The organism is Fibrobacter sp. UBA4309 (genome assembly GCF_002395745.1).
Lineage (GTDB): Bacteria > Fibrobacterota > Fibrobacteria > Fibrobacterales > Fibrobacteraceae > Fibrobacter.
On record NZ_DGUN01000075.1, the window covers coordinates 1 to 57,671 of the forward strand.

54 protein-coding genes and 1 tRNA gene (1 of these 55 running past the window's edge) are annotated in these 57,671 nt (G+C 55.1%); 13 read left to right on the forward strand and 42 right to left on the reverse strand.

Annotated features, from left to right (window positions below):
- The 7 genes from B3M32_RS10715 to B3M32_RS10745 all read right to left on the reverse strand — a co-directional run.
- The coding region (locus B3M32_RS10715) for a Glu/Leu/Phe/Val dehydrogenase dimerization domain-containing protein (protein WP_290746609.1) at nt 1-430 on the reverse strand (430 nt) is incomplete at its 3' end.
- Nucleotides 431-899: 469 nt separating this feature from the next.
- Nucleotides 900-1,748: a patatin-like phospholipase family protein gene (locus B3M32_RS10720; RefSeq protein ID WP_290746613.1), complete on the reverse strand. Its 849-nt coding sequence runs from the start codon at nt 1,746-1,748 to the stop codon at nt 900-902.
- Entirely contained in the window at nt 1,745-2,410 is a 666-nt protein-coding gene (locus B3M32_RS10725) for a lysophospholipid acyltransferase family protein (RefSeq protein ID WP_290746615.1), read from the reverse strand. The genes B3M32_RS10720 and B3M32_RS10725 overlap by 4 nt, the downstream gene beginning before the upstream one ends.
- 99 nt (nt 2,411-2,509) lie before the next feature.
- Entirely contained in the window at nt 2,510-2,956 is a 447-nt protein-coding gene (fabZ, locus tag B3M32_RS10730; protein WP_073114318.1) for a 3-hydroxyacyl-ACP dehydratase FabZ, read from the reverse strand.
- On the reverse strand, nt 2,953-3,684 hold the full coding sequence (locus B3M32_RS10735; RefSeq protein ID WP_290746620.1) for an SDR family NAD(P)-dependent oxidoreductase: 732 nt from the start codon (nt 3,682-3,684) through the stop codon (nt 2,953-2,955). The genes fabZ and B3M32_RS10735 overlap by 4 nt, the downstream gene beginning before the upstream one ends.
- Before the next feature lie 12 nt (nt 3,685-3,696).
- Nucleotides 3,697-6,093, reverse strand: a complete 2,397-nt coding sequence (locus tag B3M32_RS10740) for a beta-ketoacyl-[acyl-carrier-protein] synthase family protein (protein ID WP_290746623.1) — start codon at nt 6,091-6,093, stop codon at nt 3,697-3,699.
- Nucleotides 6,094-6,182: 89 nt separating this feature from the next.
- Nucleotides 6,183-6,428: an acyl carrier protein gene (locus B3M32_RS10745; protein WP_088637989.1), complete on the reverse strand. Its 246-nt coding sequence runs from the start codon at nt 6,426-6,428 to the stop codon at nt 6,183-6,185.
- Nucleotides 6,429-6,686: 258 nt separating this feature from the next.
- On the opposite strand from B3M32_RS10745, the gene B3M32_RS10750 reads away from it, so the two are divergent.
- A complete protein-coding gene (locus tag B3M32_RS10750; protein ID WP_349679871.1) occupies nt 6,687-8,240 on the forward strand; it encodes an acyl-CoA carboxylase subunit beta in 1,554 nt (517 codons plus the stop codon).
- Between the two features lie 68 nt (nt 8,241-8,308).
- On the opposite strand, the gene B3M32_RS10755 is transcribed toward B3M32_RS10750, so the two are convergent.
- The 4 genes from B3M32_RS10755 to fabF (B3M32_RS10770) all read right to left on the reverse strand — a co-directional run bounded on the left by B3M32_RS10755 (nt 8,309) and on the right by fabF (B3M32_RS10770) (nt 12,875).
- Entirely contained in the window at nt 8,309-9,667 is a 1,359-nt protein-coding gene (locus tag B3M32_RS10755; protein WP_290746632.1) for a hypothetical protein, read from the reverse strand.
- A gap of 107 nt (nt 9,668-9,774) precedes the next feature.
- Entirely contained in the window at nt 9,775-10,563 is a 789-nt protein-coding gene (locus tag B3M32_RS10760) for an inositol monophosphatase family protein (RefSeq protein WP_290746634.1), read from the reverse strand.
- A gap of 13 nt (nt 10,564-10,576) precedes the next feature.
- Nucleotides 10,577-11,518, reverse strand: coding sequence for a hypothetical protein (locus B3M32_RS10765; RefSeq protein WP_290746637.1), 942 nt, complete (start codon nt 11,516-11,518; stop codon nt 10,577-10,579).
- A 127-nt stretch (nt 11,519-11,645) separates the two neighbouring features.
- On the reverse strand, nt 11,646-12,875 hold the full coding sequence (gene fabF, locus B3M32_RS10770; RefSeq protein WP_290746639.1) for a beta-ketoacyl-ACP synthase II: 1,230 nt from the start codon (nt 12,873-12,875) through the stop codon (nt 11,646-11,648).
- A gap of 184 nt (nt 12,876-13,059) precedes the next feature.
- On the opposite strand from fabF (B3M32_RS10770), the gene orn reads away from it, so the two are divergent.
- Genes orn through lgt form a run of 3 tightly spaced genes read left to right on the forward strand, consistent with a single transcriptional unit; the run spans nt 13,060 to nt 15,872 of the window.
- Nucleotides 13,060-13,605, forward strand: a complete 546-nt coding sequence (gene orn / locus B3M32_RS10775; protein WP_290746642.1) for an oligoribonuclease — start codon at nt 13,060-13,062, stop codon at nt 13,603-13,605.
- A gap of 52 nt (nt 13,606-13,657) precedes the next feature.
- A complete protein-coding gene (locus B3M32_RS10780; protein WP_290746646.1) occupies nt 13,658-14,992 on the forward strand; it encodes a penicillin-binding transpeptidase domain-containing protein in 1,335 nt (444 codons plus the stop codon).
- A 1-nt stretch (nt 14,993) separates the two neighbouring features.
- Nucleotides 14,994-15,872 carry a prolipoprotein diacylglyceryl transferase gene (gene lgt / locus B3M32_RS10785; RefSeq protein ID WP_290746649.1) on the forward strand — a complete coding sequence of 293 codons (879 nt, stop codon included), beginning with the start codon at nt 14,994-14,996 and terminating at the stop codon, nt 15,870-15,872.
- Nucleotides 15,873-15,884: 12 nt separating this feature from the next.
- On the opposite strand, the gene B3M32_RS10790 is transcribed toward lgt, so the two are convergent.
- The 9 genes from B3M32_RS10790 to B3M32_RS10830 form a co-directional block, all read right to left on the reverse strand.
- Nucleotides 15,885-17,537, reverse strand: coding sequence for an FISUMP domain-containing protein (locus B3M32_RS10790; protein ID WP_290746652.1), 1,653 nt, complete (start codon nt 17,535-17,537; stop codon nt 15,885-15,887).
- Nucleotides 17,538-17,580: 43 nt separating this feature from the next.
- The gene (locus B3M32_RS10795; RefSeq protein WP_290746656.1) at nt 17,581-18,909 is read right to left on the reverse strand and encodes a TldD/PmbA family protein; all 1,329 of its coding nucleotides are present in this window, start codon (nt 18,907-18,909) and stop codon (nt 17,581-17,583) included.
- 83 nt (nt 18,910-18,992) lie between these two features.
- A complete protein-coding gene (locus tag B3M32_RS10800) occupies nt 18,993-19,232 on the reverse strand; it encodes a helix-turn-helix transcriptional regulator (RefSeq protein ID WP_290746659.1) in 240 nt (79 codons plus the stop codon).
- Between the two features lie 65 nt (nt 19,233-19,297).
- Nucleotides 19,298-20,905, reverse strand: a complete 1,608-nt coding sequence (locus tag B3M32_RS10805; protein ID WP_290746662.1) for an alginate O-acetyltransferase AlgX-related protein — start codon at nt 20,903-20,905, stop codon at nt 19,298-19,300.
- A gap of 71 nt (nt 20,906-20,976) precedes the next feature.
- Nucleotides 20,977-21,049: transfer RNA gene (locus tag B3M32_RS10810), tRNA-Arg, on the reverse strand.
- A 33-nt stretch (nt 21,050-21,082) separates the two neighbouring features.
- Complete coding sequence (locus tag B3M32_RS10815) at nt 21,083-22,582, reverse strand: hypothetical protein (protein WP_290746665.1); 1,500 nt, start codon at nt 22,580-22,582, stop codon at nt 21,083-21,085.
- A gap of 53 nt (nt 22,583-22,635) precedes the next feature.
- Nucleotides 22,636-22,962: a stress response translation initiation inhibitor YciH gene (locus B3M32_RS10820; protein ID WP_290746668.1), complete on the reverse strand. Its 327-nt coding sequence runs from the start codon at nt 22,960-22,962 to the stop codon at nt 22,636-22,638.
- Nucleotides 22,962-23,147 carry a hypothetical protein gene (locus B3M32_RS10825; protein WP_290746670.1) on the reverse strand — a complete coding sequence of 62 codons (186 nt, stop codon included), beginning with the start codon at nt 23,145-23,147 and terminating at the stop codon, nt 22,962-22,964. Before B3M32_RS10825 ends, B3M32_RS10820 begins: the two co-directional genes overlap by 1 nt.
- Nucleotides 23,148-23,161: 14 nt before the next feature.
- Nucleotides 23,162-24,808 (reverse strand): endo-1,4-beta-xylanase, encoded by a 1,647-nt coding sequence (locus tag B3M32_RS10830; RefSeq protein WP_290746673.1) that lies wholly within the window; start codon nt 24,806-24,808, stop codon nt 23,162-23,164.
- A 227-nt stretch (nt 24,809-25,035) separates the two neighbouring features.
- On the opposite strand from B3M32_RS10830, the gene B3M32_RS10835 reads away from it, so the two are divergent.
- The 4 genes from B3M32_RS10835 to argH all read left to right on the forward strand — a co-directional run bounded on the left by B3M32_RS10835 (nt 25,036) and on the right by argH (nt 29,549).
- Nucleotides 25,036-25,920: a TIGR01212 family radical SAM protein gene (locus tag B3M32_RS10835; RefSeq protein ID WP_290746676.1), complete on the forward strand. Its 885-nt coding sequence runs from the start codon at nt 25,036-25,038 to the stop codon at nt 25,918-25,920.
- A 102-nt stretch (nt 25,921-26,022) separates the two neighbouring features.
- A complete protein-coding gene (locus B3M32_RS10840) occupies nt 26,023-26,547 on the forward strand; it encodes an adenine phosphoribosyltransferase (protein WP_290746679.1) in 525 nt (174 codons plus the stop codon).
- Nucleotides 26,548-26,569: 22 nt separating this feature from the next.
- Nucleotides 26,570-27,991: an NCS2 family permease gene (locus B3M32_RS10845; RefSeq protein WP_290746682.1), complete on the forward strand. Its 1,422-nt coding sequence runs from the start codon at nt 26,570-26,572 to the stop codon at nt 27,989-27,991.
- Nucleotides 27,992-28,115: 124 nt separating this feature from the next.
- Entirely contained in the window at nt 28,116-29,549 is a 1,434-nt protein-coding gene (argH, locus tag B3M32_RS10850) for an argininosuccinate lyase (RefSeq protein ID WP_290746684.1), read from the forward strand.
- A 64-nt stretch (nt 29,550-29,613) separates the two neighbouring features.
- Here the strand turns inward: argH and B3M32_RS10855 are convergent, their stop codons facing one another.
- The 9 genes from B3M32_RS10855 to nirJ2 form a co-directional block, all read right to left on the reverse strand.
- Nucleotides 29,614-30,531 (reverse strand): TraB/GumN family protein, encoded by a 918-nt coding sequence (locus tag B3M32_RS10855; protein WP_290746686.1) that lies wholly within the window; start codon nt 30,529-30,531, stop codon nt 29,614-29,616.
- 7 nt (nt 30,532-30,538) lie between these two features.
- Nucleotides 30,539-31,198, reverse strand: coding sequence for a hypothetical protein (locus B3M32_RS10860; protein ID WP_290746688.1), 660 nt, complete (start codon nt 31,196-31,198; stop codon nt 30,539-30,541).
- A gap of 7 nt (nt 31,199-31,205) precedes the next feature.
- Nucleotides 31,206-31,859, reverse strand: coding sequence for an OmpA/MotB family protein (locus B3M32_RS10865; RefSeq protein WP_290746690.1), 654 nt, complete (start codon nt 31,857-31,859; stop codon nt 31,206-31,208).
- Between the two features lie 3 nt (nt 31,860-31,862).
- Nucleotides 31,863-33,398, reverse strand: coding sequence for a fimbrial protein (locus tag B3M32_RS10870; RefSeq protein ID WP_290746693.1), 1,536 nt, complete (start codon nt 33,396-33,398; stop codon nt 31,863-31,865).
- A 12-nt stretch (nt 33,399-33,410) separates the two neighbouring features.
- Nucleotides 33,411-34,325, reverse strand: a complete 915-nt coding sequence (locus tag B3M32_RS10875; protein ID WP_290746696.1) for a hypothetical protein — start codon at nt 34,323-34,325, stop codon at nt 33,411-33,413.
- Nucleotides 34,326-34,334: 9 nt separating this feature from the next.
- Entirely contained in the window at nt 34,335-35,051 is a 717-nt protein-coding gene (locus B3M32_RS10880) for a right-handed parallel beta-helix repeat-containing protein (protein ID WP_290746699.1), read from the reverse strand.
- On the reverse strand, nt 35,035-35,877 hold the full coding sequence (locus tag B3M32_RS10885; RefSeq protein WP_290746701.1) for a hypothetical protein: 843 nt from the start codon (nt 35,875-35,877) through the stop codon (nt 35,035-35,037). The genes B3M32_RS10880 and B3M32_RS10885 overlap by 17 nt, the downstream gene beginning before the upstream one ends.
- A gap of 44 nt (nt 35,878-35,921) precedes the next feature.
- A complete protein-coding gene (gene tadA / locus B3M32_RS10890; protein ID WP_290746703.1) occupies nt 35,922-36,425 on the reverse strand; it encodes a tRNA adenosine(34) deaminase TadA in 504 nt (167 codons plus the stop codon).
- 167 nt (nt 36,426-36,592) lie between these two features.
- Nucleotides 36,593-37,582: a putative heme d1 biosynthesis radical SAM protein NirJ2 gene (gene nirJ2 / locus B3M32_RS10895; protein ID WP_349679872.1), complete on the reverse strand. Its 990-nt coding sequence runs from the start codon at nt 37,580-37,582 to the stop codon at nt 36,593-36,595.
- Between the two features lie 76 nt (nt 37,583-37,658).
- Here nirJ2 and fabF (B3M32_RS10900) point away from each other — a divergent pair, with 76 nt between their 5' ends.
- The 4 genes from fabF (B3M32_RS10900) to B3M32_RS10915 all read left to right on the forward strand — a co-directional run bounded on the left by fabF (B3M32_RS10900) (nt 37,659) and on the right by B3M32_RS10915 (nt 41,687).
- Entirely contained in the window at nt 37,659-38,909 is a 1,251-nt protein-coding gene (gene fabF / locus B3M32_RS10900) for a beta-ketoacyl-ACP synthase II (RefSeq protein WP_290746708.1), read from the forward strand.
- 86 nt (nt 38,910-38,995) lie between these two features.
- Entirely contained in the window at nt 38,996-39,124 is a 129-nt protein-coding gene (locus B3M32_RS10905) for a hypothetical protein (protein WP_255252241.1), read from the forward strand.
- 8 nt (nt 39,125-39,132) lie between these two features.
- A complete protein-coding gene (locus B3M32_RS10910) occupies nt 39,133-39,903 on the forward strand; it encodes a polysaccharide deacetylase family protein (RefSeq protein ID WP_097035266.1) in 771 nt (256 codons plus the stop codon).
- A 23-nt stretch (nt 39,904-39,926) separates the two neighbouring features.
- Nucleotides 39,927-41,687 (forward strand): AMP-binding protein, encoded by a 1,761-nt coding sequence (locus B3M32_RS10915; protein ID WP_290746713.1) that lies wholly within the window; start codon nt 39,927-39,929, stop codon nt 41,685-41,687.
- On the opposite strand, the gene hemL is transcribed toward B3M32_RS10915, so the two are convergent.
- The 8 genes from hemL to B3M32_RS10955 are packed head-to-tail and all read right to left on the reverse strand — an operon-like array spanning nt 41,684 to nt 51,081.
- Nucleotides 41,684-42,970: a glutamate-1-semialdehyde 2,1-aminomutase gene (gene hemL, locus B3M32_RS10920; RefSeq protein WP_290746717.1), complete on the reverse strand. Its 1,287-nt coding sequence runs from the start codon at nt 42,968-42,970 to the stop codon at nt 41,684-41,686. The genes B3M32_RS10915 and hemL overlap by 4 nt on opposite strands.
- Nucleotides 42,967-43,935 (reverse strand): porphobilinogen synthase, encoded by a 969-nt coding sequence (hemB, locus tag B3M32_RS10925; protein WP_290746720.1) that lies wholly within the window; start codon nt 43,933-43,935, stop codon nt 42,967-42,969. Before hemB ends, hemL begins: the two co-directional genes overlap by 4 nt.
- A 44-nt stretch (nt 43,936-43,979) precedes the next feature.
- Nucleotides 43,980-44,906 carry an NAD(P)-dependent oxidoreductase gene (locus B3M32_RS10930; protein WP_290746723.1) on the reverse strand — a complete coding sequence of 309 codons (927 nt, stop codon included), beginning with the start codon at nt 44,904-44,906 and terminating at the stop codon, nt 43,980-43,982.
- A gap of 39 nt (nt 44,907-44,945) precedes the next feature.
- The gene (gene cobA, locus B3M32_RS10935) at nt 44,946-46,637 is read right to left on the reverse strand and encodes a uroporphyrinogen-III C-methyltransferase (protein WP_290746726.1); all 1,692 of its coding nucleotides are present in this window, start codon (nt 46,635-46,637) and stop codon (nt 44,946-44,948) included.
- 13 nt (nt 46,638-46,650) lie between these two features.
- Nucleotides 46,651-47,625, reverse strand: a complete 975-nt coding sequence (hemC, locus tag B3M32_RS10940) for a hydroxymethylbilane synthase (RefSeq protein ID WP_290746729.1) — start codon at nt 47,623-47,625, stop codon at nt 46,651-46,653.
- Nucleotides 47,618-48,883 (reverse strand): glutamyl-tRNA reductase, encoded by a 1,266-nt coding sequence (hemA, locus tag B3M32_RS10945; RefSeq protein WP_290746732.1) that lies wholly within the window; start codon nt 48,881-48,883, stop codon nt 47,618-47,620. The genes hemC and hemA overlap by 8 nt, the downstream gene beginning before the upstream one ends.
- Before the next feature lie 19 nt (nt 48,884-48,902).
- Nucleotides 48,903-49,817 carry a hypothetical protein gene (locus B3M32_RS10950; RefSeq protein ID WP_290746734.1) on the reverse strand — a complete coding sequence of 305 codons (915 nt, stop codon included), beginning with the start codon at nt 49,815-49,817 and terminating at the stop codon, nt 48,903-48,905.
- Between the two features lie 28 nt (nt 49,818-49,845).
- Nucleotides 49,846-51,081, reverse strand: a complete 1,236-nt coding sequence (locus B3M32_RS10955) for a CotH kinase family protein (RefSeq protein ID WP_290746737.1) — start codon at nt 51,079-51,081, stop codon at nt 49,846-49,848.
- 58 nt (nt 51,082-51,139) lie between these two features.
- Between B3M32_RS10955 and B3M32_RS10960 the strand changes: the two genes are divergently transcribed.
- Nucleotides 51,140-51,952, forward strand: a complete 813-nt coding sequence (locus tag B3M32_RS10960) for a hypothetical protein (RefSeq protein ID WP_290746740.1) — start codon at nt 51,140-51,142, stop codon at nt 51,950-51,952.
- 8 nt (nt 51,953-51,960) lie between these two features.
- Here B3M32_RS10960 and B3M32_RS10965 read toward each other — a convergent pair whose 3' ends face one another.
- The 5 genes from B3M32_RS10965 to B3M32_RS10985 form a co-directional block, all read right to left on the reverse strand.
- Nucleotides 51,961-52,929 (reverse strand): Lrp/AsnC family transcriptional regulator, encoded by a 969-nt coding sequence (locus B3M32_RS10965; RefSeq protein ID WP_290746743.1) that lies wholly within the window; start codon nt 52,927-52,929, stop codon nt 51,961-51,963.
- Between the two features lie 87 nt (nt 52,930-53,016).
- Complete coding sequence (nirJ1, locus tag B3M32_RS10970) at nt 53,017-54,189, reverse strand: putative heme d1 biosynthesis radical SAM protein NirJ1 (RefSeq protein ID WP_290746746.1); 1,173 nt, start codon at nt 54,187-54,189, stop codon at nt 53,017-53,019.
- Nucleotides 54,190-54,267: 78 nt separating this feature from the next.
- A complete protein-coding gene (locus B3M32_RS10975; RefSeq protein WP_290746749.1) occupies nt 54,268-54,573 on the reverse strand; it encodes a hypothetical protein in 306 nt (101 codons plus the stop codon).
- Nucleotides 54,574-54,635: 62 nt separating this feature from the next.
- Complete coding sequence (gene mnmG, locus B3M32_RS10980) at nt 54,636-56,564, reverse strand: tRNA uridine-5-carboxymethylaminomethyl(34) synthesis enzyme MnmG (protein WP_290746752.1); 1,929 nt, start codon at nt 56,562-56,564, stop codon at nt 54,636-54,638.
- 8 nt (nt 56,565-56,572) lie between these two features.
- A protein-coding gene (locus B3M32_RS10985; RefSeq protein WP_290746755.1) for an FKBP-type peptidyl-prolyl cis-trans isomerase N-terminal domain-containing protein crosses the window boundary here: on the reverse strand, nt 56,573-57,671 show its 3' portion. It continues 221 nt past the right edge of the window; the window shows 1,099 of its 1,320 coding nt (coding positions 222-1,320); its start codon lies beyond the right edge, outside the window; its stop codon occupies nt 56,573-56,575.

The following is a 57,671-nucleotide window of genomic DNA, read 5'->3' on the forward strand; positions in this document are numbered from 1 at the left end:
CTTCGCCGTCGGACTTGCCCTTCGGGTCAAAGCCGGAGCCGCCCTTGCCGCCGCCCATGGGGAGCGTGGTGAGACTGTTCTTGAAGATCTGTTCGAAGCCGAGGAACTTGAGCATGGAAAGCGTCACTTCGTTACGGAGACGGATACCGCCCTTGTACGGGCCGATGGCGGAGTTGAACTGCACGCGGTAGCCACGGTTCACCTGAACGTTACCCTTGTCATCGAGCCAAGGTACGCGGAAGGTAATCACGCGTTCCGGTTCGACGAGGCGGTCGATCACGCCGTTGGTTTCCCAGGACTTGTCCTGTTCGAGGACGGGGTCGAGGGATTCGAGGAATTCACGGACAGCCTGATGGAAGAGGGCCTGGTCCGGATCACGGGCGACGACCTTGTCATAGACTTTCTGAAGGTAAGCATTCTTGATTGCCATTTTATATATCTCCGTTGAGAGTTTTGATTACGGCACCCTCTAAAAATTCATTTTCAAAAATTTGGCTGCAACACATCGTGCAGTTTCGTCACTCAAAGTGGTAAAGACTTCCAGTATTCACCACTTTTCGTTCCTGCCTGCACTCGGTTTCGCTCAAATTTTCTTTATCAAAGCAATTTTTAGAGGTTGCCTTGGTTAAAGTTTTTAACGGGTTTAAAGATAGCAAACGCCCCGCAGAAAATGTAAAAACAGGCCAAAAATCTTCAAAAACTTACATTTTTGTAAGTTACTTTTTTGTCAGTTTTAACGATTGCTTTTTTTCGTTAAAAAACAAGGGTCTAGAACACAAAAACCTACATTTTTGTAAGTTTTGCTTTTCCGCGCCATTTTGTTTAGAAAGTTTTACAACGCTAAATGAAAAGGAGGGTCGACATGCGGTCCTCCAAGCCAGGATTTTGGCAGTGCGGAACTAGAGTTCCATGAAGTTCTTGAGTTCATCCATGCGGCGCTGCGCGTACTCGTAACCCATCTCGTAAGACGCGTCAAGGTTCTCGCGTTCCGTCTCGAAGAGATCGCACAGGTCGCTTTCGGGTCTGAAAATCAGGAGCTTGCCCTGCTTTTCGAGCTTTTCCATGTTCGAGAACATCTTCTCGTAGCGCTTGTAACGCAGCATGAGCGCGCGGAAAAAGTCGGGATACTTGCGCTTGAACATCGGATTCAGGATCACGCGGTACTTGCGGAAGTCCGTCACGATTTCGCCGGGGTAATGCGTCGATACGACCACGACCTTGTCGCAGCCCTTCTCGAACGCCCTCTCGAACGGGATCGGAGCCGTGATGCAGCCGTCGGCATAGTGCAGTCCGTCGATTTCGACCGTCGGGAAAATCATGGGCAAAGCGCAGCTCGCGTTCAAGATGTCGAGCAGGCGGCGTTCGCTCATCTTCTCGCGGAAGAATTCCACGCGGCCCGTCTCGCAGCACGTGACGCCGAATTCGCATTCCACGCGCGCCGAGAAGAACGCGTTGAAGTCGAACGGGATTTCGCCATAGGCGGCATCGTAATGCAGCGCGTGGCATTCCTTACGGGGGCCGTCCAGGAACTTGTTCGAATGGTCCTGCCCCTGCTGGATTTTCGTCGGCTGGATGATATGGCGGAAGCGGCCCTTCTGGTGCGTGATGTAGTTCATCGCGGCATGACCGCCGGCGCTCACGCCCGCGTAGTACGAGAACAGGATATCCTCTTCCATCCAGGCGTCCAGAACGCCCGCGGTAAAGATGGTCTGGCGCGAACCGCCTTCTAGAGCAAGCCCTATCTTCATGCCTGCACCTCTTCGGGGGTTTCCGCGGCGACAGGCAATACGGAGGCTTCCGCCTTCCCCAGCGCCCGCTGCTTGAGTTTCCAGACAATCTGCCTAAAGTATTCGCTGCGTTCGGCAAGATGCTTCGAAGAGGGGACGCCCTTCACACGTTCAATCTTTTCGGGTTCGCTCACAACCACTTGGGTGCGGTGACCGAACTTGTAGACGCCATCAAGGCCCACCGAGACTACGGGAACGCCCGTGCTGCGCGCGAGGAACGCGAAACCGGTCTTGAATTCGTTCAGCAGGCCGTCGTAGCGGCACTTGCCTTCGGGGAATATAATGACCGAGCGGCCTTTTTCAATTTCACGCTTGGCAATCAACGCCCATTCGGTATCCAGGTTGAAGCGGTCGCACGGGATTACACGCTTGATGCGGGTAAGCGCCCAACTGAAATGCGGGTCTTCGATCTGGTCCTTTGCCGTAACGATACTGCATTTATGGAAAAAAATGGCAAGCATCATGAGCGGGTCCCACATGCTCGTATGGTTCGCGATAATCACCGAAGGCGTCTTGAGGCGCGGGGACTTAACCGTCTCCCCCACATACGTTATCTTCGGACGGTAGAACACGAACAGATACACGCGCACGGTGTAGATGACCAACACCACGACAAGCTGCATAAAAAATTCAAACAGAAAATTTTTCTTCTTTACTTTCACTTTACTTACAGATCCTTCGACTACGGGCTTCGCCCTGCGCTCAGGATGACAGCGGGAATACTATTTTCCCAAACTTTCCTTGGGGATGCTCGTAAAGGTCAAGGCGCCCTTCGCATGCACGTTGCCGTTTACCTTCACGATGCAGTCAAAACCGACGAGAACGCCACCGCCCTTCGTCTTGTTGACGGTGATTTCGAGTTGGTCACCGGGAATCACCGGCTTCACGAACTTGAAACCGTCAATCTTCAAAAGCACGTAGAGGTTCTTTTCCAAGTCCTCGGCAGGCTTCTCGATAACGAGGGAACAGAGCTGCGCGCAGCTTTCCACGATAAGCACGCCCGGCATGATGGGCGTCTGCGGAAAGTGCCCCATAAAGTAGGGCTCGTTCACGCTCACGTTCTTGATGCCCGTCGCAGATTCGTTCGGTACGAGTTCCGTGACCTTCTCAATCATCTGGAACGGCGGACGCTGTGCAATCTTTTCGCTGATTTCGAAAATGTTCATCATAGGGAGAGGCCTCCGTCGAGCACGAACACCTGGCCCGTCACATAGGCGAACTGGTCAGACGCGAGGGCGGACACGATGTTCGCAACCTCGTCGGCGGAACCGAAACGCTTGAGCGGAATCTTCTCGAGGTAGCCCTTGCGGGTCTCCTCGGGAATGGCCTCGATCATCTCGGTTGCGATAAAGCCCGGAGCCACAGCGTTCACGCGGATGCCGAAACCGCCGAGTTCCTTGGCGAGCGTCTGCGTGAGGGAGTTCACCGCACCCTTCGTAGCGCTGTAGACCGCCTGGCCCGGAAGCGCAAACTTGGAACTGACAGAACTCATGTTGATGATGACACCGGACTTCTGCTTGTACATCTTGACGGCCACCTGCTGGGCGCAGTAGAAATAGCCCTTCACGTTCAGGTCGAAACACTTGTCGAGCGTTTCGGGATTCATCATCAGGAGGTATTCGTCACGGACGATTCCCGCGTTGTTTACGAGCACGTCGATACGGCCGTATGCCTTGAAGACTTCGCGGACCATCACCTTCACCTGGGAAAGGTCGGCCACGTTCGCCTTGTAGAGCATGCCGTCGCCGCCTTCGGCCTTGATCTGGTCGAGAGTCTGCTGGGCAGCCTCGTCGGAACTGGAGTAGTTTACCACGACCGTGTAGCCGTCGCGAGCCAAGCGCAGGGCACATGCCTTGCCGATTCCCTTCGACGCGCCTGTTACCAATGCTACTTTCATTCTCATTCCTCCTTATTTCCCGAAGACGACGGCGCTATAGGAACCGCCAGCCGCAAAAGATATGACCAAAATTTTCTTGAGGTTTGCCGCTTCGGCAAACTTGCTAGAAACAGAACCGTCGGCAGCCACGAAATAGGCGTTGTCGCTGGCGAGTTCACCGCCCAGGAGCATCGCCGCCTCGGATGCGGCAAGAGCGGCAGACCCGGCACGGCCCTCGCCTACCCTTTCCTTGACTTCGAACAGCGGCATCGTCGCGAGTTTCTCGCCGAACACGCGCTGGAGTGCGCCCTTCTCGATATCGTCGACCTTCTTGAAACCGTTCGCAAAACCGCAGACGGCGTCGATGTCAGAAGCCTTGAGGCCGGCATCGGCCAGGGCGTCGTTGATGGCCTTGTCGAGCGCCTCGTCGGAACCCGCGAGCTTGCCGAACTTCACGTTCTTGCGGCCATGGCCGTAACCGAGCGCATAGCAATAGACCTTGGCACCGCGGGCCTTCGCGTAAGATTCTTCTTCGAGGAGGATAGATACGGAACCGTCACCCACCACGCAGCCGTCGGCATTGGCGAAGGGAGCCACCACTTCGCTGGCAGCCACGCCCAGTTTCTGGGCGAATTCGGTAATCACCGGGATGTTCTCGTCGGTACCCGTAGCCATCATGGCCTGTTCCTGGCCATCGTGGATGACGTTCATGGAATAGCCGATGCTGTCAAGACCGGAGAGCGGACCGGTCGTAATGGTCACGCCGTAGCCCTTGATGCCGGAGCAAATCGAGAGGTAACCGCCGGCGGCGTTGTAGACCGTGTGCGGGAACTTGAACGCGGAACCGTTCGCGTTGCCTTCGCGGGCGATGAGTTCCTCAAAATCGTAGGTGGAACCGAGACCGCCTTCGCTGGTACCGACAATGATGCCGATATCCTTCGCATTGTCTTCGGTCACCTTGAAATCCGCATCCTGCAGGGCGCGCATGCCCGAAACGGTCTGGAGCTGGCCCAGGTTGTCGAGCTTGCGGTAGAACGCCATCTTGATGCCCAAGTCCTTGTAGTCGTCAAGCGTAATCGTCGACTTCACGGAAGCGCTTTCGGGCTTCTTGCCGGCCTTGACCGCGTCGAAATAGGCGGTCTTGCTGTTGCCGAGCGGGCTAACGATGCCGAGGCCCGTCACCACGATCTTCTTATTGCGGGCAGGCTGCGCCGTAACGCTCCCCTGTTCCTTGGAAAACACGATTGCCGCATTGGTGCCGCCGAAAGCCACGTTGTTGCTCAAGACGCACTTGAGCTGCTTGGGACGTGCCGTATTCTGCACGAAATCGAGCGTGCCGACCTTTTCCTTGAGCGCCGCGGACTGTTCTTCCGTATATGGGAACGTCGGGAGCACCGTATCGGTCGTCAAGGCCTTGATGCTGAACACGGCTTCGATAGCGCCGGCCGCGCCGAGACAGTGCCCCGTCAACACCTTCGTGGAACTCACGCTCACCGTCGGGTTCTCTTCGCCGAAGAAAGTCTTGAAAGCCGTAATTTCGGCGTTGTCGTTCTTGCCGGTACCCGTACCGTGGGCATTCACGTAACCGATGTCGGATTTCTGGATGCCGGAATTCTTGACTGCACGGTTGATGGCTTCCATGAGGCAGAGGCCATCTTCGCGCGGGGCGGTAATGTGGTTCGCGTCGCTCGTGACACCGGAGCCGAGCACTTCGCAGTAGGTCTTCGCGCCGCGCTTCTGGGCATATTCGTAAGATTCGACAATGACGACACCGGCACCTTCGCCGAGCGTAATGCCGTTACAGCGGTTGAACGGGGAGCACCCGTTCTCGTCGAGAGCGTGGAGCGAAAGGAATCCGGAATACGGCACTGCCGCAAAGGAATCCGCACCGCCGGCGATGACCACGTCGGCCTTGCCCGCACGGATGAGGTCGCAGGCGAGCGCGATGGAAATCGTCCCTGCCGCACAGGCGTTCGCGACGTTCGTCACGATACCGCCGGCACCGCATGTCTCGGCAACCTGGCTTGCGATGGAGGCAATCGGCATCTTGGGAATGTCGACAGCTTCCTTTGCTCCCTGGTGGTAATGTTCGATGGAAATGACACCGCCAACGCAGCTTCCGATAATGACACTGACGCGTTGATCATCGTTGAAATTAGAAAGTCCCGCATCGGCCAGGGCTTCGTTCGCAGCCTTGATGCACAACTTGGATACGCGGTCCTTCTCTTCGGGGGCATCGACCTCGTCGAGAGTATCGCACTTGACTTCGGCAGCCAAGTCCGCATAGCAGTTCACCGTATCGACAGATGTCGTCTTGTGAATGCCCGAGACGGACTTGAGCGCACTGTTCCACGTTTCTTCAACATTGTTACCGACCGCGCAAATAACGCCCAAACCAGTAACTACACAACGCTTGTCATTAGGGGTCATATTATTTTCCAAAAAACTAATGAATCCTACAGCTTCGCTCCAGGATGTCCGAGAAAAAAAGCCGGGTGAAAATCACTCGGCCAAGGTAATTAAGCCTTGTGGGCTTCGATGTATGCCGCAATCGTATCGATGGACTGGAAGTTTTCCTTGGCGACACCCGTCATGGAAACACCGAAAGTGGAATCCACGAAAGAGATGATTTCGAGGGAGTCCACAGAGTCGAGGCCGATTTCATCACCGAAAAGGGCCGTATCGTACTGGAGCACGTCGCCATCGACGCCGAGGTCGGACATAAAAAAAGACTTGAGTTTGGATTTTACTTCTTCATTAGCCATTGTTTTCCTCTTTTTTTGAATAAATTTCGGCTCAAAGATAGTAAAAAAATACACTTTCCAACTATAGATTATGGCTAAATCGGATAAAAAAGCATGTTTTCGGGATAAATAGCACTCGCCCATTGTAAGCTTTACTTACATAATTTTTTTGAAACATGCAAATAAGTTTTGACTACCCGAGAAATTTTCTACATTTGCACCGTATTTAAAATGTTTGCCGAACTTTACCTCCGGCGAACAAGGACATTAACGAAAAGGATGACTACCATGTGGGATAAGTCTTATCTTGAAAAACTAAACGAATACAAGGCAAAGTCTGTCGCCGGCGGCGGCGACGCCCGTATTGAAAAACAACATTCCCAAGGCAAGCTCACCGCCCGCGAACGTCTCGAAATTCTTTTTGACAAGGGCACGTTCCGCGAAATCGGCGCTCTCCGCGTCTCCACGAGCCTCGACCTGCCCGAATCCAAGAGAATTTTCGGTGACGGCGTCGTGACCGGCTACGGCAAGGTCAACGGCAAGACAGTCTATGTCGCCTCCCAGGACTTCACCGTAAGCGGCGGTTCCCTCGGGTCTGCCCACGCCAAGAAGATCTGCCAGGCCATGGACCTCGCCCTTGAATCCATGGCCCCGTTCGTGTGCATCAACGACGGCGGTGGCGCCCGTATCGAGGAAGGCGTCAACTCCCTCGACGGCTACAGCGGCATCTTTACCCGCAATACGCTCGCTTCGGGCATCATCCCGCAGATTTCCGTGATTCTCGGCCCCTGCGCCGGCGGTGCCTGCTACTCCCCCGCCATTACCGACTTCATCTTCATGACGGAAAAAACGAGCCAGATGTTCATCACGGGCCCGGGCGTCGTGAAGGCCGTGACGGCCGAAACCGTCTCCCCCGAAGGACTCGGCGGAGCCGGCGTACATTCCACCAAGTCCGGTGTTGCCCACTTCGTGTGCAAGGACGACAGGGAAACCCTCGAAGCCGTACGCAACCTGCTCAGCTACCTGCCGCAATCCAACCTCGAAAAACCGCCCGTAGCGGAAAAGTTCAAGGCAGTCGACAAGTCCAAGGAAATTGAAGAAATCGTCCCCGACAACTTCAAGAAAGGCTACGACGTGCGCAACGTCATCGAGACGTTTGCCGACAAGGACAGCTTCCTCGAAATCCAGAAGGACTTCGCCCGTAACGTGGTCATCGGCTTTGCCCGCATGGACGGCAACGTCGTGGGTATCGTCGCGAACCAGCCGAACTTTATCGCCGGCTCCCTCGATGTGGATGCCAGCGACAAGGCGAGCCGTTTCGTGCGCTTCTGCGACTGCTTCAACATTCCTATCCTCACGCTGGAAGACGTCCCGGGCTACATGCCGGGCACCAAGCAGGAACACAACGGCATCATCCGCCACGGCGCCAAGCTCCTGTACGCTTACGCCGAAGCGACCGTGCCGAAGGTGACGCTTATCCTCCGCAAGGCCTACGGCGGTGCCTACATCGCTATGAACAGCAAGAATCTCGGTGCGGACTATGTGTTCGCCCTGCCGATCGCCCAGCTTGCCGTGATGGGAGCCGAGGGTGCCGTGGATATCCTCAAGCGCAAGGAAATCGCCGCCTCCGCAACACCTGCCGAAACGCGCCAGAAGCTCATCGCCGAATACGAAGAGAAGTACCTCAACCCCTATATCGCCGCCAAGAACGGCTATATCGACGAGGTCATCTCCCCGGACCACGTGCGTGACCGTCTTGCGGTCGCCTTCGACTACCTCAAGAACAAGAAGAAAGCCCGCCTCTGGAGAAAGCACGGGAACATCCCGCTGTAATCAGTAGTTCACTACTACAGAAAAGGCCCCGCGTTAGCGGGGCTTTCCTTTTTACAGTCTTTACTAAACTAGAAGCTGAAGATAACTTCGGCACCCATGTCGAACAGGAATTCGTCGTCTTCCTTGTAGTTGATGACGGTTCCGGTTCCATCGCCATCGCCGAGCGGGAGCACGATGGCTCCGAACATCTGCATGGAGATAAACTTGTTCGGGTTGAAGTAGATCTTGGGGCCGATATAGGCGAACTCGTTGTTGTCGTTGTCGCTGTCGAGGGTGTTGGTATGATATTCACCCATGACGCCCACCTTCAACTGGTCGAGGAATTGCATGGCCGGTTCAGCATAGATGTAGAAGCGTTCCGGGACGTCGATTTCCGATGCGCGGTCCGGATTGTCTGCCAGGAGGGCGTAGAAGACGGAACCGGTAAGGGAGAAAGCACCCTTGGTAAGGGTCGGTTCGATAAGGAACGTGTGGCTCACGACCGGCTTGGCGGCACCCATCACGTCGTCGGCAAAGCCGTAACCCGTGTGGATGTAGAGCAGGTTCATGATGGAGAATTCCATGAACAAACCGGCACGGAACTGGTTGTACCAGTGGTCGTTGGCGTCATCCAGGTCGTATCCCTTGTAATGCACGTAGGGACGGATTCTCTGGCCGGCGAATTCAAGATCATATGCCAAGTGCGTGAAGAACGCAAAGACATCCTGGTCCCTGGAGTCGCCCTTGATGAACAGCGTGTTCTCGTTGGCGGAGAAACCGATAGCGGCCTGAACACCGACGATGTCGAGTTCGACACCGCGCAAGCTCTGTTCCTTCATGCCGGCGGCATAGTAGGTGGCGTCGTCGTAACGGTAGTAGTTGAACGCACCTTCGGAATAGGTCATGTCACCGATCTTGACGCCCAACAGGCTGTTCTGGTACTGAACGTACGCACCGTTCAGGTAGAAGTCCGGATAGGCTTCGGCGCCGTCGGCTTCGATTCCGACGAAGGCAGACCAGTTGTCGGTAAACTTGATGTCGAAATTGAGATCGAACGTAGAGGCGAACGAGTGGGCAAAACGCCTGTCGGCGTTATAGTTCATCACGTCGGCTTCGAGATCAACAAAACCGGAAACCTTGTATTCGGGACCCTTCTCGGAAACGATTGTTTCGAGAGGAGTGTATTCGCTAATCGAAGTATCGACTGCAGTGGCTACAGGAGCGGCGGCAGGAGCGGCAGCAGAATCGGCTTTCGATGTGTCGGCAACCGCGGCAGGTGCTGCGGCAGCTGTAGCAGCAGAATCGGTTTGCGTAGCTTCTGTAGCAGGAGCGGCAGCAGCTTCAGCCTGCTGAGCCTCGGCTGCAGGAGCGGCGGCAGCCTCAGGTTCGGCAAATACGCCGGCGGCGACAAGCCCCAAGACGATTGCTGAAAGTTTCATCGATTTCATTATATCTCCTTGTTAATGGATATATGTTTCGTGATATATATCACAAATCTAGCTTTAAACTTTCATAAACAATACATTTATCGGGAAAAAAATCCAAAAAATGTGGACTAATTGACCGTTTTTTTCAAAATATCGTGTAAAATGCCGTTACTAAAGATGACTTGCTCCCCATCGACGTACTGCATGGGCGACCCGTCTATGTGGGTGGAACGGCCACCGGCTTCTTCGACGATTAACGAAATCGCGGCAATATCCCAGGGGTAGCTCATCGTCATCACAAAGCAGTCGATACGCCCGCAGGCGGTAAAACAGCCCTCTATTACGGCCGACCCCAGGCACTTCACCCGTTCAAAGACCTCGGACTCCCTAGCGAAGTTATAGGAATTCTGCGCGTTGATCTTCTGAACGTTCCCCACGTTGAAGTCGCCGTTGCTCACGATGGCGTGCACGGGATTCGATTCGCCGCTCACGTGGATTGGCCGTCCGTTCATGAATGCTCCCCCGCCCTTCACCGCCGTGTACATCTCGCCCAGTTTCGGGAGGTTCACTACGGCCACGAGAGGTCTGCCCTCGAAATGGAGAGCGACGGAAATGCCCCACAGCGGTATGCCGCGGCTAAAGTTCACGGTTCCATCCACCGGATCGATAATCCAGCGGTAACGCGGGTCAGACCCTTCGATGACGCCGGCTTCTTCGGTACGGACAGAATGGGTCGGGAAAGCGGCCCGTAAGCCGTCCACGATAAGCCTTTCGCTCGAGACATCGGCAATGGTCACCACGTCCTTGGCGGACTTGTACTTGACATCGCCCAGGTTGCCCTGGAGTTCGAGGCAGAGGTCGCCCGCCTTCTTGGCAAGGGATTCGGCCACAGAAACAAATTGCTGTAAATCGGTCATATTCAGAATAAGCCTAGAACTTTATCGGATAGAGCAGGTACCAGTGGAATTCAGGATAGACCTGGATGGTCGGGGCCGGCAGCTTGAAATAGTTCAGGTACTTGACAAACGTCCTCGCCATGCGGCTCTGCGGGCGAAAAGCCTCCAGGTCGTAGTCGAGCGCAATGTAAACTTCGCGGTGTGGAGTGCCTTCGTAATTCTTGATGAAGACACCCTCGTCGATGCTGAGTCCTGCGGCAATGGCGAGCCAGCTCGGGTAGTAGGCACGGACGCTCGCCGGGAGCAAGCGGTACGGCTTGAAAGAGGCCCAGAACGTCTGGTTGCAATAGTCGTCCGTAAAGATTCCCGTATCGCTCTGCCTGTAATACGCCTTGGTGTTTATCCAGTAGCTCCACTTGAGGTCCACGTACTTGAAAACGGGAATGTAGCGTTCCGCCATAGGCAGGAATCCGCCCAGGGTACCGGAAAGAACATCAAAGATGCTAAATCCCCATTCCGGAGAATAGCCGTCCTTCACATCGATGGCAATATGGGTCGCCATCGCCGAAAGGCCTGCATACAGGTAGGACTGGAATTCGGAAATCCCCGCCCAATGGTAGGCTTCGTAAAAGCTTTCGCCCAGAATGACGCCGGCAGCAAAATGCCCGAACTTGTCCAAGTTCAGGGCGTAGTCGAAATCGTTCTCGAAATGGAAATGGTTGCCCTGTTCGTCCCACCAGCCCTTATGGAACACAAGCCAATAGGCGGCGCCATAAGCGATCAGCACCGTCGATGCCACGCCAACGCTCTTGGCCACCGAAAGTTCGCGGACCGTATCACCCGGGTCTTCACTGCGGTAATCCCACGTGGAATCGCGCCAGGTAAGCGGATCGCCCGGAGCGGCAAGCGCAGGCTGCACAAGGCATACAAGTGCAAGAACAATCACGGCGACTATTTTTTGCATCGCGAAATTCACGAGGCAAAAGATAGAAAACAAAAAGCCCCGGAGAATGAATTCCGGGAAGCTTTATCTAAGATGTAGTGTGTGGTGTGTAATGGGGAATGAATAATTAGTCATTTCACATTACACATTTCACATCAATTTAGTCGCGGGCCAAGAGGAGCACGCTGTTCTGGCCGCCGAAGCCGAAGCCGTCGGACAGGGCGTACTTGAAACTGTGCGAAGTGTTCTTGTTGGCGCAGACATCCAGGTGGATGCGTTCGTCCTGGTTGAACACGTTCTTGGTCGCATGGACCATCTGGTTCTGCAGGGACTTCACGGTGATGATGGCTTCGAGGGCACCGGCGGCACCGAGGGCGTGGCCGATCATGCTCTTGGAGGAGTTCACCTTGAGGGAGTCGCGTGCACCAAAAACCTTCTCGAGGGCGGAACATTCGGCAACGTCGCCAAGCGGAGTCGACGTACCGTGCGTATTCACGTAGCCCACTTCATCCGGAGAAATTCCGGCTTCGCGGAGAGCCATCTCGATAGCGAGACGCACGCCTTCGCCGTCTTCACGCGGGGCGGACATGTGGTGCGCATCGGCGCTCATACCGACACCGGCAATGCGGGCCAGGATGTTCGCGCCGCGCTTTTTGGCGTGAGAGAGGCTTTCGAGCACGAGGATGCCGGAACCTTCACCCATCACGAAACCGTCACGGTCCTTGTCGAACGGGCGGGAAGCCGTTTCCGGATCGTCGTTGCGCTTAGAGAGGGCGTGCATGTTGGTAAAGCCAGCCAGGGCGAGCGGGTTCACCGTCTCGTCGGTACCGCCGGCAAGCATGATGTCGGCACGGCCAAGGCGGATGGCGTCAAAGGCGGCCGCGATGGAATGGTTCGAGGTCGCACAGGCGGAAACCACGGCGAAGCAGGGACCCATCCAGCCGGTGCGGTTGGAAACTTCGCCGGCAGGCATGTTGGTAATGGACATCGGGATAAAGAAGGGAGAAACGCGGGACGGGCCACGGTTGCCCCAGGTGACCGCATTCTCGGTATAGGTGTTCATGCCACCGATACCGGCACCGATAATCACGCCAGAACGGGACGGGTCTTCGGCCTTGGGGTCGATGCCGGCGTTCTTGAGGGCCTGGAAGGCGGAATAGACGGCGTACTGGATGCACTTGGAGAACCTGGACTGGTCGCGGCTGCTGAAATATTCGGAGCCGTCGAATTCCTTGACGGCGGCGGCAATCTTGATCGGCAAGGCGGATACGTCGAACCTGTCGATAACGGCAATGCCGGACTTGCCCTGTACGAGGCCGTCCCAGAGAAGATCGGGGGAATTTCCAAGGGCCGACACGCAACCCATACCAGTAATGACTACTTCTTCCATATTCGGATTCCTATAACAAATTAACGGGGGCGAATATAGCAAATAAAAACCTTACAATAAAGCGTTTTATTTCTCACGGGCGTAAAAATTCGATAAATCCGTAAAAAAAGAGGATAGAATGCACCCCATTTTGGAACGAACCCGACATTCAAAATCTTCACAAAAAACTAAATTTCCGCCCGATATGAGCAAAAAGAAAAGTTCCTTCAACCTCGTCTGGATGGACCTGGAGATGTCCGGGCTGGAACCGGAAAAAGACGTCATCCTGGAAATCGCGACCATTGTTACCGATGCCGAGCTGAACGTGCTTGCCGAAGGCCCCGTCATCGCCGTACACCAGAGCGAAAACGTGTTCGAAGGCATGGATGAATGGAACTCCAAGCACCATACGATGAGCGGCCTAGTCGACCGATGCCGGCGTTCCCGTTACACCGTAGCCGATGCCGAAGAAAAGACCATGGAATTTATCAAGCCCTTTACCGAAAAAGGGAAAAACATCCTTTGCGGCAACTCCATCACGCAAGATAGACGGTTCCTGTACAAGTACATGCCCAAAATTTCTGAATGGCTGTGCTACAGGAACATCGATGTAAGCTCCATCAAGGAACTTTCTTTCCGCTGGTATCCGAAACTGGAGGAATTCCAGAAAGAAAAGCGCCACGAAGCGCTCAACGACATCCGCGAAAGCATTGCCGAACTCGCCTACTACCGCAAAACCATTTTCAAATAGACCGATGAAGTATTACTACGACCCCCGAAACAGGCGTCCATACAAGGAAAGAATGAGAAACCGCTGTATCGCCGCCGGAGTGTTTATCATTCTTTGCGTATTCATTGCCTCTTGCATCTATGAAAGCAGCGAGAAAGCCGCCACGAAACAGAGTATCGAACAGGCCGCAAGTGTAACCGAAACGGATTCCGCCCAAGTCATCGCAGAGGAACCTTCTGCCGCCGAATCAACGGCCATAGAGGCTATCCAGCAAAAATACGGGACTGAAAACGAAGCCGGACCGGACAAGAACGAAGAAATAGCCAACGTCCAGGCGAGTATCGCCGCTACCGTCGCACCCGAAAACGTCCCGGAGCCCGAAGTCATCGACAGCGTCCACATCCGCATGCAGAAAGACGTGTTCCTCGCCGAAAAAATTGACCAGATGCTGCGCCGTTTCAAGCCGATGCATAGCGCCATCCTGGTCGTGGAACCCAAGAGCAACGAGATTATCGCCTGGGGCGAAACTAAAGATTACAAGGTGCAGAACGAACCCGACTATTTTATCCGCAACACGTTCCCTGCCGCCTCGCTGGCCAAGACCATTACGATTGCCGCCGCCATGGAAAGCAACCGCTATTCGCTGAACTCTCCCATTCCCGACCGCGGCGCCCATCATACGCTCTATAAGAACCAGTTGCGCGTGCCAGAGAACTATACCGGCCCGACTATCGAACTGCAAGACGCCTACGCAAAGTCGGCCAACCCGCCGCTCGCCATCATCGGCATGAATGTCGGAGCCAAGCGCCTTCGCGACGCGGCCCGTAACCTCGGCTACAACACGAACTTCCCCGGTGGCCTTCCCGGCCGTTCCAGCTATTCCCCGCCCGATTCCGGTTACGGGCTCGCCGAGGCCAGCTGCGGATTTACCGAGGCGACAACCCTGACCCCGCTTCTCGCCGCGGCACAGGTCCGTTCCATCCTCATGAAAAAGCCGCTTGAAATCCCGTGGGCAGAAAACCTCCCGGCCTATGCGCCCAAGAACCGCATCGCCCTGGATGTAGGCAAGTTCAGCGAAAACACCTATTACGGGCTCCGCGAGGCCATGATACGTTCCATAACGAACGGTACCGCCCGCAAGCACATTTCTACGCGCAACATGGCCCGCAAGAATTTCAATGCATTGAATATCGGTGGCAAGACAGGCTCGCTCGACGGGCACGACCCCTACGGACGCTACGAATGGTTCATGGGTTTTGCACAGGCGAAAGAAGATCCGTCCAAGGCTTTGGTCGTCGTAATCCTGCAAGTCCACGATTTGCAGGGCTACCGTTCACAACCCGCATGCCAAGTGGCTGCAATGATTATAAATTATTGGGCACATCAGAACTTGTCCAAAGGAAAATAGCATGGATTTATCTTGGTGGAACCTTATTCCGACTTATTTTGACGGAACAGCCATACAGATAGGCAGTTTCCCGGTCCGCTGGTACGGCATAATGTACATTTTTGCTTTCGTGACCGGCTATCTTACGCTAACGCACATAAACAAGAAAGAAAAGCTGGGCTACACGAAGGAACAGTTCGATAGCCTTTTCACCTGGATTATTGCCGGCATCCTTATCGGTGCTCGTCTCGGTTATGTCTTTTTCTACAAGCCGGGCTACTACCTGGCCAACCCGACCGAAATTATCTTGCCCATGACACACGATGCGCTCGGCTACCATTTTTCGGGCATTGCGGGAATGAGCTATCACGGCGGCCTTATTCTGAGCATCGTGTTTACGATTATCGGCATCAAGCGCAACAAGATGGATCTCTGGAAAACGCTGAACCTGTGTTTCCTTCTGGCCCCGCTCGCCTACACATGGGGACGTTTCGGCAACTTTATCAACGGGGAACTCTTCGGCGAAGTCACCACGAGCCCTATCGGCATGTATTTCCCGCTGGCCCATGACAGCCCTATTACGAACCCGATTCTGCACCATCCGAGCCAGCTTTACGAAATGGTATTCGAAGGAGCGGGACTTTTCGCCATCCTTTGGTACTTGCGCAAGATTCCGGTTCTTCACGACAAGATGCCGTGCCTTTACCTGATGGGCTACGGGCTGTTCAGATTCTTCATCGAATTCTTCCGCAGGCCCGACGCACATCTCGGCCGCGTCGATCTTTTCGGCATGAGCCGCGGCCAGACGCTTTGCAGCGTGATGTTCCTGACCGGCCTGATCTGGCTGATCGTACTGATTTACAGGCAGAAAAAAGCGGCAAAGAAAGAGTTAGCCGGCTAATCCATTAGCAGGCTAATCCTTTAGGCAACGGATCGGTATTAAGTTAAGAGGGTTTGTTGTACCTGTTATAACAGAACGGCGATTGGCAGCCATGCTAAAGGCACACGCGGCCATTTCTGTTTCCGTTGCGGGGCAAGACGCCCAGAAAATGGCTCCACCACCTTCCATATCTTGACAAGTACTGCACTGAAAAAGGATTCCAACATCTTTGTCTTCTACTCTTCCCAAAGAATCAAGTCTTCCGCCCCCAATGGGCAAGGCTCCGAACCCGTAAGCATCTACAGCTCCACTTTGCTCGTGGTCACTCCAAATAACCGTTCTTCTACCAAATACGACGCTGTATTTTTTTAACGCCTGGGCAGAGCCGTATTTTTTACCGACATAATGGATGTAATTCACGAGTTCATTCACTTCAGTCGTATCGGGCAGATGCCACCCCGTCGGGCACACTCCGCGCACCTTGCCTTCTATGCGACAAGGGCTATTTAATCCGCAACCCGTAGGCTTGCCGTTAGCCCTACCCGAAGAATCCATCGCACCAGCCCAAGAATAGTAGCGTCCAAATTGGCAACCCGCTTGATAAGTCAGGCACCAGCTTGTTTCAATAGTGTCCCCTAATTCCTCGTCATAATAATTGCTGTTGTAAAGGAGGTTTTCTGCCATCCAAGTCTGTTTGCCAATGGTAACGGTCTTGTATTTTCTATAATCGCGTTCATCAAGGAGTTCGCCATATTCACAATTGTCCACGCCGTTTTCGTTGCATGCGGGGACCGGATCCTTGGTATAGGGAATCTCTTTCAAATCCTTGACACAACGAAGAACCATCGAATATCTCTTATATTCTTTAAGTATGGAAATTTTCTCCCACATCGCATGAAGCCCCATATAATAACGTTGGAAGGTACCGTCATACGCCCCTAAAGCAGCCCATACATAAGTAGAGCCAGAGCCATTGTCAGGATCACCAGTAGGCAATAAAGAAAAACCATAAGTGTCTAAGCCATTCGGGTCAACGTCCTCTTTGGACGCTTTTTCCCATCCGGATAAAGCCTTCAACTTTTGGGCAGCAACATCTTCACCACCGACATAATCAATCAGGACCCTAAACTCGTCACTGTGTGGAACATGCCAGCCTTCTGGGCATATACCTCTCATGTGGTGTTCGAATATTTCGTTGTTTGTTCCTGGATTAGACCTAAAACCAAAAGACGCAGAGCCATACAAGCCCATCGTATCGATCATGACATTCCATGGATAATGATATCCAATTGTATCGCATCGAGCTCCCACCCGGCAAAAATTCCAATCTCTATCATCCTTATCTTTCAATCCCGGGTCAAAAGCCAGATTCTGCGCCATCCACGTCTGTGTGCCTATCTGAACGGTCTTATAAACTTTCCCATCGCGATTGTCAACGAATTCGCCATATTCTATATCCGGGTTCAGCAGGCTCCATGCCGTTTCTGTAAGCCCGTAGCTATGTGTTTCAATAGGACGAGCGCTCGAAGAAGATGATTTATTCTCTGCACTTGAGGATTTGCTTGTCTCACCGGAGCCGGATGACGCATCGGACACTTCGTCTTTTACCGGATAAAACGAATCATCATCGGAGCAGGCCCCAAAAAATGCTCCAAGTAACAAGACTGCGAAAAACAGACGTTTCATACAACCCCCATTTAATTTACCATCAAAATAGTAAATAAAGTTTCTAGCAGCTTACCGCGAGCTCGTCAATGGCTAGCGCAGGAACTCTTATGCCCGCAAAATTGCTGTAGTATTCGTTTCCGACAGCGGTAACGTTACGGATAATGTCGAAGAAGTTGCCGCTCAAGGTGACGCTGTCCACCGGATGCTGGATGACTCCGTTTTCGCACCAGAATCCATGGGCTCCGATGCTGAGTTCGCCCGATACAGCGCTACAGCCAGAACCACCTTCCAAGCGAACGACCAGCAAGCATTTCGGGAAAAGCTTCAACAGTTCCGCAGTCGAAAGCTCCCCTGCCGGCACGAACATGTTCCAGAAAGCCGTAGACATCTTGGAACCGAATCCGCGGGCAGCGTTTCCGGTCGTCTTGCAGCCGTCCTTGGCAGCCGTCTCGAGATTGTACAGGGCTTCGTTGAATACGCCGTCCTTGATGACTTCTACGCGACGAGCGAGGGAACCTTCGGAATCGAAGTACATCTTGTTGCAGAAGTTTTCGCCAAGCGGGTCGCTCCACAGCGAAAGTTTTTCCGAAGCGATTTTCGTGCCCTGCTTGCCCGCCAGGCGTGACGTTCCCTTCTGCATGGATTCCGCGATAAACGGAGACGCGTACATCCCCATAAAGCGCCCCGCAATGCGTTCCGAGAAAATAACGGGAATCTTTCCGCTTTCGATTTTCCTTGCACCGAAAAGTTCCGTGGCGTAGGTCGCCGCCTTTTCGGCAATTTCACCTACGCTGAACTCGCCCCAGTCACGACCGTTCTTGACGAAATTCCCCAGCTTGCTGATTCCGTCACGTTCGGCAACGGCCCCTGCCCCGACAGCGACGGAATTGCTCTTGTCGGTATAGAAAAGCCCCTTGCTGTTGGCGACAATCGAGAAATCCTGGTTGATGTCCGCGCCAAGATAAGGTATGTTCTTGATTTCGGTAGAACGTGCGAACGTCTGCTTTTCGAGCTCTATGCAAAAATCCTTGACATCGCCAAGCGTGAGGGATTCAAGTGCCGGATTATAGTTGGGGCTCCCTTCCGGAATCTTTGCCGGGGTCGGAAGTTCAATATCGACCGCCTCGGTCCACTGCGTATGGCAAAGGGCATCTTTGATAGTCTGCGAAATGGCATCCTTGGTCAAGCGTTCCGTATGGGCGTAGCCGGGGCGGCCATCCTTGATAATGCGGATACCCAAGCCTACAGAATCGGAAATCTCGGTATTCTGCACCTGGCCCTGAAAAACGGATAGACTTTCAGAATGGGTATTGGAGGCAATAACGTCGAACTGCTCCGCCTCGCCTTTCGCGAGGTCGCACATACAAGAAACTGCGTCTGTAATATTCATAATGAGTTACTAGTTTGTAGTTACTAGTTAAAAAGAAAAAAGTTCCTAAAATTAGTCAATAAATCCCACAAAAATCTAGTAACTTATAACTTGGAACTAGTAACTTTTTTTGCGAGCATGCGCCAGTAGGCGGCGGGGCTACCGGTCACGGATTCGAGCGATTCGGCAAGTTCACGGGTAATCTCGACTGTCCCCGCAATCAGGCCTTCGAGCGTTTCCATCGGTACACCGATACGGCGCGCGAATTCGGCCTTGTCCATCTTGAGCCACTCGATACCTTCCAGAATTGCCTGCCCCGGAGTGGGCGTCCCATGTCTTGCCATTGCATTATCCTTTTATAACAATTGCGCGAAGCGCCTTTATAAATCTTTCGTCTTTCGTCTCTCATCTAAAACGAAACCTCTTTCCAGCCTTCCGCACCGAAGCGTAGGTCGCGTTCCACAAATTCCCAGATCAAAAGTTTTTTGCCCTTGAGCACGCCGGCCTTGCGGGCAAGCTTTTCACGCACGAGCGTCGAAGCGCCGCCATCGCTCACGATGCTTGCGACAGGCCTTCCCATATCCTTTGCAAAGTGCGCAATCCACCCCGCGTTCACCGGCGAATCGGTCTGGTAAATGCGACTGAAGCTGTCGCCGAGAATCAGGATTTTCGCCTTTCGGAAATCGTCCTTGAAAGGAGTCCTGACCGTATCGTAGGCTACGGTTTCTTGCACGGCCACCGAATCGGCAAGCGAATCCACGGGCGTTTCCGAGCTGTCCGGAGTTTGCGCGCGTTCCGTGACCTCTTGCTGCGAAACGACATGTCCGGTCACGCGTTGCACCTTGAACACATTGAACTTGTTGAGCCCGCTCATCTCGCCGATATCGCCCATGCGGTCGGCCACAGAGTCAGATGCAACATAGGTCATGGATTCTTCGCCGATATCCACGACGCCCGCATCCGCCATCTCGCGCACCTTGCCTGCAATCACGCCGGCAGCAAGTTCCGCACCGCGCGGAGTCCAGTGCGTGTCGTCGTTCAGGTAGAGCGGTCCGAGTTTGGCATCGTCGGCCTTCGCGGCAAGGAGCGGCGTGTACAGATCAACGGTGTTGAGCCCGAGTCGAGCAAGCGAATCGAGAATCGCCTTGCCATGACCCGCGGCAGTCGTGCCATTTAAAAACTGTGCCGAGCCCGTAAGCCTTTCCGGATAGATGCTCGGCTTGCCCGGAGTAATCACCACGAGCAGTTCCACGCCCTTCGCCTTGAGCTGGTCGCGGAACTTTTCAATCGCCTTGACCGGGTTGTCGAGTTTTGCAGAACGAATGTCCAGCGGGGACGGCTGCACCAGGAATTCCACGTCCTGGCGGTAGAAAAGCCAACGGCCCCCGCCAGCCCCGAGCACCACCTTCTCGCCCGGATCGTTAAAGATATTCCATACCGCAAGCTGGTAGCGCGGCCTCACCGCCAACACGAGCGCATTCTCGTCTTCCACCTTCTTTTCGAACGCGCGCAGGTAACGGCTCGTCCATACGCCGTAATGTTTGACCGCAAGGAACGCGCGCACAAGCGAGAAATGCCCAAATTCGGCGACAACCGCCTTGAGCGTGGAATCCGCCGCCTTGAAATTCTCGGGCTCATCCTCGAGGCTCGCAAGCAACGTGTCGGCCTGCTTGAGCAACCTGTAGCACGCCTCCGCAGTATCGAGTTGCGCATACGCATTGACGGTCAGCGCGACCGCCTCCAAATCAGAAAGGGCTCCGATTACCGGTTCCAGTGCATCCGCAGTCTCCGTGCCACCCGCAATAGACTCGCGCGCAGCACGCCAGGCACTATCCAGGCGCATCGCCCCCGCAGTCATTTTTGATTCCCGCACGAACGGGGTGTAAACAACATCCTTGAAAATATCGAGGGAAACAAAACGTTTTTCGCCACGCAAGTCCGCAACAGTCTGCACCGTAAACGGAAGCAGCAACAGGACCGCGAACACGACGACAAAAGCAAAATAGGATTTCTTCACGTGTAGAAAATAACAATATTTAAGGCGATAAAAGATATGCCCGGACGAGCCGGGCATACAATAAAGAGAAATACCCGGATCGCGATTCGAACGCGAGTTTGATCCTTAGGAGGGACCCGTTCTATCCAACTGAACTATCCAGGCAAATTCGGGCACAAATATAGTAAAAAATTTCGACTAGTACGCGTGGTCGCAGTCGACGTTTTCTTTACCCTTGATGCCGTTGGCACATTCCATAAGGCCCTGGAGTTCGCCGTTCCTGAACGTACCCCAGCTCTTCTTCTCGCCCTTCTCGATAAGGCAGGCCATGTTGGATTTCGTGGGATCAGTCCCTTCGATGCCGTTCACCGGGATCCATTCATAGCAGCGTTCCGTGACTTCGAACGTCATGAACTTGCCCTCTAGCTTGCCGTCGCGGTAGTTGCCGAAGGAATAGCCAAGATCGTTGGGACCGTTGAGCAGGCCCTTCTTGAAGTCGATGGTAATCTTGTCCTTGATGTTCGCGCGTTCTTCCTTCATCTTGTCAAAAGCTTCCTGGGCGGCCTTGCGCTGTTTGCCCTTGAGCTTCGCAATGCGCTTCATTTCACGCTTGTCGGCCTTCTCGATAGCCTTCTGGTCCTGGACGAACGGGAAATGGACGACTACGCGGCCGTGGATGGTGTTGTCCCAGTACGGGATTTCGGCCATGAGGAATCCCTTCTGCGAGAACATGTTCACCATGCCGTGCACCGCCCCCATCTTGTAGGGAACCTCGAGGTGCAAGAAGTAATAAGGCTTCATCTTCTTCGCCACCTTCGGGTCTACAAAGAGGTTGTCAACGGCGCTGTAACGGTAGAACTTGGAAACGCCCGTCTTGTTGCCGTGGACGTATTCCGTGGTATAGAGGACCTTGCCGAATTCCTTGCCCTGTCGCATCGGCAGGTTGGGATCGTTGCCGTAGCCTATTTCGTGGCCATGGAACTTGCCGTTGGCATCGACGCTCATCTCGTTTTCGAGATAGCCGTTCAGCAAGAAGCCGGACCACTTGTCCTTGTCCTTGCAACGGACGTCGCTAAAGTCGACAAAGCGGCCCACGGCATCGGGCAAAAGGCGTTCCGGAAGTCCCGAAATGCTGAAAACGCCCTTGCGGTTCCAGTCCAGCAGTCGCGGAGCATCCGGACGTTCGTGATACTGGAAGAAGCACTGGATGCTGTCGAGGCGGTCCTTGCGTTCTGCGACATAGGTGCCGAACGGGGTCGGTTTCTTGTTGTCCGCAAACTTCTGGGCAATGGCGTCTTGCACCTTGCCGCCGTCGGTAAATTCCTTCAGAGTAAAGCCGGAGCTGTTGAGGTGATCTACGCAGAGGTCGAGGTTCCTGTTGAATTCCTCGCTATCCTCGGCGCACTTCTTGCCTTTGCACTTGAGGAGTTCCACGGGGGGCAGGTCCCAGACCTTGGTCACCTTCGTGCCGCCCTCGCCCCATTCGTCAGCTTCTTTCTCTTCGATATTGAAGCAGCCGCACAACCATGCCTCGCCGAAAGTCTTGACACCAAGACGATCCAGTTCCGCCTGGTCCACGCGGCCTACATTTTCCATCCAACAGTCAAAATAATGTGCAACCTGGCCCTCGCCCTGGGCGGCCGCAAAAACGGCCGTACATGCAAGTACGGACAGGCTAAGCTTGAGTGTATTATTCATATATCTCATTCCTGAATCCACTTTAAATATAATCAAGTTTTCAGGAAAGTTGCTCAACCACCGGAGAGTTTGACGGTATATCCCTTTTTTTCGAGTTCCGTCTTCAAAATATTGCGCTTATCGCCCTGGATTTCGATGTTGAAATCCTTTACCGAGCCCCCGACGCCACATTTTTGCTTTAGTGTACGGGCCAAATCCTTGAGTTCATCCTCGTCGAGCGGGATTCCCGAGACGACACTTGCCATCTTGCCCCCGCCCAGGCGCTTGAGCTGGATACGGACGACGCCGTCGCCCTGCGGGCGCTCCGCCTTGGGCTTTTCTTCTTTGATACGGCCTACGCCGGTCGCGAAAACGACTGTGGAACGCTCTTCGATAGACATTACTCCCCCTTGCCGGAATTCCTGCGATTCATGAAAAAAGCCAGCACAAAAGCCACCGCGAGATAGAGCCCCACGGCAGCCAGGAGGCCGACCAAGTCCGAACCTGTCGCCTCGCTAGCCTTCACAAAAAGGTAGACGGAGCAAGGAGTCGCAATCAGGAACAGGATGCCGGGAAGATTTTTCATGTAAGGAAATGTAGTTATTTCAATTCGACCATCTCGCTCTTTCCGTCGATGGTTACCTTGTACTTGCCGGGGTAACCGCGGAACTTCACGACACCGTTCTCGTCTGCCTTGAATGTGCCGTTGGTGGTCCACACCTTGTGCCACAGGTCGTAGATGAGCTTGGCGGCGGGCTTTTCGCGCCCGTCCATGGCAACAATACCGCCGTTCTTGACCCAGTGGCGGCCATCCCAGAATCCCCACAGCACAATGCCTTCCACGGCCGGGTGGCTGAAGAAGATGCGGAGCACCATCTCGTAGCGGCGGGCCTGTTCATCTTCGCCGAAGTACATGCCCTTCTGCCAGTCGCCAAAATCAAGCTCGGTAACCTTGATGGGCAGCCCGAGCGAGCCGAGCCTGTCGAGGCGCTTCTTGATGAAGTTCGGGTTCAGCTGGCGGTCACCGAAGTGGCACTGCACGCCGATGCCGTGTACGGGCACCTTGCGGTCGAGCATTCCCTTCACGATGTCGTAGAGGCGCTCGGTTTCGCCGGCGGCCACCACGTTGTACTCATTGATAAACAGGCGTGCATCCGGGTCGGCACGGTGAGCCCACACATGGGCGCTATCCAGCAGGTCCCAACCGCACTTGTTGAAGATAAACGGCTCGTGGAAGGCTTCGTTCCACACGTCGTATTCCTTGATGCGGCCCTTGTATTCCTTCACGTCGCGGGTGATGCGGTCCTTGATCTTGTTCGAGATGTCCTTGCAACTGCCCTGGTTGCTGAAATGCTTGTCGAAGCCGTAGCCCTGGTGGCCCCACACGAGCGTATGGGCGCGGAAGCCCCACTTGTAGTCGTTCACGTAGTCCAGATACTGCTTGAATTCGTCGCGGCGGATCTTGCCCTTCTTGGGTTCGTATTCCGGCCACTTGAACTGGTTCTCGGGCACGCCGTACCAGAAGTACTTGTTGGCGGTCTTCCTATACCAGGTCTCCACGCTGTCCTTACTCGGGTATAGCGCGAGAGCCGTTCCGAAGGGGAAAGCGTGGCGCATGAGTTCCACCTTCACCTGCGCACCGGGGGCCGCCTTCACGGTCAGTTCCTTTTTGCGGAGGCTGTCGATACGGGCGGCGGAATTGTTGTACCAGGTCATGTCGTCAAGGCCTTCCACCTTCTCGATTTCCACGTCGTCCATCTGCATCCAGCCCTTCGCGAGGCCCACATGGAACGTGACGTTGTTGAGGCCGTAGCCCTTCTGATCGGCAAGGAAGGTCATGGAATAAGTTTTCCATTCATTGGTGAGCATGAAGGACGCGCTTTCCTTCTGGCGCCAGTCAGGAGCGCCTCCCTGCACGATGGCGTTGATAGGCATGTTGCCCTTCGCCTTGAACGTAAGCGTATAGTAGGCGGAATCGGCGAGCCACTTGGGGGGCTGCAGCTGCAGGCCCCAGGAGGGGTTCGGAAGTTCTTTCACCGTAACCTTCACGCCCTCGGAGCCATCCACACCGAGGCCGGGCTGACCGAGCTGCAGGTCCACCTTCGCCGGGCCATCCGGGTTGTTCCACAGGTACCAGCCGCCATCACCATACGACAAGTCGCCGTTCGTGAGCACGTTCTGCGCCATCAGCGGGGCTGCAGCCAGGGCTGCGGCTGCACATGCAAACTTAACACTCGAAAGATTCATAAGGACCTCATATTCACCAAAATGTTCTGCCTAGAATATAATAATGGCCAGGCATGTTCTTCCCCCAAAAATGCCTTTTTTCGGTTACGAGAAGGAACAGTATTGTCCACAGAAATGCCAAAGTGTATCAAGTGTATTCAATCTACAAATGGATTCCCTTTCCGTATCTAGGCATTTTTCTTTCGTCTTTCGTCTATAGTCTTTCCTCTATAACTATCTTTCTAACCATGCACTACACTCCCTACCGCGATTTGCTCCTCAGGCTATTCCCGAACTACCTCAAGGTTCGCAAGCTCCCGCTGAACGGCGGCATGAGCTGTCCGAACCTCGACGGCACCAAGGGATTCTCCGGATGCAGCTACTGCAACAACCGCAGCTTTAGCCCCGTCTTTGACCAGGCGAAGGTCAGCATCCAGGAACAACTCGACAAGTTCGTGCCGAAACTGCGCGAAAAGTACCCGAATGCGGGCATCCTCGCCTACCTGCAGCCGTACACGAACACGCACGCGCCGCTCGAACACCTGAAGGGAATCATCGACCCGATCATCAGGCACGAAGAAATCGCGGGGCTCGCGATAGGGACGCGCCCGGACTGCCTCGAAGACGAGAAAATCGAGTACCTCGCCGAGAAGAACCGCGTAAAGCCGATTATCGTGGAAATCGGGCTCCAGACGGCAAACGACAGGACTCTCGCGGCCATCAACCGCAGGCATACCCTCGCTGATTTCGAGGATGCTGTCAAGCGATGCCAGGCGGCGGGTCTCACCGTCACCACGCACGTCATCGTCGGGCTCCCCGGCGAAACAATGGAAGACTTCAAAAAGACGGCCACCATCGTCCGCGACCTGCACCTCGCCACCGTGAAAATCCACCCGCTGCATATCGTGACAGGCACCGTGATGGCGCAGGACTACATCGCAGGCGACTTCAAGCTCCTGGAATTCGAGGAATACTGCGAAGCCGTGGCCGAAATGATACGGATTATCGGCACCGAGACCGCCATCGAGCGGTTCAGCGGCGAAAGCCCGAGCGAGATGCTCATCGCCCCGAACTGGTGCGGGGAACGCGACAAGATTATCGCGAAGGTGGAAGAACTTTTAAAAAGTTACTAGTTCTAAGTTACTAAGCGCCTTCGGCGCAGTTACTAGATTTTTCACTATCACTTTCTAGTAACTAGTAACTTGTAACTAAGAACTATTACTATTATTAAATCTATGAAATCTATCGAAGATTATATAATCTCCGTGCCGGATTTCCCTAAGCCTGGAATCCTCTTCCGTGACGTCACGGGAATCCTCGGCAATCCCAAAGCGCTCAGGCTCACGCTGGACACGTTGTACAGAATGCTCGACAACTACGAATTTGACGCAATCGCCGGGCTCGAGGCGCGCGGGTTCCTGTTCGGGGTATCGGTCGCGGAACATTTCGGCAAGCCGTTCATTCCCGTCCGCAAGAAGGGCAAGCTGCCCCGCGAGACCGTCTCGGTGGAATACGACCTTGAGTACGGAAGCGCAAGCATCGAAATCCACAAGGACGCATTGAAGGCCGGAGACCGAATCGTCATCGTCGACGACCTGCTCGCCACCGGCGGCACGGCAAAGGCGGCCATCAAGCTTATCGAAAAACTGGGCGGCAAGATCGAATGCTGCGCCTTCGTCATAGAACTCTTCGACCTGAAGGGGCGCGAATTCCTCGACGGCTACCGCGTCGAGACACTGACAAAATTTCCCGGACACTGACCGATTTAGAAGGAAGTAGGATATGTTGGAAAAAATCTTCAAACTGCGAGAAAACAATACTACGGTCCGTACCGAAGTTCTTGCAGGCCTTATCACGTTCATGACGATGGCGTACATCCTGGCAGTGAACCCCGACATCCTGGCCGTTTCGGGCATGCCCAGGGGCGGCATCTTCGTCGCGACCGTGCTCGCCGCCACGGTCGGTTCCGCCCTGATGGGACTCCTGTCGAACTATCCCTTCGCGCTCGCTCCGGGACTCGGCATCAACGCCTTCTTCAGCTACACCGTCGTCGTCGGCATGGGATACAGCTGGCAGTTCGCGCTCCTCGCCGTCTTCATGGAGGGATTCATCTTCCTCGCGCTTTCGGTCACCTCCGTCCGCGAAAAAATCTTCAACAGCATTCCCGCCCCGCTCAAGGCGGCATCGGCCGTGGGTATCGGCCTTTTCATCGCCTTTATCGCCTTGCAGAACGGCAAGGTGATCGTTTCGAACGACGCCACCTACCTGGGTATCGTCAACTTCCACAAGGTGGAAATGCATACGGAAGGAGTCTGGGCGCTGTTCACCATCTCCGGAATCATCATTACATCGACCTTGCTGATCAAGGGATTCAAGGGAGCCATGCTTTTTGGCATATTCGGGACATGGCTACTGGGAATCATTGCAGAATACGTCGGTCTATATGTTCCCAATTCCGACACGGGTTTCTACTCCGTAATTCCGGACTTCAGCCACTATACGGGAGACCTCAGCATCGCGTTCCGTGAATTCGGGATTACCTGCGGGGCGCTGTTCCAGGTAGATTCATGGACTCACACCGTCGACGGGGCCGTCACGGGCCATGGATTCTCGCTTATCAAGTCGCTTGACTTCTTTGTCGTGATGTTCGCCTTTTTCTTTGTCGACATGTTTGACACCCTGAGCACCCTTATCGGTGTTTCGGTCAAGGGCGGATTCCTTACGCCAGAAGGCAAGCTCCCCCGTGCATCGAGGGCGCTTTCTGCCGACGCCATCGCGACATCGGCTGGCGCAATCTTCGGGACGTCGACAACCACGACTTTCATCGAGAGCGCTGCGGGCGTAACTATCGGTGGCCGCACGGGTCTCACGGCGATCTCGACGGCACTGCTGTTCCTCTCGTCTATCCTCTTCGCCCCGATATTCCTCTCTATCCCGAGCTTCGCGACAACGCCGGCGCTATTCCTCGTCGGATTCTTCATGATGGCCTCCATCACCAAGATCGATTTCACGAAGATGCGCGATGCCATCCCCGCGTTCGTGTGCATGATGCTCATGCCGCTTACCTACTCGGTGTCGAACGGCATCATGATCGGTATCATCACCTACACCTTCATCAACGCCCTTATCGGCAAGATCAAGGAAGTCCATTGGCTGATGATTGTCCTTTCGTTCGTATTCATCTTGAAATACGCGCTGATGTAAGGGAACAAAAATCTATATTTGCACTCCTTTTACTAAATTTGCACTCATAAAGAGTGCATTTAGTTCTGTCGCGACATTCGCCTTATACTAAATTTGCACTCGGAAAATAAACGAGGATTTTATAATGGCTAAGACAACTGCAAAGAAAACAGAAAACAAAGCCAAGAAGGGCACCCAGACCAACATGTGGACCGGCCGCTTCGCCAGCGGCATGGCGCAGAGCATGGTGGACCTGAGTTTCAGCCTGCAGTTTGACGCCGAGCTCATCGAAGAAGACATCGAAGGAAGCATCGGCCACGGAAAGGGCCTGGTGGAATCCGGCGTGCTCAGCAAGGCCGAATACAAGAAGATTTGCGATGGCCTCGCCAGCATCCTCAAGGACTACAAGGCGGGCAAGAACCTGTGGAAGGAATCCGACGAGGACATCCACATGGCCGTGGAGCGCGTGCTCACCGAACGCATCGGCGCGCTCGGCAAGAAAATTCACACGGGCCGCAGCCGTAACGACCAGGTCTGTACGGACTTCAAGCTTTACATGCGTCACCGCGCCGCCGAAATCCGTGCCCTCGAAGTTTCTTTGATGGAAACGGTGCTCGACCTCGCCAAGAGATACTTCGGCAAGATGATGCCGGGCTATACGCATCTTCAGCAGGCACAGCCCATCTACTTCAGCCATTACCTGATGAGCATGTTCTTTGCCGTGAGCCGCGACGTGAAGCGCCTCGACAACTTCCTCGAGCTGCACAGCGAACTTCCGCTCGGTAGCGGTGCCATGGCCGGTTCCGCATTCCCCTACCACCGCGCCCTGGTGGCGAAGGAACTCGGATTTAACGGCGTTAGCCCGAACAGCATCGACGCCGTGAGCCATCGCGACATGATGCTCGAATTCGAAGCCGACCTCGCCATTATCGCGAACACGATGAGCCGCTACGCCGAAGACTTCGTGAACTGGAGCACCAGCGAATTCGGCTACCTCACCCTGCACGACGCATTCAGCAGCGGGTCTTCCATGATGCCGCAGAAGAAGAACCCGGATTCCATGGAACTCATCCGCGGAAAGTCCGGTCGCATGCTCGGTAACTTCAGCGCCCTCTACACGCTGGTGAAGGGCGCCCCGCTCAGCTACAGCCGCGATTTGCAAGAAGACAAGGAACCGGTTTTCGACTCCGTCCATAACGTGAAGGTGATTCTCCGCGTCATGAAAGAAGCCCTCGAAAGCGCACGTTTCAATTTCGACAAGATGCATGCGAAGATGCTGCCGGCGCTGCTGGCTACCGACCTCGCAGACCTTCTGGTCGAATCCGGCGTGCCGTTCCGCGATGCGCACCACGTGGTCGGTAGCCTGGTCGGCGAAGCCGCCCGCCAGGGCCTCGAATTCACGGACCTTAGCGACGAGGCCTGGGCCAGCGCCGGCGTCCCGAACGTCAAGCAGATGAAGAAAACGCTCACATTCGAATACAGCGTGAGCCGCCGTAACATCGAAGGCGGCACGGGCCCGAAGTCCGTGAAGCAGCAGTTCGTGAAGGCTGAAGCGATTCTGAAGAAGTTCAAGAAGTAATCGGTGATTCCGGGTCAAGCCCGGAATGACGCTTGCTGCGCCCGGAATGACGGCTAACTGCAAATCACAACTGTTCGACGGTGAATCCCTGACGGCGCAGAATAGCGAGGACGTTATCATCCTTGCCCGCCAAATGGGCAGCACCCACTACAATGAATACATTACGGTCTTCTGTCAGGAAGGCCGTTATTTTTTCCGCCATCTTGCGGTTTCTCATGGTATAGACCCGTTCGATAATTTCCTTCTCTATTAAGGAATCCAGGGCGTTCCTGAGAGCGGATTCCTTCTCCATGGCTTCGGCGAGAACGGAATCGCTCCCCGTCTTCCACGCATCCATGATCATCGTTATCGACGAGTCAAGCTCCCCGATTTCTTGCAACGTGGTTCTCAGGTAGAAAATCCCGACGGAATCGTGAACGCCTTCCCCGGTAAGGGCCTTGACCTGGTCTTCCACCGTCTCGAGCGCGACAATCCCTTTCCCGGTTTCAGCCGCCCTCTGCAAGAAATGGATATCCACTCCCAAATTGGCATCGAATCCCATCCGCAAGATGGCCACGGAAGTCAAGGTCATCGCCGCCGCCCAGGGCCTGTAGCGGTTAAAGAATCCCACCGGCAGGTTCCACGAGACGCACAGGCTATCGAGAGAATGAACGATGTCGGCAGGAACCACCTTGTCGAGACTCGCGGTGTCCGGAAGCATGCCCAGCATGGCCGACCGGAGAGCCACTTCTTGCAATACGGAATCGTCACTCACGTCGAGTTCGACAGCAAGTTCCCCGGAACGGTCAAACGCATTTTCGATGACAGAATCGAGCGGATAGAACGAAGAATCCGCAAAATGGACGCTTCCCAGGATATAGACGCTGGAATTGGAATCGGAGACCCTCCACAGAAGGTGTTTCTGCGCCAGTTCGCCCTTAGACACGGAACATCCTGCCAGGAGCGGAAGGATGCAGGCACAAATAAGGAAAAGCTGTTTCACTTCGCCATTACTTCTTGTCTTGCGGGACAAGTTTCTCTACGATACGGAAAAGGTCATTGTAGATTTCGAGGAAGTCCTCGATCCAGATCGGGTCGCGTTCCCCGACAATATGGAAGGTCTCTTCGAGCGTATGCTGGGCGTTATAGAGACCGATAAGCGTCCCTTCGGGCTGGGAATAATTGCCGGAACGGTAGGCCGTGACAGCCGAGAGTCGGGCTCGGTAGCTACGGCGGAGTCGCGCAATCAGCGCGCTGCGTAAAGCCAGCAATTCGTCGTGCGCATCCAGGAATTTCCCTTCCGCGATCCACTGTTCCACGATTTTCAGGCGACGGTTGATGGATTCCCTTTCCGTAGACGGGACAAGCGGGCCCTTGGCCGCCAAAGTCTTTCGAATCTGGTTCACCACGTTCGTCAGGAATTCTGCATTCCAGAAAGAAACCGAGGCGTAGTTCGTATGCGCGGATTCCGTCTCACGGGGCATATGCGAAGTGACCCAGCGGTCCAGTTTCCCGAGCACGAGTTCCGCTTCGGGAGACCTGTCGATGGCGATATATTCCTGGGCGCGGTTCAGGAGCGAATCGGCATAGACCATGCGCCAATGGGGCAACTTGCCCGACTTGCGGATGGTTTCCACATTTTGGCGGATGTTGTCAATACGTTCCTGCATCTATATCCTACTTCACCTTTCTTTCGGCAAGGCTGGTTTTCTGGAGCGGCGTCACGCCGATTTCCACGCGACGGTTCAAGCGGCGATGTTCTTCGCTGTCGTTCGGGTATTTAGGCTGGTGTTCGCCGAAACCGGCCGCAAAGATACGTTCCGGCGGGAATCCCTGCGCAATGAGCGTCTTCACCACGTTCACGGCACGTTCGGTAGAAAGGTTCCAGTTCGTATACGACGTGGAGCCGCTAAACGGGATGTCGTCGGTAAAACCGCTCACCATGATGACATCTTCCGGGGACATCGCCTCGAGCAGTCCCTTGCTGATGCCCTGTATAACCCTTTCGCCTTCGGGCGTCAGGTTAGCACCGTTGATAGGAAAAAGGAAACTCGCCTGGATCTGGATCTTGCCATCTTCAAGAGCGATAAGGCCCGCCTCGATGGAGGTCTGCAGGCTTTTCGATAAAAGCGCATTGCGTTCCGCTGCAATCTTCCGCATTTCTTCCTGGCAACTCAGCACTTCCTCTTCGGTACGGGTAAGGTCTTCGGCCTTCTGTTCCTTGAGGGTCGCCATCGCCACAAACGCAAGGATGAACAGCGAAACAAGGGCAACGCCCAAGTCCGTATAGGCCATCCAGGGATTGTTATTGTCTTCGCGACGGAATCGCATGGATTATCCCTCCACCTTCGGCTGCTGGGCAGAAATCTGGGCGCGTTGCGACTGTTCCATGACTTCGAGGAGAATTTCCTGCGTCTTGACCGCATTTTCCATAAGCACTTCGCTGGCGCGTTCGTGGAAGGCCTCGAGAGACTGGTTGAGGTGTTCGACAAAGTTGTCCTCGTCTTCATGCTCGGCCGTATCGCCGCTGATCTTTTCGAGGATTGTTTCGAGAGCACTACGCAACATTTCGAGGTTCGCGCTGAGTTCGCTCTGGTTTACGCGCATAAGTTCCGCCGTCTCGACGATATTGCCGCCAAGGGCGTCCGTCGCTTCCTTCTCCTTGACGACGCGGTTGTCGATGCTTTCGGTAAGAGCCTTCTGGGCTTCGAGCAGTACGGAAGAAGATTCGGAGAGTTTCTGGAAGGCCACCAGGATATCGCTGGAAAGCGCTCCGAGCTTGTCGGCAACGGATTGGCTGAGTTCCGCAGAACCGGCCTGCGCCTTTTCGGCAACCTGCAGGGCGACGTTCTTAAGCGTTTCGAGCCCTTCTTTCTGGGAATCGACACTTGCCGTTGTCTGTTCGGCAAGGCGGGACATGAAGCTGTTCCATTGTTCGCCAGACTGGCTGACCTGTTCAGAAACAGAAGCCGCGATATTCTTGGAGGCCGTCGTCGCCACGCCTTCGAGTCCGGCGCGGACGCTTTCCGAAATATTGCCAAGGGCCTGCTCGACCGATGTGGAGAGGTTGCCCAGCTTGTCGTCAATCTTAGAGGGAATCGCCTGCATTTCGGCACCGATTCTGTCCACGACTCCGACAAGGCTATGCTGCACGGAATTCACGACATCGTTCAGGTTGCGACTGACAATGGAGAAGAGGCGTTCGATTTCGCTCTTGTCCTTTTCCGTTTCGTCGACAGTGGAACCCTGCATGTCGAGAGTGAGCTTATCCAGGCTGGCCGTAAAAGCATCGCGATTGGCAATGAGCAAGCTACGGCTGGCGTTCAGGATCAAGGCGGCAAACAAACCGCAAAGGCTGGTGCCGAAAATGCCCTTCATGTTCTGGAACAAAAGCTGAATCGTATCGAGGGTACCCTGGGTAGAAGAATTATCCATGACGCTACCGGCAGTAGCCACCGAGAACATCAAACCGAAGAACGTACCCATCAAGCCGAGGAGAATCACCGTACCGCTGCTGCTGCGCGGGAGGGTCACGTTCGAGTTCGAAGAAAGAATTTCGAAAGCGATCGGAGAATCCAGGCGGATACCCTTTTCCATAAGGCGGCGGGCCATGTTCAAGCGCTTGGCGACAACGCTATCGCCACTCAGGGTAAACGTACCGCGGCTTTCGCAAGAAGCAATCAAGTCCTGTTCGGCAGAAAGCTGTCTTATCTTGCCTAGCGTAAGGATCTGCTCCACAAGGAACACCGCAAAGATGGCGATCATTATCATCCAGCCGAAAAGCGGGGCACCGAAATAGACGGCTCCAGCCAGCAAGACGATAAAACCAACTATCGTCAGCATCAAGATCGAATTGAATGCGTTCTTCATATTTTACCCTAGTTAATTTTTAGGCCTGTCGACGGCCATAGTTTCAAACAAGTTAAGTTGACCGCGGTTGAATCCGCGGAGGAACAAGGCCCACTTTTCGTGGTACCATTCAATAATTTGCATCGTGAGCCCGCGGGCGAAATCGCAGAAATCGTCGGTAAAGGCCAGGAACCCGTTTTCGTAGGCATAATGCGGATTCCAGTAACGTCCCACGTTGCGGGCACAGCTGGTGGCAGACATATAGTAGCGCGGCTGCGATTTGGTCGAGAAGGCAGCAGCGAAGCGTTTCTTGGCCAGCTGGTTCAAGGACATTCGGAGCGAAACGACCATCGCGTTCTCCTTTTCACGGAGTCCCTGTTCCATGCACGGCAAAAGCTTGCTCACCGCATCGACGGCACTTTCGTTGTGCCAGTACTTGCACAGCTTGTCCTGCAGCTGCATGACGCGGCCATGCATGCGCACGAAAAGCGGTTCGGCATCGCTCACCAGCAAGTGGATTGTCGCTGAATAGAAGGCGTTGATATCCTGCTTGTTGTTCTTGACGGTAAAGGCCCAGCCTTTTTCCTCGTCATGCGTCAAGAAGTTCCCGCCTTCGAGCAACAGCCTCAAGACATCTTCTGTCGAAAAACGCTGCATCCACTTGGCACGGAATTCGTCATAGAGCTTGTTCGCCGCTTCCACGATTTGCGGGAATCCGGCTTCGCAAAGCTTCCATGCCGTCTCGCTGTAGCTGATAATTTCGGAATTCGCGACAGATTCTTCCCTGTTGTTGATCATCGCGTCCAGGTGCTCGAAAAGAGCGATGGACCACGTGACCATCATGGACTGGGAAAGCGTCGCCATCATCACCGAACGGTCGGGACGAACGTTCAGGCGAACGCTCGCTCCTGTCATCTTACGAATTGCCCGGCGAAAAGATTCCTGCACGTACGCCCCCTAGAAACCCGTCTCTATACGCTGCCATATATTGCGGCTGACGCGCTTGCCCTGGGCGGCCATTTCATCGCTTTCCTTGCGGACGTCCGCCTCGAGATTTCCCTTGATAAGCGACAAGTCGCCACCGTAACTACCCCCGTCCTCCAGGTAAAGTCCGTAGACATTCTTGCTCACCTTGGTATCGGCGGCCAGGACCTTGCCCGCACGGATAGAGAGGGCAAAGCGGTTGCGCGTGAATTCGCAGCGGCTCAGGAACACTTCCGGAGACTCGTCTATCCACAGGCCATAGTAGTTGTTGATGTAGTTGACGTTTTCAAAGATGCCCCTCGCGCGGAACACCGTATTGCGGAAAGCGTTCTCGATAGTCAGGTTCTTGACTTCGAAAGGCTTGCTGCTAGAAACGAAATGGACTCCGTTCCAGCTTTCGCTGGAATCCGCACTGCGGAAAGAAATCGGGTTCGTCTCGGTGCCGAGGATCTTGACCGGGCCGCGCAACATGAGTTTCGCGTATTCGCCCATAAGGACCGTCACCCCAGGTTCCACTTCGAACGTATCGGACGCGCTTAGGACGACGCCCTGTTCCAGGATATACGGGCTATCTTTCTCCTGCAGCAAAATTTTGCCGTTTTCGACCTGCGGAAAGGGCATTTCCCCCGCAAAGACGAACGAAGTGACAAGAACCGCCCCCGAAAGGAATGTCTTACTGAGCCTGTTCAAGTTCACTCCTCAGTTTAATTTTTTGAATTACATGCATGTTCGGCAACACCTGCGAAGCCACGATGTCGTGGATGTTCAGGTAGCCGGACAGTTCAAGATTACCCGACGTGATGACTCCATGCGTAATGTCGAACAATATGGAACCCGTCCCGACGATGAAGCCGTTGCTTTCCATACGGACATCCGACGTGGAATCGGGGACTTCCATATACTTCACGTTCATGTCGATTTTCGCCATCTGGATGCCGTCGTGCAGATACACGTCGTCTAGCTTGAAGGACTTGTAGACCGTCGTCGTCTTGCCGTTAGCGGGAATTTCGACAGGACGTTCCCAGACATCGCCCAACTTTACGGGCGAACCGGGGAGAATCGGCTGGACCTTCATGAAGAGCTTCATGAGATTCAGTTCCTCGGACCCCGGCTGGAGGGCCGAATCCTCGACAGAGGGATCGCTGATAGCGCCATCGCTAGCCATCTTGAACTGGAAATGCTGCGTGGAGAGGTATTTCTCGATATAGCGGAAATCTTCCACCGAGCGCTTGTCGCTCTTGTAGTCCACGGTATCGATTTTCATTTCGAACCGGGCTGTACCATTGTCAAAAGAGACCGTCTGGGCCAGCGTTGAGCGGGCATTCAGGTGCGTTTCCATGGATTCCGGAGTTACGGACATGGAATCCTGGGGCGCAAACACGTTCAGGTTTGCCTCGAGGGTGAATTTCTGGACGGGAGCGTTCTGGGTATTGAACGACAGGGACACATCGTTGTTGCTACAAGAACACAATAAAAGGAACGCTGCGGAAGAAGCGCAAAACTTGATAAAATTCATATTTGAAATTTAAGTAAAAAGAGAGTATTTGGAGAGAAGCCGAACTATTTCTCCCCCGAAATTGGCGGTTTTGCACCGGAATCGCCCTTTTCGAGCCTCATCTGCTGGAAAAACGCCTTTAAGAGCCCGAGGCACTCTTCGGCAAGCAATCCGCCCTCGACCTTGACATCGCGCTTGAGGGCATTACCCGTAATCACGTCGACGGTCGTCCCGCAACCGCCAAAGCGGGTGTCCGGGGAGCCGTAGACGACGCGGTCTATACGGCTGTTGAGGATAGCCCCCGCACACATCGGGCAGGGTTCGAGCGTTACATACAAAGTACATCCATCCAGACGCCAGTTATCGAGCTTGCCCGCGGCAGTCCCGATGGCCAGAATTTCGGCATGGGCGGTGGCGTCCTTGAGCATCTCGATCTGGTTGTGGCCCTTCCCTATCACCACGCCATCCTTCACGATAACGCAACCGATGGGAATTTCCTTCTCATCGAAAGCCTTTTCCGCCTCGCGGATGGCCATGCGCATGTATTTTTCATCTTCAGGAGTGAACATAATTGATAATTGATAATGGATAATTGATAATGGATGATGGATGATGGAGAATGGATGATGGAGAATGGATGATGGATAATGGATGATGGATAATGGATGATGGATAATGGATAATGGATAATGGATGATGTGTAATCATCAATCATCAATCCTCAATCATCAATTAATTACAGTCCTCTTCCGTACGCGCAATACGAATCTTCTTGCATGTAGTCGCCGTCGTGGTAGTAGGCGGCTCGGGCGCGGCAACCGCCGCAGCGGTCATTGAACTTGCACTTGCCGCAAGCACCGGAGTACGCCTTGGTGCGGAGCTTCTTGAACACCTCGGCGTTCGCCCAGATTTCGTCGAAGGGTGTGTCGTGAACGTCGCCCGCCTCTTCCATCATGTAGGCGCAGGGACGCACCTTCCCGATGGGGCTAACGATGCAGTAGTCAAGGCCGGCGAGGCAGCCACGGCTGTAGCGCGTCTTTATGTCCAATTGGTCTGCAATGCGCAGGAACTGCGGAGCACACGTGGGTTTGACGGGGATGCCGAGCGTGCGGCTCTTTTCCATAATCTTGCGGAGGAGTCCTTCGTATTCGGCGACGCGGAGTGCGTGGCCTTCGATTTCCTTGCCGCGTCCCACCGGGATGAGGAAGAATATCTGGTGGTTCACCGCGCCGATTTCCTTGACCCAGTCCATGATGTCGAAAATCTCGTTCTGGTTCCAGTCCATGATGGTCGTGTGAATCTGGAACGGGAGGCCAGCCGCCTTGCAGTTCTCGATGCCCATCATCGTCATCTCGAAGGCGTTCGGGAGGCCGCGGAAGTCGTTATGGCGGTCGTGGTCGATGCTGTCGATGCTGATGCCCATCGCCATGGCGCCCGCCTTCTTGAGTTCAAAGGCCAGGTCGTGCGTGATGAGCGTGCCGTTAGTGCCGAACACCGGGCGAAGTCCCTTGCTCGAGGCATGGGCGACCAGTTCCACGATGTCCGGGCGGGTCATCGGCTCGCCACCGCTAAAAATCATGATCTTGAACCCCGCCTTCGCGATTTCGTCAATTAGCTTTAGGGCTTCCGGCGTCGTGAGTTCGGCCGCCTTGTTCTCACCAGCGTCCTGGTAGCAGTGCTTGCAGGTCAGGTTACACTTGTTGGTGGTCATCCAAGATACAATCATCATCCATATCCTTAACAAAGGGAAAATAGCATGGAAAAAATAGCTATTTTTGCCACGACAAAAACAAAAGGGAACCATGACCAAGAGAAGAATTGTAATTACCGGCCTTGGTGCCGTGACCCCCGTCGGCAAGAACATACCCGACATGTGGAACTCCATCCGCGAGGGCAAGTGCGGGATAGGCCCCATCACGCTGTTCGACGCCAGCAACTGCCCGGTGAAGATTGCCGCAGAAATCAAGGACTTCAAGCCCGAGGAACACGGGATAGACCCGAAGGAAGCCCGCCGCATGGCACGCTTCACGCAGTTCCTGATAGGGGCAGCGAACGAGGCCGTCCAGGATGCGGGGCTCACCCGCGAAGAGCTCGCCGCCGATACCACGGGCATCGTCGCCGGCAACGGCCTTTCGGGAATGGATGTGCTCGACGAAACGTACAACAAGTATATCGAAGGCGGCAAGCGCAGGGTTTCGCCGCTTGCCATGCCGGAACTCATCCCGAACGAGGCGTGCGCGAACGTTTCCATCGCCCTCGGGATTACGGGACTCGCCCATACCGTCTGCACCGCCTGTGCCTCCGGCACGGACGCCATCGGGGTCGCCCTGGACGCCATCCGCAGTGGCAGGCTCGACGTGTGCCTTGCCGGCGGTTCCGAGAGCGGGATTACGGAATACTCCATCAAGAGTTTTGCGGGCATGCACGCCCTCACCGACAAGTTCAACGACGACCCCACGAAGGCGTCGCGCCCGTTCGACAAAGACCGGAGCGGCTTTGTCATGGGCGAAGGCGGTGCCGTAATGGTGCTGGAAGAACTCGAGCACGCAAAGGCCCGCGGGGCAAAGATCTACGCGGAACTTGCGGGCTATGGCGCCTCTGCGGACGCATACCACATCACGAGCCCGCGCCCGGGTGGAGAAACCTGCGCGAAGGCCATGACCCGCGCCCTGAAGGATGCCGGAATCGCGCCTACCGACGTGGACTACTACAACGCGCACGGCACCTCGACGCACCTGAACGACCTCACCGAGACGCAGATGCTGAAAATTGCGCTCGGCGAGCACGCCTACAAGATCAAGGTATCAAGCACCAAGAGCATGACCGGCCACTGCGTGGGCGCCGCGGGCGTCATCGAGGCTATCATCTCGACGCTCGCCGTGCAGAACTCGTTCTACCCCGCGACCATCAACCTCGACAACCCCGACCCGGAATGCGACCTCGACTACGTGCCGCACAAGGGCATCGAAGGCAACATCGACGTCGCCGTTTCCGCATCGCTCGGGTTCGGAGGCCACAACGGTGTGGTTGTCATCAAGAAATTCAAGGAATAGAGCAAGTTTTGCGCTTTTCCAGGCCAAATTATGTATTTTTCGGTTAGAGTGCGGGCGTTGTACCGCACCGAACCAAGGAGTGGACCATGTCCGACTGGCTGTTTAAATCGTGGCTCAAGATTTCCGCACTGACGGCAATCCTGTTCTTCTTTTATCATCTTTTCATTTCTCAGAAACTCGAGGAAGAATCCTTCACCTCCAACAAGGACAAGTAGGTAACCCCATGGAACAGAACAAGGACATCCTCGACATCCAGGCGGCCGAAGCGAACCAGCACAAGAAGAAAAAGTTCATCTTGTGCTACCACAGCTTCAGCGCGACAAACTTCAAGAGGGCCCGCACGCAAATCCGTAAACTTGCGGACGCCGCGGGTGCGCCTATCAGCATCGCAGTCGTGCCCTCCATCGGGGCCGTGCCCGAATCCGAGGCGGACGAATTCCGCGAAGAACTCGAGAAGTTCGTGCAGGAAGGCTACGAGATTATGCTCCACGGGGCACGCCACCGCGCAGACCTCTTTATCAAGCGTAGCCTGCAGGGAAAGTTCGCACTCTGGATTTCGAACAACGAGGCCGAATTCGCAGGCCTGAACGAGCGACTCACGCAGACGCTCCTCAAGCGCAGCCTCGCCCTCTGGAACGCCCACGGCACCGAGAAGCCCTCCGGGTTCATTCCGCCCATCTGGTTCGGCAACAAGTACCTCAAGAACCTCGCCCTCGACATCTTCGACTACTACGAGGATTACCACGGCATCTACCAGAAGACGGAAAACGGAATCAAGAAGACCAAGTCAAGGCCGCTCAGTTTTTCCATCTACCCGCCCGCAATGCTCGGAATCGTGCAGACCTACGCCTGCCTCCGCATGCTCCTGCCGGGTGGCACGCACCGCCTGGTGTTCCACGACAAGGATTTCAGGACCATCGGCGAAAAACGTATTCTGAACATGGTGCGCTACGTTTCCACCATGCGAGAAAAAATCATGTACAGGGATCTCTAAAACCAATACGACAGGATTCGAACATGATGTTAAGCAAGTTTCTTTCCCGTATCGAATTCGATTCGTACGAGGACCTCTACAAGAATTTCAAGATAACTATCCCGGAAGACTTCAACTTCGCCTACGACGTGGTTGACGAATACGCGAAGACCGAACCCAAGCGCGAAGCCCTCGTGTGGTGCGACGACAACGACGAAAGCCACATCTTTACGTTCAAGGACCTCTCGCTTGCCTCCATGCGCACGGCGAACTTCCTCTGCGAACAAGGAATCAAGAAGGGCGACCGCGTGATGCTCATCCTGCGCCGCCGCTACGAGTTCTGGTTCTTCCTCCTGGCGCTCCACCGCATTGGCGCGATTGCAATACCCGCGACGAACATGCTCGCCGAAGAAGACCTGGAATACCGTTTCAACGCGGCCGAAATCAAGATGGTCGTGAGTTACGACGAACCCTCGCTGCAAAAGGAAGTGGACAAGGCAAAAACAAAATGCCCGTCCGTCGAAAAGCTCGTGACCGTAGGCCAGACCGCCCGCCAGAACTGGGTGAGTTTCTACGACGACTACGAAATCTACCCCGCGAAGTTCCCGCGCCCGCAAGGCGAAGAGGCGACCCACAACGACGACATCATGATCGTGTACTTCACGAGCGGTACGAGTTCGAACCCGAAGATGGTGGCGCACACGTTCACCTACCCGCTCGGCCACATCGTGACGGCAAAGTACTGGCAGCACGTAGTGGACGGGGGCAGGCACCTCACCGTCGCGGAGACCGGCTGGGCCAAGGCCCTCTGGGGCAAGATATACGGGCAGTGGATTGCGGGTAGCGCAGTGTTCACCTACGACATGAAGGTGTTCATCCCGGGCAAGCTGCTCGAGAAGATGGCGGAATACAAGGTGACCACGTTCTGCGCGCCGCCCACCGTCTACCGCTACATATTGCACCACGGACTGAGCCGCTACGACCTTTCGAGCCTCAAGTACTGCACTACCGCAGGCGAATCGCTCAATACCGACATCTACAACAAGTTCTACGAGCAGACAGGAATCCGCTTGCAGGAAGGCTACGGCCAGACGGAACTCACGCTTACCACGGGCAACTTCGGGTTCACCGAACCGCGTCCGGGTTCCATCGGCATGCCCTCGCCGGGCTACCGCATGGAAATCGTGGACGCCGAAGGCAAGCCCTGCGCCACTGACGAGGTGGGCGAACTCATCATCAAGATAGACCAGGGGAAACCCTTCGGCATGTTCGGCGGCTACTACCGCGACCCGGAACGCACCGAGAAGGTGTTCGAGGGCGGAGTCTACCATACGGGCGACACCGCCACCCGCGACAAGGATGGTTACCTGTGGTTCGTGGGCCGCACCGACGACCTCATCAAGAGTTCGGGTTACCGCATCAGCCCCTTCGAGGTGGAAGAAGTGCTCCACAAGCACCCCGCCGTCCTTGAAGTGGCGGTGACGGGCGTCGAGGACAAGGACCGCGGCCAAGCCGTGAAGGCGACCGTCGTCTTGAAGAAGGGCTACGAGGCATCGAAGGAACTCGCGAAGGAAATGCAGCTGTTCGCGAAGAACGTCGCGGCCTCTTACAAGAGCCCGCGCATCATCGACTTCGTCACGGAACTGCCCAAGACGATTAGCGGAAAGATTCGCCGCGCCACCATCCGCGACAAGGACAAGGAAGCGGCTGACGCCGAAGCGCAGAATGCCGAAAATGCCGCAAAGGAAAATGCGGGGGCTCCGGCAGACAACAGCGCAAGCGGCGCAAGCAGCACCGAATCCTAAAGCGTCTTGAAGACTTTCCTGGCGGCATCGACGGTACGGTCGATGTCGCTTTTCGTATGTACGGCACTCACGAAGATTGCCTCGAACTGGCTTGGAGCCAGATAGATACCCTCATCGAGCATCCCGAGGAAATACCTGCGGAACAGTTCCAGGTCGGACTTCTGCACGTCGGCGAAGCATGTGACCGGCCCTTCGGTAAAGAAGATGCAGCCCATAGCGCCCACCTGATTTACGGCAAGCGGGATTCCCGCAGCGATCGCCGCATCCTTGAGACCGTCGAGCAGTCGCGTCGTCATCGCCTCGGCATGCACGTAGTATTCCGGGTGAGTATGCAGTTCACGCATAGTGGCCAGCCCCGCCGCCATGGCGACCGGGTTCCCGGAAAGCGTTCCCGCCTGGTAAATTCCGCCGAGCGGAGCAATCTGCTGCATCACGTCGAGGCGGCCGCCGTAAGCGCCTACGGGCATGCCGCCGCCGATAATCTTGCCGAAGGTCGTGAGGTCCGGCTTGATGCCGTACAGGCCCTGTGCGCAGTGGATGCCCACGCGGAAACCCGTCATGACCTCGTCCACAATCAAAAGCGCACCATGCTTTTTCGTTTCTTCGGAAAGCGTCTGCAGGAACTCGGGCTTTGCGGGCACCACGCCCATGTTGCCTGCCACCGGCTCCACGATGACGCCCGCAATCTCGTCGCCAATCTTGTCGAAGAGTTCCTTCACGCCCGCCACGTCGTTGTACTGGAGCGTGAGCGTATACTTCGCGAGGTCGGCCGGAACGCCCTTGCTGCTCGGCTTGCCTGTAGTAAGCATGCCCGAACCCGCCTTGATGAGCAGGCTGTCGCTGTGACCGTGGTAGCAGCCTTCGAACTTGACAATCTTGTCGCGGCCGGTAAAACCGCGGGCGGCACGGATGGCGCTCATCGTCGCCTCGGTGCCGCTATTCACCATACGTATCATCTCGACACTCGGCACGAGGCTCATCACGAGTTTCGCGAGTTCGGATTCAAGACCGCAAGGAGCGCCGAAACTGAGGCCGTTCTTCGCGGTCTCTGCAACGGCGGCAATCACCGCATCGTGCGCGTGGCCCAAGAGCATCGGGCCCCAGCTGCCCACGTAATCGATATAGTCGTTGCCGTCCACATCGTAGATATGGCTGCCCTTGGCACGGGCAATGAAGGGAGGAGTCGCCCCCACGTTACCGAAAGCACGCACCGGGCTGTTCACGCCGCCCGGCATCAAATTCTTGGCTTCGGTAAAGAGTTTTTCGCTAAGGGAATGGTTCATTTCAGCAAGCCCTTCTCCAGCGCTTCTTTCGCATGGTACGTGATGATGATGTCGGCACCGGCGCGCTTGAACGCGAGCAGGTTCTCGCGGATGACGGCATTCTCGTCAATCCAGCCCATCTGCGCGGCGGCCTTCACCATGGAGTATTCGCCGCTTACGTTGTACACGGCCACCGGTACGTCGCTCATCTCGGCCGCCGTACGCAACACGTCGAGGAAAGCCAGACCGGGCTTTACCATCACGATGTCGGCACCTTCCTCGATATCGAGCGCAACCTCGCGCATGGCTTCACGGCCGTTGCGCACGTCCATCTGGTAGCTCTTGCGGTCACCGAACTGCGGGGCGGAATCCGCCGCATCGCGGAACGGGCCGTAGTAGGCGCTCGCGAACTTCGCGCTGTACGCCATGATAGGCACATTCTGGAATCCGTGCGCATCGAGGCATTCGCGGATAGCGGCCACGCGGCCGTCCATCATGTCGCTCGGGGCCACCATGTCGGCACCGGCCTGGGCATGCGAAAGAGCCGTCTTTGCAAGGAGTTCGAGCGTCGCGTCGTTGTCCACCTCGCCGTCCTTCACGATACCGCAATGCCCGTGGCTCATGTATTCGCACAGGCACACGTCGGTAATCACGTTCAGCTTAGCGAAATGCGCCTTCAGGGAACGCACCGCACGCTGGACCACGCCCTCGTCGTCGTAGGCGCAGGTCGCCGTCTCGTCCTTGTGGTGCGGGATGCCGAACAGCATGATGGACTTGATGCCCGCAAGCACGCAGACTTCGAGTTCACGGAGAAGCTCGTCAATCGAGAACCGGAACTGGCCGGGCATCGATGGAATGGGTTCCTTGATTCCCTCCCCTTCCACCACGAACATCGGGTAGACGAGGGAATCGGGGTTGACCACGGTTTCCGCAACCATGTTGCGGATGACTTGATTCTTGCGTAAGCGACGAGGACGGATAATCATATCGAGTGTGAAATGAGGAATTTGAGATGTGGAATGATTGTTGCTTAATTTAAAAAATCGCGTTCGACTTGCGCCAGGCTTTCACCCCAGTCTTCCAGGATTTTTTGCTTGAGTTTCTTCGCAAGCGAAGGGGTCCTCCCCTGCGTGGAGACGGTCACCGCGATATTTTCGCCAAAATCCATACGGGCAGGCACGATAAAGTCCCCGTCCAAATAGTCACAGGCATTGTTCACCAAGATGCGGCGGGCACGGGCATCGTTTGAAACTTGCGCATTGACTGCCGGCTGGTCGGTACAGATGAAGACCATGAAAATGCCACGGAGGTCTAGCGGCTCGTAAGGGCGGTTTTTTAGGGTTATGAGGTGTGAGGTATGAGGTCGGGCTTCGCCCTTTGAGGAGAAGTTCTCAAATTCCGGGTCGATTTGCGGGGCGACAACGGTTATGTGTGCGCCAGTCGGGAGCAACGTCTTCACCTTGCGGAGGGCAATGCGGCCACCGCCTACCACAAGAACGTTACGACCTTCGAGATTGAGTTCGATGGAGAAGAGGTTCGAGCTATGGGCACGCTCCTGCGGAGCTTTGGGGTATGGGGTCGCGCCAGAGGCGCTTTGAGAAAGATCAGTTTGGGCATTGCAGATGCCGTTCACGACCATATCGGCAAATTCGTTCCAATCGCCAAGACAGGGCAAAAGCGTAATCGGAATCTGCGGGAATTCAGACTGCAACTTCGCCACGACGCGAGGAACGTCATTTTTTGCATGCTGGCCGTTCAACAGGAGGAACGGCAGGAGCGTCACCGACTCCACATCTTCGCGCAGGAGCGTGCGCAGGTCATTTTCCAGATCCAGCAAGCTCGTACTCGCCACGCGCGTACCCGGCATATCGTGATGAAGGCGGTCGAGGATGGTCTCGAAGCCCTTGTAGGCACCGGGAAGAATGCAATGATGCGCAATAATCAGGATAGCTTTCATACAATGTGGAGTGTGAGGTGTGGAATGTGGAGTGTGGGATTAGGATTCTTTTTTGTAATGCTCCACAATCTTTTTTACGAGGGAATCCATCGTCGTCTCGTCGGAGGTGACGGTTTCAAAGCCATGCTTGCGGGCAGCAGATTCAGTCATGCGGCCAATGCAGAATGCGAGACGGGGAGAACAAGAAGCAGGCGTAGTCAAAGATTCTCTATTAAGATCCTTCGACTCCGAGCTACGCTCTCCGCTCAGGATGACACTGCAGAAGTTTTCGACGGCGCTGGTACTCGCGAAGACGATTGCATCGGCACTCTCGACGGCTTCGCGCTTCCATTCGGGGAGTTCAGCCACCGGGAGCGTCTCGTAGACCACCCAGCGGGTCGCCTGCGGGAGCAGCTTGAGCAGGGTATCGTCAGCGAGATTGCCCTGCAGGAGGAGAATGCGGGATTCAATGAGATCCTTCGACTCCGAGCTACGCTCTCCGCTCAGGATGACACGTTCCTCCTTGTTAACCACATCTCGTAACAAACGACCTAATCCTTCGCCGGTGTGGTCTTCGGGCACGTAGTCGCAGCGGATACCATATTCCAGCAACTTTTTCTCGGTAATCTTCCCCACGCTCGCGATATTCTTGCCCGCAAGTTCGCGGATATCGCGGCCGGAGGCGAGCAATTGCCTGAAGAAACTTTCTACACCGTTTGTGCTTGTAAAGGCGAGGATATCGAAGTTTACAAGGGAATTGAAATCGGCAAAACAATTCTGGTCTGGATCCTTCGTCTTCGACTCAGGATGACAAGCAATCAGAGGGCAATCAAGCGTTTTCGTCTCGATCATCGGAGTTTCGATGACCTCGGCACCGAGGGCCGTGAGGCGCGCGGAAATCCCGCTGGCCTGCTTGGCGGCGCGCGTCACCACGAGGCGCTTGCCCGAAAGCGGAAGATTCTTTTTCCAGGCGAGAGACTTGCCCAGCTCTACGACGCCACCCATGATCGTTATCGCAGGGGCGGTCACGTTCTCGCGTACGAGGGTCTCCGCTGCCGTTTCTAGCGTCGCCATGACGGTACGCTGGTACGGGGTCGTCCCCTTCTCGATAAAGGCGAGAGGCGTTTTCGGGTCCTTGCCGCAATCCATGAGGCGCTTGGCAATAAAGTCCATGTTGGCAATGCCCATCAAGAAGATGAGCGTACCGGGGCAATGCGCGAGGGCATCGAAATCGAGAGAAAGATTCTGACCTGGATCCTTCGCCTTCGACTCAGGATGACACACTCTTTCATCAACTTTCTCGTGACCCGTGATGATATGGAAGCTCGTTGCGATGCCGCGGTGACTTACAGGAATACCCGCGTAAGCCGGCACCGAGATTGCAGAGGTAATGCCAGGAACGACCTCGAATTCTACGCCGGCAGCAACAAGCTCCAAGGCTTCTTCGCCACCGCGCCCGAACACGAACGGGTCGCCACCCTTGAGACGAGCGATCACGCCACCGGGAAATTCACCGGCGAACTGCACCAACAGCTTGTTGATTTCGGACTGTTTGACCTTGTGGTGCGTCGGCATCTTGCCCACATCGACCATCTTGGCTTTCGGATTGCAGAATCCGAGAATCGCGGGCGAAACGAGACGGTCATAGACCACCACGTCGGCCTTCTCAATGATTTCCTTGCCGCGGAGCGTCAGGAGCCCCGGGTCACCAGGACCCGCACCGATTAGATAGACTTTTCCAAAACCGCTCATCCGTAGACCTTCATTATAGCTGTTCGCGAATCTTGCCCGCGAGTGCGATTCCCGCTTCACGCGCCGCTTCGACCGTTCCAACCGGGCAAAGGTGCTCCGCACGCAACAGGCGCTGGCTCCCTTCGTCCCAGTAGATTCCGCGGATTTTCATTGTTTGCGTACCATTTTGAATTTGCGAATCATTCGCAAATTCAGCAAAACTCGCCACCGGGAACTGGCAGCCCGCATTGAGCGCCTTCAAAAAAGCCATTTCGGCCACGGCAATGCAATAAGTCGGAGCATCGTTTAAACGAGAGAGGTTTTCAGCAGGACTGGATCCTTCGTCGCTACACTCCTCAGGATGACGTTTTGCGACCTGCGCATTATCAGCCAGTGTCTCTATCGCCAAGATGCCCTGGCCGGAGGCGGGCAAAACCTTGTCCGTATCGAAATATTCCGTCACCTGGTCGGCAAGACCCATGCGCTTGAGGCCGGCTGCAGCAAGCACAACGCCATCGAGTTCCTCGAGCTTGGAGAGGCGCGTCTGGATGTTCCCGCGGATTGGCACGTACTCGATATCAGAACGCAAGGCCTTGAGCTGTACCACACGGCGGATGCTGCCAGTGCCAACACGGGCCCCGGCGGGCAAATCCATGAACTTGATGCCAGATGCTCCTCCGCGGGCAATAAACGCATCGCGCGGGTCTTCGCGGCGCATGACCGCGGCAAGTTTGAATTCCGGCAAGACTTCGGCCGGCATGTCCTTGAGGCTATGAACCGCGATATCGGCGCGGCCTTCAAGCAGCGCGACTTCGAGTTCCTTGATGAACACGCCCTTGCCGCCGAAGCTCGCCAGGGACTTGTCGAGCCTTCGGTCGCCCTCGGTCGTCATGGTGACGAGCTCGTAGGCAAGGCCCGGATTAGCCGACACGAGGGCGTCGGCGACCAACTTCGTTTGCGCCACGGCAAGGGCGCTCTTGCGAGTCGCAATCCGGAGCACGCTAGACATGGCCACCCTCCAGACACTTGAGGAAAACTTTCACGTCTTCGGGCGGATTTTCCGCCTTCACCTTGTACAGGTAATCGTTTGCCATCTTTTTGGCGAACCGCTCGTACATCATGGCAATGCGCTCACGGTCCGCTTCGGGCAAGCCGGGCATCGAACGCAAAAGCTTTTCGGATTCCTCGTTCGCCGTCGCGACCATCCTGTCGGCAATCACGCGGATATCCTTCGCGATATCGTCCATGCCGTACCACTGCAAAAACTCGTCGATGCCTTCCTTCAAGATTTTCTGCGCAGCCTCGAGTTCTACCATGCGCAGGCGGCGGTTTTCCGAGACAATCTTTTCAAGGTCATCGACGCAAACGTACTGCACGCCGGGCAATTCCCCGATACTCGATTCCGCATTGCGCGGGCTGCCGAGGTCGATTATGAGACGCCTGGATTCTTCGACTTCGTGCTTCGCACTACGCTCAGAATGACACTCAGCCACAGCCTTTTCAAATTCATCCTTAGTAATAAGCGGTTCCTGGCAGATGCTGCACAGGATGACCACGTCGCACTTGCCAAGCACCTTGTAGCGGTCTTCCAGCCGAACGGGAGTAAGCACGTCCGCATACTTTTCGGCATTGGCGAACGTCCTGCTGCTCGCAAAAATCTTCGTCGTATTCTCCTGCACGTACTTGAGCATCAGCGAGCCCATCTCGCCCAAGCCCACGATATAGACCGTGCGGTTTTCCAGGTCGTCGAACGTCTTCTGCACCTGCTTCATCGCGAGGAACGGGATATTGCAGCTGAGCTTGCTCAGGTTCGTTTCCGTCTTGATGCGCTTGGTGGTGTGTATCGCCCCCTGGAACAGCTTGTTGAGGCTGTTGCCCGTAGCGTGCAGCTGGTGCGCCGTCTCGTAAGCGCGCCCCATCTGGTGCAGAATCTGATCCTCGCCCACCGCCACGGAATCGAGCCCGGCGCAAACGTTCATCACATGGTGAACCACGTCTTCGCCCGACTTGAAATAGAAGAACTTCGCGAAATCGTCATACTCCTGATGGGCCAGCCCACATACGTAACGCACGAGTTCCGCCTCGCCGATTTCGCGGTCGGAGGCCACGTAGACCTCGGTGCGATTGCATGTCGCAAGAATCAGGAGTTCGTCAAACGGCGAATGGCCGAGCGCATCCGTCTTCACATCCATCGGGATGTAGAACTTCTCGCGGATTGCAATTTCGGCCACCTTGTGGCTCATGCCGGCCATGTAAATCTTGCGCATGGCTCAAAGATAGAAAAAATCAATGTGGCGGGTCGGCACAACAGGGGAGGCCACTGACGGCAATTACGTTAAACGAGCCAGTCGTACTATCCGCCTGTTGAATCTTGAACCGGATTGTCGAAAGATTTAAAGACGCATCGTCACCCGTGACCTTGGCCTTGCCCCAACCGGCCTGTTTGAAGCCTGCCCACGAAGTGCAAACTTCTTGAGCAGTTTCACTCTTCGGAAGGGAAACATACGGGTAATCGTAACCGATAGCTTCATCAATTTCATCATTGAAACCAAGTTCAAGGACCGCTGAGGCCGTACTCGTGTACGTAATACAAATCCCACCTGCCCTAGAAACATCAGCAAGAATAGGTTGCCCATCAGCATCGGTTCCAGCGACATAGAACGCCGCACCGACATAGGGTTTATATGGCAAAGTATCCTGATCCAGAACAAAGTCTGCACAGAAACCCTCACAGGTTTCAATAATCGATACATAGTTTTCTTTTGTGTATTCCATGCCGTCATGGAAAATCACTTTAGATTTTCCTCCGTCAGCATTGTCATCTACCGGGAACCAATATCGAGATTCCTCCGGAATATCATTATTGCACCCGACAACAACCGTATCGTGAGCATACGCAGCCCATAAAAATTGTATACAAACAGGGACATCGAAGTCTATCAATTCATCTAGAAGATGATTCGTAATCCACCTTCTGTAAGAAGACGACGATTCCTGCACCGATGAAGAAGAAATACTTGCCGAAGACTCGGTTGAAGAAGAAAGACTATTCGAAGAAAGATTATTCGAAGAAAGATCAACCACAGAACTATTCGTGGAAGCATCACCCACCTCAGTAATAGAACTGCTGCTTCCATCCGAGGAATCTGTACAGCCGGCACCCAAAATTGCCGCAATAACCAAACAATAGATTTTGCGCATATAGCCCTCCTTTATAACAAATCTATTATTAATAACGTTCGTCAATCCAATTATATCGCCTTTCCATCCACGTTTTCATGGAATCTACCGCTTCGTCATAGGTATAGTACGGATCCTTGAGCGCCCAGTTCTCGGTATTCTGGAGCACGGGCCAGCGCCTATACTCGTTATCAACAGCTCTCTCGATGATTTGCCGGTACACGGGAATGCTGTCGATAAGCGCCTTAAATTGGTGGCGGTGGTCTTCCCAGAATTGACGGGCACGCTCCTTGACCGCCCTATCCCTGAAAAGGTAACGATTCCAGCGACCCCTGCGGATATACCAGTCGTCAGGAGCCTGATTTTCTTCGTACGAGGCGTTTCCAAAGGCAAGGTCAAAATCCCATAGCGGGCCAAAGTGTATGGTACCGCCCTTCTCCCATGTCATGAAGATACTACGGGAAAAGTTGCCATCCTCGTTCTTCGAAAATTCTTGAACCCAGTAATAGAGCAGGTAATCGTCCAGATCCACCCATTCTTCCACATGGTTTTCCTTGTCCTGCTTGACAGAACCCAGGAACGACTCCACTTCGTTCAGGTGGTCCAGCAACATGGCCTTGGATGATTCCGACAGGTTTTTCGGGAACTTGATATGGAACGAATTGTTCATCTCGGTCGTGATATTCGGCTCGTCCAATTTTTTCTCCCCTTCCCTTTCAAACAAGAAAGAAGAATCATTTTCCGCGACGTTCACGCGGTTCTTGCCGACCTTGACCGTTTCGGCAAGCAGGTAGAGTCCCATGTACTTGCGGTTCAGGTAGAGTTCCACAAATTGCATGCGGGGAGTATACTTTGCGCCAAGCCATTCCGAAAGGCGCGTCATCATGTAATTGCGCAAGTGCGTCTTGTCGCCATAGTTCGCTATCAGCGCCCAGTCGCGGTTCTTGGGCATTCCCAGCAGCGAAACCTTGTCATTGAATTCGAGCTTCATACCGTACTTGGGCATCTTGAAACTGGAGTTGCCGCGGCCACGCACAGTCAAGTCCAGCACCCCCGTCTCGGGAACCGTATCGCCGTATATCTGGAAATACGCCTGGAATTCCGTTTCCCTGTCGCGCAATTCCCTGAAATCCTCCGTCTCGATGACGACTCGCGGGAGGCCCGCATACGGATACCTGGAATCATCCAGCATCAGGTAGTCCGGATCGCTTTCAGGAGATTCCCAAAAACAGCCCCACAAAAGCAAGGGCATAAGGAATAGGAATCTTGACAGATAAACTCTCATATAAACCAACCTGAATATAATAAAATACTTCAACAGAAAAACGTATATTTACAACGACATGAGAATAGCGCCGTGGATAGTGATTGCCCTGAGTCCCCTTGTAGCATGGGGTACGGAATTGTTACGCCCTGTCGAGATTCCCGCCACGCGTTTCCAGGTCCTGGGAACCATAGAACTTGACGACGACATATACAGCAGCGACATGACCGTATCGGCGGAATATGCCCCCTTCAGGGCGTTCAGCGTCTATACCGATGTCGCCTACCGTTTCTTGAGCTATAGCTACGAATACTCTACCGAGGGTTACATCCACAACTACTGCAACCTGCACGTAAACGGTTTCAACGAAAGCTATGTCGGCGCAAAATTCTTTTTCCTCCCGAACTTCGGGCTGAATTTCAACTGGCGCATTCCGCCTGGCGAAGGTTCGCAGCTGAACCGCTTTCACCGCATGAACATGGAGCCGTTCACGATTTTACGCGTTTCCCGGGACCTGCTTGTCGGAACTTCATTGCGATACAACTCGTTCATCGAGGACAACCATTACAAGCCCGGGGATGAAATAGGATTCAAGGCCTCGTTCGTATGGCAGCTCGGCTGGAACGATTCGCTCCACACGGGATGGCGTCTTTCGGAGGCGTTCCTTTACCAGGTCCGATTCGAGGAATCCGAAAACAGGAACCTCGCGAAACCCTACAGCAAGATGAAGGACAAGTACCGCGGCATGAAAATCGGTTTTGACGCCTCGCGGTATTTCAACGTATTCGGCCTCCCCCTCGGTATCGGCCTCAACTACGAAATCCACAAGGGAACCCTATTCGGCTTCGAGACCGGGCATCGTATCGGAATCTATCTACAGGCTTGGAACTAGAAATCTTTCTAGGCAAAGAACACGAAACTCGTCTTCTTGAGTTCGCGCACGGAATGGAGAACAGCGTAATCGGGATTGCCGATGGAAAGCGCGGCTTCCTCGATGTACTTTTCAAGTTCGGCGGCCGACTGCGCATGCATCATGGCATAGAGCGTGTACGGAAAGCCTTCGAACGCAGGCCGCTCGTAGCAATGCGACACGTGAGGATTTTTAGCGAGGACGGCGCCACTTCCTGCTTCCGAGTTCCGACTGTCTACTACATCGAAGCAGACCATCGCGTTGTAGGCAAAGCCCGCCTCCTGGTGCCTGAGAACAGCCCCGAAACGGCGCATAAGGCCGCCCGCAATATCGCCACGGAGTTCTTCGACAGAAACGCCCCAGTCGGCGTAAGGCGTGAGCGTGTGCGGAATATCGCCACAGGCGGTGCGGATTCGAACCTTGTCTGCTGAAGAAAGTTCTGCACGCGGTCCAACTGCATTCTCCCTGCGTACTGCCAGCTGCCCACTGTCTACTGGCGCGCCAGCGCTCCTCATTACCGTATCGATCTTGAACTTCTTTGTCACCGAAAGGACGTGTACATCGTGCAAGTCCGTTTCTGCACAGAGTTTGTCAATCACCGCGCGGATTTCGTCTTCGGATTCGGCAATGACGGTAAACCACACGTTATATTCATGGGAGCGCACGTAGTTATGCGTGATAGCCGGAACCGCGTTCACCGCGGCGGTAAACTTGTCAATGTCGGCTACCTTGCCCGCACAAAGCCTCGAGATAAAGCCGAGACGGGCAGAATCATAAATTCCCCCGAGCCTGCGGATAATACCGGAATTACGAAGATTCTCGACTGCCTCAAAGACTGCCTGTTCCGTGACGGCCTCGCCCTGCGCGCCGAACATATCCGCAAGCACCTTGTACGGGCGCTCCTCCAGCGGGAAGGCGTCCTGGATGACAGAGAGAAGATGCTGTTCAAGCGCAGTCATATTCAATGTGAAGTGAGAAGTGAAAAACTGATTGATAATTGATGATTGATAATTGATAATTTCACATCATCCATCATCCATTATCAATTATCCATTAATCTCCGCGTCCGTCAAATAACATGCCGGGTCCTGTTCCCAGAAGTCGCCGGTCACCGCCTCGGCGCGGGTACGGAAGTTGCCGTTGCACAGGTTCAGGTAGGCGCACTTGGGGCAGCGTCCCTTCAAAATCGGCTTCCTGTTCTTGAGGCCCGCCATGATCGGGTTCGATTCGTCGCTCCAGATTTCGCCAAAACTCTTCTCGCGCACGTTGCCGAGCGTGATGTACTGCGTGAACTGGTCGGGGTGAACGTTACCGATGCTGTCGATGTTGCCGAACGCCATGCCGCTGCGGTTACCGCCGTTACGCTGGATAAGTTCCAGCACCTTAGCCGCACGGGCAGGGTCTTCGCGCTTCATGCGCAAGTACAGGTAGACGGCGTCGGCATGGTTGTCGACGGTCAGGATTTCCTTGTCGATGCCGCGTTTCTTGAAGTCGAGCGTGCGGTCGATAATCAAGTCCATCGCCTTGCGGCTTTCTTCATGGTTCAGGTCGTTCTCGACCATCGCGGAACCGCGACCGCTATAGACCAAGTGATAGAAGCACACGCGGTCAATATTCTCGCTTTCGAGCAAGTCGAAAATCGCGTTCAGGTCCTGCACGTTGTAGCGCGTAATCGTAAAGCGGAGTCCCACCTTCTGGCCCGTCGCCACGCAGTTGCGGATGCCGCGGAGAGCAAGCCTGTAGGCGCCCTCCTTGCCGCGGAACTTGTCGTGCGTCGTCTCGCAGCCATCCAGGCTGATGCCCACGTAGCCTACGCCCATGTCCTTGAGTTTCTGGGCCACGTCAGGCGTAATGCAAGTTCCGTTCGTGCTGATGGTCGGGCGGATGCCCTTGGAGGCCGCATAGTTCGCAAGTTCAAAAAAATCGGGGCGAAGCAAGGGCTCGCCACCGCTGAAGAGGATTACCGGCACCTTGAAATCGGCCAACTGGTCAATGAGGGCGATTCCCTCTTCGTGGGTCAATTCGTTCTGGTACTTGATAGCCTCGGAACGGGCATAGCAGTGTACGCAACTCAAATTGCAAGTCTTGGTGCAGTTCCACACCACCACGGGGCCGCGGCCCGGCGCCACGCCATTCTTGCATTCATGCGCCTTAGGTTCGTAACGCAGTTGGTCGCCGTAATTCGGGGAATCCATCAAAAGCTTGGTAATGCTAATCATAGGCACAAATCTAGAAATTTACAACAGAAAACGCCCCACTCACGTGGGACGTTTTCAAATTCAGAAGTATAAGCAGCTTTACTTTTCAGCAGCGAATTTCTTGGAAGCGGCCTTGACCTTCGGGTCGTTCTGGGCTTCCTTGATCTTCTGCTTGATGCCGTCCTCAATAGACTTCTTGAGTTTTGCGGCGAGTGCGGGGAAACGTTCTTCCAGGGAATCACTGAAGACGGCCGGCTTCTTGGCTGCAGGGGCGCTACCCTTGCGCTTGGCGTTCAACGGACGCTTTTTCTTGGCCGGGGCCTTCTTTTCTTGGGATTTTTCTGTAGATTTCGGTTCCTGAGGCTTGACTTCTTCTGTGGATTTGACTTCTGTTTCTTCTGCCATAATATACCTCTTGGAAAATGATTAATAGACGCGCCCAAAGATAGTAATTTTTGGCAAAAATATCAAGTCGGCCCGGTTCTGTTCTCCAGCCAATGCGCAAGGACTGTGATATCAGCGGGGCGAACGCCCGGTATGCGGCTCGCCTGGCCAAGCGTAAGGGGCTTGTGGGCATTGAGGCGCTGGCGGCTCTCGATACTGATGGCGGTCACCTGCATGTAGTCAAAGTCTTCGGGCAGGCGCACGGACTCCATCTTCTTCTGCTCCACAATTTCCCGTTCCTGGCGGTCGAAGAATCCGGCATAGAGTTCCTGGGCGTACATGTACCACTGGTCGCGACGGGTGAGCTGCATATCGGGCAGGGCCACCTTGAAGAACGCCTCGGGATTGATGCCTGGGCGGCGGAACACGTTCATCCAGCGGGTGCGTTCGGTCGCAAGCGCCTGCCCCCCCGGAGCGAGAATCTCGTTCGCCTGTTCTGGCGTGGCGGATTCCTCCACCATGCGGGTGCGGGCAGATTCCATCAAGGCGCGGCGGCGCATCCAGTCATCATAGTCGCTGTCCGAAATCATGCCAATGTCATGCGCACGTTCCTTGAGGCGCATTTCGGCGTTGTCGCTGCGCAGGAACAGTCTGTATTCGGCGCGGCTCGTGAACATCCTGTAAGGCTCGTCGAGCAGGATGTTCGACAGGTCGTCCGCCATTACCCCCAGGTAACTGTCGGAACGACCTAAAATAAAGGGGCCCTCCCCCTTTATTTTGAGAGCCGCGTTGATGCCCGCCAGGAGTCCCTGGCCCGCAGCCTCCTCGTAGCCGCTCGTACCACAGACCTGACCCGCGAAATAGAGTCCCGGGACCTTCTTGCATTCGAACGTCGGGTAGAGCTGTGTGGCGTCAACCGAATCGTACTCCACCGCGTAGCCTATCTGCAGCACTCGGGCGCGGGTAAGTCCCGGAATCGTGTGGATGGCGGCGAGCTGGATGTCGGCAGGCAGGCTCGAGCTGAACCCGTTGATGTACACGCGGCCGATGTCCGCCTGTTCCGGTTCCAGGAAAAGCTGATGGCCGTCGCGGTCGCCAAAGCGGTTGATCTTGTCCTCGATGCTCGGACAGTAGCGCGGTCCCTTGCCGTGGATGCGACCGCTGAACATGGGACTATCCTTGAATCCGCTCCGCAGTATCTCGTGCGTCTTGATGTTCGTACGCGTAATCCAGCACACGCAATCGTTGCGGACGAACCCGTTCGTCGGGTCTCCCCAGAAAAAGTCGGCTCCCCGGCCAGGGACGGTTTCTGCCAGATGGCGGTCGCTCATGGGCCAAGCAATCTCGTCGCCACGCTGCACCTCGCATTCGCCGAAGTCGATGGAATCGGGATCGAGCCTGCTGGGCGTCCCCGTCTTGAGGCGGCGCAAGGCGATTCCATGCTTCGCGAGGCTTTCCGAAAGCTTGTCGGCACTCGGCTCGCCCACTCGCCCACCGATACTCGTTTCAAGTCCGGTGAACATCTTGGAGGCAAGGAAGGTACCGCTCGTAATCACGAGAGAGCGTGTCACATAGCGTTCGCCGTTCAGGAGCGTAAGTTCCAGGCGTCCGTCCGCCATGCGTTCGAACGCGGCAAGTTCCCCCTGGATTACAGAGAGTCCGGGAAGATTCGTGACGACGTCACGCGCCACCTCGCTGTAATACTTCATGTCGCACTGGGCGCGCGGCCCCCACACGGCGGGTCCCTTGCTCATGTTGAGCATGCGGAACTGGATGCCCGCCTTGTCGGTCAAGAGCCCCATCAGGCCACCGAGCGCGTCGATGTCACGCACAATCTGGCCCTTGGCCACCCCGCCTACGGCCGGATTACAGCTCATACGCCCGATGGCGTTTATATCCATCGTGAGCATGGCTGTCTTAACGCCGAGCTTCCAAGCGGCGTGCGTCGCCTCGATGCCGGCATGACCGCCACCGACGACGACGACATCATATTGTGAAACTACAGATGACAATCCGCAAATTACTTCGCTGCAGGAGCAGGAGCCGGTGCAGGTGCCGGAGCGGCAGCGGCAGGCTTGAGCGTATCAACCTGTGCCGGAGCCGGCGGTTCAACCTTCCATTCCACGTTCTTGCCGTCGAGGAGTTCAGCGATTTCCTTCTTGAGGTCTTCCTTTTCCTTCTCGAAGGCGGCGTACTGCTTGTAGGTGCCGTCCGGATTCACGAGGTAAATCTTGGGAACGTAACCGTCGCTGTAGAGTTCACCGAACTGGCGGGATTCATCCCACACGACCTTCTCGTTGTCGTCGTAACCGGCGTTGTCGGTGAACTTGCGGATACCGGACTTGTTGTTGCCACCGCTGAACACGGTAATGGCGGTCAGGCCCTTCGGCACGAATTCCTTGGCCATTTCCACAACCTGCGGTGCGGCATGGGCGCAATGACCGCAAGTGGCGGAGAAGTAAGAGATGAGGAGCGGCTTGCCGGCATAGGCTTCAAGGTTTTCGTCCTTCGTAGAAATACCGGTCACCTTCACCTTGAAATTAATCTTCACGGGCATGCCGTTCGGGAGCGTGTCGCCACGGAGACCGGCAACGGCTTCCTTGAGCTTGGCTTCTTCTTCCTGGGCCTTCTTCATAGCCTCTTCGCGGAGGACCTTCATCTTCTCGTTGTAGCGTTCGCCCACAGCCTTGAGGGAATCTTCGGGCAGCGGCATCACGAAGCTGGAATCACGGACCTTGGCCGCGGCATCCTTGACACCGAGAATAAAGTATTCATGATCGAATTCGGTCTGGAACTGGGCGCCGATATTCATCAGCTGGTTGCTGAACTGCATACCCAAGAGGTAAGAGAACTTCTGGTTTTCGGTCGGATTTTCACCCAAGACGACCGGCTGGTTCGTAACAGGAGCTTCCGGTTCCATCGGGAACGCCTTCAAGACGGAGTCGACATAGGCGCGGAACTTGGCCTGGTCGCCGCCAATAGCGGCAACAGCGGCGCTATCCGGCTGGGCCTTGCCCAAACGGGCGCGGACCTTCATATTGTAACGGTTGGCAATCACATTGAGCGAGTCCACGGGAATCTGGACCTTGAAAGTCGAATCCTTGGAAGACTTGATGTTG

Excerpts from the sequence above, each read along its gene's own strand:
- B3M32_RS10720 (WP_290746613.1), bottom strand. The coding sequence starts at position 1,748 with ATGAAGATAGGGCTTGCTCTAGAAGGCGGTTCGCGCCAGACCATCTTT.
- B3M32_RS10725 (WP_290746615.1), bottom strand. The coding sequence starts at position 2,410 with ATGCAGCTTGTCGTGGTGTTGGTCATCTACACCGTGCGCGTGTATCTG.
- fabZ (WP_073114318.1), bottom strand. The coding sequence starts at position 2,956 with ATGATGAACATTTTCGAAATCAGCGAAAAGATTGCACAGCGTCCGCCG.
- B3M32_RS10735 (WP_290746620.1), bottom strand. The coding sequence starts at position 3,684 with ATGAAAGTAGCATTGGTAACAGGCGCGTCGAAGGGAATCGGCAAGGCA.
- B3M32_RS10740 (WP_290746623.1), bottom strand. The coding sequence starts at position 6,093 with ATGACCCCTAATGACAAGCGTTGTGTAGTTACTGGTTTGGGCGTTATT.
- B3M32_RS10745 (WP_088637989.1), bottom strand. The coding sequence starts at position 6,428 with ATGGCTAATGAAGAAGTAAAATCCAAACTCAAGTCTTTTTTTATGTCC.
- B3M32_RS10750 (WP_349679871.1), top strand. The coding sequence starts at position 6,687 with ATGACTACCATGTGGGATAAGTCTTATCTTGAAAAACTAAACGAATAC.
- B3M32_RS10755 (WP_290746632.1), bottom strand. The coding sequence starts at position 9,667 with ATGAAATCGATGAAACTTTCAGCAATCGTCTTGGGGCTTGTCGCCGCC.
- B3M32_RS10760 (WP_290746634.1), bottom strand. The coding sequence starts at position 10,563 with ATGACCGATTTACAGCAATTTGTTTCTGTGGCCGAATCCCTTGCCAAG.
- fabF (WP_290746639.1), bottom strand. The coding sequence starts at position 12,875 with ATGGAAGAAGTAGTCATTACTGGTATGGGTTGCGTGTCGGCCCTTGGA.
- orn (WP_290746642.1), top strand. The coding sequence starts at position 13,060 with ATGAGCAAAAAGAAAAGTTCCTTCAACCTCGTCTGGATGGACCTGGAG.
- B3M32_RS10780 (WP_290746646.1), top strand. The coding sequence starts at position 13,658 with ATGAGAAACCGCTGTATCGCCGCCGGAGTGTTTATCATTCTTTGCGTA.
- lgt (WP_290746649.1), top strand. The coding sequence starts at position 14,994 with ATGGATTTATCTTGGTGGAACCTTATTCCGACTTATTTTGACGGAACA.
- B3M32_RS10790 (WP_290746652.1), bottom strand. The coding sequence starts at position 17,537 with ATGAAACGTCTGTTTTTCGCAGTCTTGTTACTTGGAGCATTTTTTGGG.
- B3M32_RS10795 (WP_290746656.1), bottom strand. The coding sequence starts at position 18,909 with ATGAATATTACAGACGCAGTTTCTTGTATGTGCGACCTCGCGAAAGGC.
- B3M32_RS10800 (WP_290746659.1), bottom strand. The coding sequence starts at position 19,232 with ATGGCAAGACATGGGACGCCCACTCCGGGGCAGGCAATTCTGGAAGGT.
- B3M32_RS10815 (WP_290746665.1), bottom strand. The coding sequence starts at position 22,582 with ATGAATAATACACTCAAGCTTAGCCTGTCCGTACTTGCATGTACGGCC.
- B3M32_RS10820 (WP_290746668.1), bottom strand. The coding sequence starts at position 22,962 with ATGTCTATCGAAGAGCGTTCCACAGTCGTTTTCGCGACCGGCGTAGGC.
- B3M32_RS10825 (WP_290746670.1), bottom strand. The coding sequence starts at position 23,147 with ATGAAAAATCTTCCCGGCATCCTGTTCCTGATTGCGACTCCTTGCTCC.
- B3M32_RS10830 (WP_290746673.1), bottom strand. The coding sequence starts at position 24,808 with ATGAATCTTTCGAGTGTTAAGTTTGCATGTGCAGCCGCAGCCCTGGCT.
- B3M32_RS10835 (WP_290746676.1), top strand. The coding sequence starts at position 25,036 with ATGCACTACACTCCCTACCGCGATTTGCTCCTCAGGCTATTCCCGAAC.
- B3M32_RS10840 (WP_290746679.1), top strand. The coding sequence starts at position 26,023 with ATGAAATCTATCGAAGATTATATAATCTCCGTGCCGGATTTCCCTAAG.
- B3M32_RS10845 (WP_290746682.1), top strand. The coding sequence starts at position 26,570 with ATGTTGGAAAAAATCTTCAAACTGCGAGAAAACAATACTACGGTCCGT.
- argH (WP_290746684.1), top strand. The coding sequence starts at position 28,116 with ATGGCTAAGACAACTGCAAAGAAAACAGAAAACAAAGCCAAGAAGGGC.
- B3M32_RS10860 (WP_290746688.1), bottom strand. The coding sequence starts at position 31,198 with ATGCAGGAACGTATTGACAACATCCGCCAAAATGTGGAAACCATCCGC.
- B3M32_RS10865 (WP_290746690.1), bottom strand. The coding sequence starts at position 31,859 with ATGCGATTCCGTCGCGAAGACAATAACAATCCCTGGATGGCCTATACG.
- B3M32_RS10870 (WP_290746693.1), bottom strand. The coding sequence starts at position 33,398 with ATGAAGAACGCATTCAATTCGATCTTGATGCTGACGATAGTTGGTTTT.
- B3M32_RS10885 (WP_290746701.1), bottom strand. The coding sequence starts at position 35,877 with ATGAATTTTATCAAGTTTTGCGCTTCTTCCGCAGCGTTCCTTTTATTG.
- tadA (WP_290746703.1), bottom strand. The coding sequence starts at position 36,425 with ATGTTCACTCCTGAAGATGAAAAATACATGCGCATGGCCATCCGCGAG.
- nirJ2 (WP_349679872.1), bottom strand. The coding sequence starts at position 37,582 with ATGATTGTATCTTGGATGACCACCAACAAGTGTAACCTGACCTGCAAG.
- fabF (WP_290746708.1), top strand. The coding sequence starts at position 37,659 with ATGACCAAGAGAAGAATTGTAATTACCGGCCTTGGTGCCGTGACCCCC.
- B3M32_RS10905 (WP_255252241.1), top strand. The coding sequence starts at position 38,996 with ATGTCCGACTGGCTGTTTAAATCGTGGCTCAAGATTTCCGCACTGACG.
- B3M32_RS10910 (WP_097035266.1), top strand. The coding sequence starts at position 39,133 with ATGGAACAGAACAAGGACATCCTCGACATCCAGGCGGCCGAAGCGAAC.
- B3M32_RS10915 (WP_290746713.1), top strand. The coding sequence starts at position 39,927 with ATGATGTTAAGCAAGTTTCTTTCCCGTATCGAATTCGATTCGTACGAG.
- hemL (WP_290746717.1), bottom strand. The coding sequence starts at position 42,970 with ATGAACCATTCCCTTAGCGAAAAACTCTTTACCGAAGCCAAGAATTTG.
- hemB (WP_290746720.1), bottom strand. The coding sequence starts at position 43,935 with ATGATTATCCGTCCTCGTCGCTTACGCAAGAATCAAGTCATCCGCAAC.
- B3M32_RS10930 (WP_290746723.1), bottom strand. The coding sequence starts at position 44,906 with ATGAAAGCTATCCTGATTATTGCGCATCATTGCATTCTTCCCGGTGCC.
- cobA (WP_290746726.1), bottom strand. The coding sequence starts at position 46,637 with ATGAGCGGTTTTGGAAAAGTCTATCTAATCGGTGCGGGTCCTGGTGAC.
- hemC (WP_290746729.1), bottom strand. The coding sequence starts at position 47,625 with ATGTCTAGCGTGCTCCGGATTGCGACTCGCAAGAGCGCCCTTGCCGTG.
- hemA (WP_290746732.1), bottom strand. The coding sequence starts at position 48,883 with ATGCGCAAGATTTACATGGCCGGCATGAGCCACAAGGTGGCCGAAATT.
- B3M32_RS10950 (WP_290746734.1), bottom strand. The coding sequence starts at position 49,817 with ATGCGCAAAATCTATTGTTTGGTTATTGCGGCAATTTTGGGTGCCGGC.
- B3M32_RS10955 (WP_290746737.1), bottom strand. The coding sequence starts at position 51,081 with ATGAGAGTTTATCTGTCAAGATTCCTATTCCTTATGCCCTTGCTTTTG.
- B3M32_RS10960 (WP_290746740.1), top strand. The coding sequence starts at position 51,140 with ATGAGAATAGCGCCGTGGATAGTGATTGCCCTGAGTCCCCTTGTAGCA.
- B3M32_RS10965 (WP_290746743.1), bottom strand. The coding sequence starts at position 52,929 with ATGACTGCGCTTGAACAGCATCTTCTCTCTGTCATCCAGGACGCCTTC.
- nirJ1 (WP_290746746.1), bottom strand. The coding sequence starts at position 54,189 with ATGATTAGCATTACCAAGCTTTTGATGGATTCCCCGAATTACGGCGAC.
- B3M32_RS10975 (WP_290746749.1), bottom strand. The coding sequence starts at position 54,573 with ATGGCAGAAGAAACAGAAGTCAAATCCACAGAAGAAGTCAAGCCTCAG.